At 66.6% G+C, this 56,538-nt stretch carries 51 protein-coding genes and 1 pseudogene (2 of these 52 only partly in view); 39 read left to right on the forward strand and 13 right to left on the reverse strand.

Features of this window, described 5'->3' with window-relative positions; all coding sequences use genetic code 11:
• The 6 genes from aceF to purF all read left to right on the forward strand — a co-directional run.
• Positions 1–1,061: the 3' portion of a dihydrolipoyllysine-residue acetyltransferase gene (gene aceF, locus ACFO0J_RS10560; protein WP_376813044.1), read on the forward strand. 604 nt of this gene lie to the left of the window's left edge; the window shows 1,061 of its 1,665 coding nt (coding positions 605–1,665); its start codon lies beyond the left edge, outside the window; its stop codon occupies positions 1,059–1,061.
• Between the two features lie 10 nt (positions 1,062–1,071).
• Positions 1,072–2,832, forward strand: coding sequence for a dihydrolipoyl dehydrogenase (gene lpdA / locus ACFO0J_RS10565; protein WP_376813045.1), 1,761 nt, complete (start codon positions 1,072–1,074; stop codon positions 2,830–2,832).
• Positions 2,833–3,031: 199 nt separating this feature from the next.
• Positions 3,032–4,444, forward strand: coding sequence for a bifunctional tetrahydrofolate synthase/dihydrofolate synthase (gene folC, locus ACFO0J_RS10570; protein ID WP_376813046.1), 1,413 nt, complete (start codon positions 3,032–3,034; stop codon positions 4,442–4,444).
• A 46-nt stretch (positions 4,445–4,490) separates the two neighbouring features.
• Complete coding sequence (locus ACFO0J_RS10575) at positions 4,491–5,336, forward strand: SPOR domain-containing protein (protein WP_376813047.1); 846 nt, start codon at positions 4,491–4,493, stop codon at positions 5,334–5,336.
• A gap of 38 nt (positions 5,337–5,374) precedes the next feature.
• Positions 5,375–5,863, forward strand: coding sequence for a CvpA family protein (locus ACFO0J_RS10580; protein WP_376813048.1), 489 nt, complete (start codon positions 5,375–5,377; stop codon positions 5,861–5,863).
• 15 nt (positions 5,864–5,878) lie between these two features.
• Entirely contained in the window at positions 5,879–7,381 is a 1,503-nt protein-coding gene (gene purF, locus ACFO0J_RS10585) for an amidophosphoribosyltransferase (RefSeq protein ID WP_376813049.1), read from the forward strand.
• 1 nt (position 7,382) lies between these two features.
• On the opposite strand, the gene ACFO0J_RS10590 is transcribed toward purF, so the two are convergent.
• The 3 genes and pseudogenes from ACFO0J_RS10590 to map all read right to left on the reverse strand — a co-directional run bounded on the left by ACFO0J_RS10590 (position 7,383) and on the right by map (position 11,477).
• The gene (locus ACFO0J_RS10590; RefSeq protein ID WP_376813238.1) at positions 7,383–7,865 is read right to left on the reverse strand and encodes a disulfide bond formation protein B; all 483 of its coding nucleotides are present in this window, start codon (positions 7,863–7,865) and stop codon (positions 7,383–7,385) included.
• 158 nt (positions 7,866–8,023) lie between these two features.
• A pseudogene (locus ACFO0J_RS10595) lies at positions 8,024–10,651 on the reverse strand ([protein-PII] uridylyltransferase); the annotation flags it as partial.
• Between the two features lie 7 nt (positions 10,652–10,658).
• Entirely contained in the window at positions 10,659–11,477 is an 819-nt protein-coding gene (gene map, locus ACFO0J_RS10600; RefSeq protein ID WP_376813050.1) for a type I methionyl aminopeptidase, read from the reverse strand.
• 182 nt (positions 11,478–11,659) lie between these two features.
• Here map and rpsB point away from each other — a divergent pair, with 182 nt between their 5' ends.
• The 16 genes from rpsB (at position 11,660) to ACFO0J_RS10680 (ending at position 27,331) form a co-directional block, all read left to right on the forward strand.
• Complete coding sequence (gene rpsB / locus ACFO0J_RS10605; protein WP_376813051.1) at positions 11,660–12,412, forward strand: 30S ribosomal protein S2; 753 nt, start codon at positions 11,660–11,662, stop codon at positions 12,410–12,412.
• 98 nt (positions 12,413–12,510) lie between these two features.
• Positions 12,511–13,386: a translation elongation factor Ts gene (gene tsf / locus ACFO0J_RS10610; RefSeq protein ID WP_376813052.1), complete on the forward strand. Its 876-nt coding sequence runs from the start codon at positions 12,511–12,513 to the stop codon at positions 13,384–13,386.
• A 212-nt stretch (positions 13,387–13,598) separates the two neighbouring features.
• Positions 13,599–14,315 (forward strand): UMP kinase, encoded by a 717-nt coding sequence (pyrH, locus tag ACFO0J_RS10615; protein ID WP_376813053.1) that lies wholly within the window; start codon positions 13,599–13,601, stop codon positions 14,313–14,315.
• An 8-nt stretch (positions 14,316–14,323) separates the two neighbouring features.
• Complete coding sequence (gene frr, locus ACFO0J_RS10620; protein WP_376813054.1) at positions 14,324–14,884, forward strand: ribosome recycling factor; 561 nt, start codon at positions 14,324–14,326, stop codon at positions 14,882–14,884.
• A gap of 23 nt (positions 14,885–14,907) precedes the next feature.
• A complete protein-coding gene (gene uppS, locus ACFO0J_RS10625) occupies positions 14,908–15,672 on the forward strand; it encodes a polyprenyl diphosphate synthase (RefSeq protein ID WP_376813055.1) in 765 nt (254 codons plus the stop codon).
• 64 nt (positions 15,673–15,736) lie between these two features.
• Positions 15,737–16,579: a phosphatidate cytidylyltransferase gene (locus ACFO0J_RS10630; protein WP_376813056.1), complete on the forward strand. Its 843-nt coding sequence runs from the start codon at positions 15,737–15,739 to the stop codon at positions 16,577–16,579.
• A 58-nt stretch (positions 16,580–16,637) separates the two neighbouring features.
• Complete coding sequence (locus ACFO0J_RS10635; RefSeq protein WP_376813057.1) at positions 16,638–17,843, forward strand: 1-deoxy-D-xylulose-5-phosphate reductoisomerase; 1,206 nt, start codon at positions 16,638–16,640, stop codon at positions 17,841–17,843.
• A gap of 40 nt (positions 17,844–17,883) precedes the next feature.
• On the forward strand, positions 17,884–19,221 hold the full coding sequence (gene rseP, locus ACFO0J_RS10640) for an RIP metalloprotease RseP (RefSeq protein ID WP_376813058.1): 1,338 nt from the start codon (positions 17,884–17,886) through the stop codon (positions 19,219–19,221).
• Positions 19,222–19,288: 67 nt separating this feature from the next.
• A complete protein-coding gene (gene bamA / locus ACFO0J_RS10645; protein WP_376813059.1) occupies positions 19,289–21,652 on the forward strand; it encodes an outer membrane protein assembly factor BamA in 2,364 nt (787 codons plus the stop codon).
• 66 nt (positions 21,653–21,718) lie between these two features.
• A complete protein-coding gene (locus ACFO0J_RS10650) occupies positions 21,719–22,270 on the forward strand; it encodes an OmpH/Skp family outer membrane protein (RefSeq protein WP_376813060.1) in 552 nt (183 codons plus the stop codon).
• Between the two features lie 6 nt (positions 22,271–22,276).
• Positions 22,277–23,422, forward strand: coding sequence for a UDP-3-O-(3-hydroxymyristoyl)glucosamine N-acyltransferase (gene lpxD / locus ACFO0J_RS10655; RefSeq protein WP_376813061.1), 1,146 nt, complete (start codon positions 22,277–22,279; stop codon positions 23,420–23,422).
• Positions 23,422–23,874, forward strand: coding sequence for a 3-hydroxyacyl-ACP dehydratase FabZ (fabZ, locus tag ACFO0J_RS10660; RefSeq protein WP_043682505.1), 453 nt, complete (start codon positions 23,422–23,424; stop codon positions 23,872–23,874). Before lpxD ends, fabZ begins: the two co-directional genes overlap by 1 nt.
• Complete coding sequence (lpxA, locus tag ACFO0J_RS10665; RefSeq protein WP_376813062.1) at positions 23,874–24,671, forward strand: acyl-ACP--UDP-N-acetylglucosamine O-acyltransferase; 798 nt, start codon at positions 23,874–23,876, stop codon at positions 24,669–24,671. The genes fabZ and lpxA overlap by 1 nt, the downstream gene beginning before the upstream one ends.
• Positions 24,668–25,918, forward strand: a complete 1,251-nt coding sequence (lpxB, locus tag ACFO0J_RS10670; RefSeq protein WP_376813063.1) for a lipid-A-disaccharide synthase — start codon at positions 24,668–24,670, stop codon at positions 25,916–25,918. The genes lpxA and lpxB overlap by 4 nt, the downstream gene beginning before the upstream one ends.
• A complete protein-coding gene (rnhB, locus tag ACFO0J_RS10675) occupies positions 25,905–26,504 on the forward strand; it encodes a ribonuclease HII (protein ID WP_376813064.1) in 600 nt (199 codons plus the stop codon). The genes lpxB and rnhB overlap by 14 nt, the downstream gene beginning before the upstream one ends.
• Positions 26,501–27,331 (forward strand): TrmH family RNA methyltransferase, encoded by an 831-nt coding sequence (locus ACFO0J_RS10680; protein WP_376813065.1) that lies wholly within the window; start codon positions 26,501–26,503, stop codon positions 27,329–27,331. The genes rnhB and ACFO0J_RS10680 overlap by 4 nt, the downstream gene beginning before the upstream one ends.
• Here the strand turns inward: ACFO0J_RS10680 and ppsR are convergent.
• Positions 27,325–28,158 carry a posphoenolpyruvate synthetase regulatory kinase/phosphorylase PpsR gene (gene ppsR / locus ACFO0J_RS10685; protein WP_376813066.1) on the reverse strand — a complete coding sequence of 278 codons (834 nt, stop codon included), beginning with the start codon at positions 28,156–28,158 and terminating at the stop codon, positions 27,325–27,327. The genes ACFO0J_RS10680 and ppsR overlap by 7 nt on opposite strands.
• Positions 28,159–28,369: 211 nt before the next feature.
• On the opposite strand from ppsR, the gene ppsA reads away from it, so the two are divergent.
• Both ppsA and ACFO0J_RS10695 read left to right on the forward strand, forming a co-directional pair.
• The gene (gene ppsA, locus ACFO0J_RS10690) at positions 28,370–30,748 is read left to right on the forward strand and encodes a phosphoenolpyruvate synthase (RefSeq protein ID WP_376813067.1); all 2,379 of its coding nucleotides are present in this window, start codon (positions 28,370–28,372) and stop codon (positions 30,746–30,748) included.
• Between the two features lie 112 nt (positions 30,749–30,860).
• Positions 30,861–31,520, forward strand: coding sequence for a methylated-DNA--[protein]-cysteine S-methyltransferase (locus ACFO0J_RS10695; RefSeq protein ID WP_376813068.1), 660 nt, complete (start codon positions 30,861–30,863; stop codon positions 31,518–31,520).
• Positions 31,521–31,562: 42 nt separating this feature from the next.
• Here the strand turns inward: ACFO0J_RS10695 and ACFO0J_RS10700 are convergent, their stop codons facing one another.
• Complete coding sequence (locus ACFO0J_RS10700) at positions 31,563–33,173, reverse strand: methyl-accepting chemotaxis protein (RefSeq protein ID WP_376813069.1); 1,611 nt, start codon at positions 33,171–33,173, stop codon at positions 31,563–31,565.
• 329 nt (positions 33,174–33,502) lie between these two features.
• The gene (gene smpB, locus ACFO0J_RS10705; protein ID WP_376813070.1) at positions 33,503–33,967 is read right to left on the reverse strand and encodes an SsrA-binding protein SmpB; all 465 of its coding nucleotides are present in this window, start codon (positions 33,965–33,967) and stop codon (positions 33,503–33,505) included.
• A 69-nt stretch (positions 33,968–34,036) separates the two neighbouring features.
• On the opposite strand from smpB, the gene ACFO0J_RS10710 reads away from it, so the two are divergent.
• From ACFO0J_RS10710 to mmsB, 5 genes are all read left to right on the forward strand, one after another.
• Positions 34,037–34,471, forward strand: coding sequence for a type II toxin-antitoxin system RatA family toxin (locus ACFO0J_RS10710; protein ID WP_376813071.1), 435 nt, complete (start codon positions 34,037–34,039; stop codon positions 34,469–34,471).
• A gap of 1 nt (position 34,472) precedes the next feature.
• Positions 34,473–34,757 (forward strand): RnfH family protein, encoded by a 285-nt coding sequence (locus tag ACFO0J_RS10715; protein WP_376813072.1) that lies wholly within the window; start codon positions 34,473–34,475, stop codon positions 34,755–34,757.
• Positions 34,758–34,916: 159 nt separating this feature from the next.
• Complete coding sequence (locus ACFO0J_RS10720) at positions 34,917–36,071, forward strand: acyl-CoA dehydrogenase family protein (RefSeq protein ID WP_376813073.1); 1,155 nt, start codon at positions 34,917–34,919, stop codon at positions 36,069–36,071.
• The gene (locus ACFO0J_RS10725; RefSeq protein WP_376813074.1) at positions 36,068–37,243 is read left to right on the forward strand and encodes an enoyl-CoA hydratase/isomerase family protein; all 1,176 of its coding nucleotides are present in this window, start codon (positions 36,068–36,070) and stop codon (positions 37,241–37,243) included. The genes ACFO0J_RS10720 and ACFO0J_RS10725 overlap by 4 nt, the downstream gene beginning before the upstream one ends.
• A 25-nt stretch (positions 37,244–37,268) precedes the next feature.
• Positions 37,269–38,165: a 3-hydroxyisobutyrate dehydrogenase gene (gene mmsB, locus ACFO0J_RS10730; protein ID WP_376813075.1), complete on the forward strand. Its 897-nt coding sequence runs from the start codon at positions 37,269–37,271 to the stop codon at positions 38,163–38,165.
• A 5-nt stretch (positions 38,166–38,170) separates the two neighbouring features.
• Here the strand turns inward: mmsB and ygfZ are convergent, their stop codons facing one another.
• Together ygfZ and ACFO0J_RS10740 are read right to left on the reverse strand one after the other, a co-directional pair.
• Complete coding sequence (gene ygfZ / locus ACFO0J_RS10735; protein ID WP_376813076.1) at positions 38,171–39,091, reverse strand: CAF17-like 4Fe-4S cluster assembly/insertion protein YgfZ; 921 nt, start codon at positions 39,089–39,091, stop codon at positions 38,171–38,173.
• Between the two features lie 110 nt (positions 39,092–39,201).
• Positions 39,202–39,966, reverse strand: a complete 765-nt coding sequence (locus ACFO0J_RS10740) for an IclR family transcriptional regulator (protein WP_376813077.1) — start codon at positions 39,964–39,966, stop codon at positions 39,202–39,204.
• 173 nt (positions 39,967–40,139) lie between these two features.
• Here ACFO0J_RS10740 and ACFO0J_RS10745 point away from each other — a divergent pair, with 173 nt between their 5' ends.
• The 4 genes from ACFO0J_RS10745 to ACFO0J_RS10760 all read left to right on the forward strand — a co-directional run bounded on the left by ACFO0J_RS10745 (position 40,140) and on the right by ACFO0J_RS10760 (position 44,868).
• A complete protein-coding gene (locus ACFO0J_RS10745; RefSeq protein ID WP_376813078.1) occupies positions 40,140–41,774 on the forward strand; it encodes a GMC family oxidoreductase in 1,635 nt (544 codons plus the stop codon).
• Between the two features lie 21 nt (positions 41,775–41,795).
• Entirely contained in the window at positions 41,796–42,353 is a 558-nt protein-coding gene (locus ACFO0J_RS10750) for a TRAP transporter small permease subunit (RefSeq protein WP_376813079.1), read from the forward strand.
• The gene (locus ACFO0J_RS10755) at positions 42,350–43,672 is read left to right on the forward strand and encodes a TRAP transporter large permease (protein WP_376813080.1); all 1,323 of its coding nucleotides are present in this window, start codon (positions 42,350–42,352) and stop codon (positions 43,670–43,672) included. The genes ACFO0J_RS10750 and ACFO0J_RS10755 overlap by 4 nt, the downstream gene beginning before the upstream one ends.
• A gap of 74 nt (positions 43,673–43,746) precedes the next feature.
• Entirely contained in the window at positions 43,747–44,868 is a 1,122-nt protein-coding gene (locus tag ACFO0J_RS10760) for a TRAP transporter substrate-binding protein (RefSeq protein WP_376813081.1), read from the forward strand.
• Between the two features lie 63 nt (positions 44,869–44,931).
• On the opposite strand, the gene ACFO0J_RS10765 is transcribed toward ACFO0J_RS10760, so the two are convergent.
• From ACFO0J_RS10765 to ACFO0J_RS10775, 3 genes are read right to left on the reverse strand one after another with little or no spacing between them, the layout of a single operon-like run.
• Positions 44,932–45,714: a thiazole synthase gene (locus ACFO0J_RS10765; RefSeq protein WP_376813082.1), complete on the reverse strand. Its 783-nt coding sequence runs from the start codon at positions 45,712–45,714 to the stop codon at positions 44,932–44,934.
• 5 nt (positions 45,715–45,719) lie between these two features.
• The gene (gene thiS / locus ACFO0J_RS10770; RefSeq protein ID WP_376813083.1) at positions 45,720–45,941 is read right to left on the reverse strand and encodes a sulfur carrier protein ThiS; all 222 of its coding nucleotides are present in this window, start codon (positions 45,939–45,941) and stop codon (positions 45,720–45,722) included.
• Positions 45,938–47,011: an FAD-dependent oxidoreductase gene (locus ACFO0J_RS10775; protein WP_376813084.1), complete on the reverse strand. Its 1,074-nt coding sequence runs from the start codon at positions 47,009–47,011 to the stop codon at positions 45,938–45,940. The genes thiS and ACFO0J_RS10775 overlap by 4 nt, the downstream gene beginning before the upstream one ends.
• Before the next feature lie 69 nt (positions 47,012–47,080).
• Between ACFO0J_RS10775 and ACFO0J_RS10780 the strand changes: the two genes are divergently transcribed.
• Genes ACFO0J_RS10780 through ACFO0J_RS10790 form a run of 3 tightly spaced genes read left to right on the forward strand, consistent with a single transcriptional unit; the run spans position 47,081 to position 50,614 of the window.
• On the forward strand, positions 47,081–47,911 hold the full coding sequence (locus ACFO0J_RS10780) for an IclR family transcriptional regulator (RefSeq protein WP_376813085.1): 831 nt from the start codon (positions 47,081–47,083) through the stop codon (positions 47,909–47,911).
• Positions 47,908–48,900 (forward strand): AAA family ATPase, encoded by a 993-nt coding sequence (locus tag ACFO0J_RS10785; RefSeq protein ID WP_376813086.1) that lies wholly within the window; start codon positions 47,908–47,910, stop codon positions 48,898–48,900. The genes ACFO0J_RS10780 and ACFO0J_RS10785 overlap by 4 nt, the downstream gene beginning before the upstream one ends.
• The gene (locus tag ACFO0J_RS10790; RefSeq protein WP_376813087.1) at positions 48,887–50,614 is read left to right on the forward strand and encodes a cobaltochelatase CobT-related protein; all 1,728 of its coding nucleotides are present in this window, start codon (positions 48,887–48,889) and stop codon (positions 50,612–50,614) included. The genes ACFO0J_RS10785 and ACFO0J_RS10790 overlap by 14 nt, the downstream gene beginning before the upstream one ends.
• On the opposite strand, the gene pta is transcribed toward ACFO0J_RS10790, so the two are convergent.
• Positions 50,583–51,551: a phosphate acetyltransferase gene (gene pta / locus ACFO0J_RS10795; RefSeq protein ID WP_376813088.1), complete on the reverse strand. Its 969-nt coding sequence runs from the start codon at positions 51,549–51,551 to the stop codon at positions 50,583–50,585. The two genes, ACFO0J_RS10790 and pta, sit on opposite strands and share 32 nt — an antisense overlap.
• 23 nt (positions 51,552–51,574) lie before the next feature.
• Entirely contained in the window at positions 51,575–53,371 is a 1,797-nt protein-coding gene (gene xsc / locus ACFO0J_RS10800) for a sulfoacetaldehyde acetyltransferase (protein ID WP_376813089.1), read from the reverse strand.
• A gap of 314 nt (positions 53,372–53,685) precedes the next feature.
• Here xsc and ACFO0J_RS10805 point away from each other — a divergent pair, with 314 nt between their 5' ends.
• From ACFO0J_RS10805 to ACFO0J_RS10815, 3 genes are all read left to right on the forward strand, one after another.
• Positions 53,686–54,078: a nuclear transport factor 2 family protein gene (locus tag ACFO0J_RS10805; protein WP_376813090.1), complete on the forward strand. Its 393-nt coding sequence runs from the start codon at positions 53,686–53,688 to the stop codon at positions 54,076–54,078.
• Positions 54,079–54,118: 40 nt separating this feature from the next.
• Positions 54,119–55,549, forward strand: a complete 1,431-nt coding sequence (locus tag ACFO0J_RS10810; RefSeq protein ID WP_376813091.1) for an NAD(P)/FAD-dependent oxidoreductase — start codon at positions 54,119–54,121, stop codon at positions 55,547–55,549.
• A 200-nt stretch (positions 55,550–55,749) separates the two neighbouring features.
• Positions 55,750–56,538 carry the 5' portion of an APC family permease gene (locus ACFO0J_RS10815; protein ID WP_376813092.1) on the forward strand. The gene runs 654 nt beyond the window's last position, so 789 of the gene's 1,443 nt are visible here — the first part of the coding sequence; its start codon is at positions 55,750–55,752; the stop codon falls past the right edge of the window.

Genomic DNA, 56,538 nt, shown 5'->3' on the forward strand with positions numbered 1-56,538 from the left:
CCGCTGCGGCTCCGGCTGCCGCGCCGGCCCCTGCAGCAGCCCCGGCGCCTGCGCCCGCCGCCGCTGCGCCGGCACCGGCTTCTGCCGCGCCGACGCGCACCTCGCCGACGGCGGCTTTCGCCGAGGCCGACGTGCCCCTGCGCGATCTGCCGCACGCTTCGCCCTCGGTGCGCCAGTTCGCCCGCGAACTGGGTGTGAACCTGGCTCAGGTCACCGGCAGCGGCCCCAAGAACCGCATCCTCATTGACGACGTGCGCGCCTACGTCAAGCAGGCCCTGGCCACCGGCGGCGCGAGCCCCGTGGGCTCGACCGTGCCGGCGGGCGGCGGCTTCAGCGTGCTGGGCTGGCCCAAGGTCGATTTCGCCAAGTTCGGCGAGATCGAATCCAAGCCGTTGTCGCGCATCAAGAAGATCTCCGGCGCCAACCTGCACCGCAACTGGGTCATGATCCCGCACGTCACCAACAACGACGTGGCGGACATCACCGAACTGGAAGCCCTGCGCCAGCAGCTCAACGCGGAAAACAAGAAGTCCGGCGCCAAGGTCACCATGCTGGCCTTCCTGATCAAGGCCGTGGTCGCAGCCCTGAAGAAGCACCCGGAATTCAACGCCTCGCTGGACGGCGACACCCTGGTGCTCAAGCGCTACTTCCACATCGGCTTCGCGGCCGATACGCCCAACGGGCTGGTCGTTCCGGTGATCCGGGACGCCGACAAGAAGGGTGTGATGGAACTGGCGGCGGAAACCTCCGAACTCGCCGCGCTGGCCCGCGAAGGCAAGCTCTCGCCCTCGCAGATGCAAGGCGGCTGCTTCTCGATCTCGTCCCTGGGCGGGATCGGCGGCACGGACTTCACGCCCATCATCAACGCGCCCGAAGTCGCCATCCTCGGTGTGTCGCGCTCGGCCATGCAGCCGGTCTGGGACGGCAAGGCCTTCCAGCCGCGCCTGATGCTGCCGCTGTCGCTGTCCTACGATCACCGCGTGATCGACGGGGCCGCCGCCGCGCGCTTCAACGCCTATCTGGCGGGCCTGCTGGCGGACTTCCGCCGCATCATCCTGTAAGGGGGATCGCATGAGTCTCATCGATCTGAACGTCCCCGACATCGGCGACTTCGACTCGGTCGAAGTCATCGAGATCCTGGTGAATGTGGGCGACAGCATCCAGGCCGAGCAAAGCCTGATCACCGTGGAGTCCGACAAGGCCTCCATGGAGATCCCGGCCGAGCAGGGCGGGGTGGTGAAGGAAATCCTCGTCAAGCTGGGCGACAAGGTTGCCCAGGGCACGGCCGTGGTCCGCATCGAAGCGGCCGGCGGCGAGGCTGCCGCGGCTCCGGCCGCTCCTGCACCGGCTGCTGCCGCGCCTGCGGCGGCTGCGCCTGCCGCGCCGGCTCCGGTCGCCGCGCAGTTTTCCGGCGCGGCCGACGGCGAATACGACGTCCTGGTGCTGGGCGCGGGCCCCGGCGGCTATTCGGCCGCCTTCCGTGCCGCGGACCTGGGCCTGAAGGTCGTCCTGGTGGAACGTTACGCCACCCTGGGCGGCGTCTGCCTGAACGTCGGCTGCATCCCGTCCAAGGCGCTGCTGCACACCGTCGGCGTGCTGGAAGAAGCCAAGACCATGGCGGCTCACGGCATCACCTTTGGCGAGCCGACGATCGACCTGGACAAGCTGCGCGGCTACAAGGACTCGGTGATCGGCAAGCTCACCGGCGGCCTGGCCGGCATGGCCAAGGCCCGCAAGGTCACGGTCATCCAGGGCGTGGGCGCTTTTGCGGATCCGCACCACCTGACGGTGGCCAAGGCGGACGGCAGTCAGACCACGGTCAAGTTCGCTTCGGCCATCATCGCCGCCGGCAGCCAGTCGGTGAAACTGCCGTTCCTGCCGGACGACCCGCGCGTGGTCGATTCGACCGGAGCGCTGGCGCTGAAGTCGATCCCCAAGCGCATGCTGATCGTCGGCGGCGGCATCATCGGCCTGGAAATGGGGACGGTGTACTCCGCGCTGGGCGCCCGCCTGGACGTGGTGGAAATGCTGCCCACGCTGATGACCGGCGCGGACCGTGACCTGGTCAAGGTCTGGGACAAGATGAACGCCAAGCGCTTCGACCACGTCATGCTCAACACCAAGACGGTGGGGGCCGAGGCCAAGGAAGACGGCATCTGGGTCACCTTCGAGGGCGAAGCCGCCCCCAAGGAACCCCAGCGCTACGATCTGGTGCTGCAGGCCGTGGGCCGTTCGCCCAACGGCAAGAAGATCGGCGCGGAAAACGCCGGTGTGGCGGTGTCCGACCGCGGCTTCATCGCCGTGGACAAGCAGATGCGCACCAATGTGCCGCACATCTACGCCATCGGTGACATCGTGGGTCAGCCCATGCTGGCGCACAAGGCCGTGCACGAGGCCCACGTGGCCGCCGAAGTCATCGCCGGCCACAAGGCGTTCTTCGACGCCCGCGTGATCCCCTCGGTGGCCTACACGGACCCCGAGGTGGCCTGGGTCGGCCTGACCGAGGAAACGGCCAAGAAAGACGGTATCGCCGTCAAGAAGGGCTTGTTCCCCTGGCAGGCTTCGGGCCGCGCCATCGCCAACGGCCGCGACGAGGGCTTCACCAAGCTGCTGTTCGACGCGGAAACCGGCCGCATCCTGGGCGGCGGCATCGTCGGCACCCACGCGGGCGATCTGATCAGCGAGGTCGCTCTGGCCATCGAGATGGGTGCGGACTCCGTGGACATCGGCAAGACCATCCACCCGCACCCGACGCTGGGTGAGTCGGTGGGCATGGCCGCCGAGGTCGCGGACGGCCATTGCACGGACGTGCCTCCCGTCCGTAAAAAGTAGCCCCCACGCTGCGCAGCCTTCGGCCGCTTGCTGCCCCCCGAGGGGGCCCCCCGGCCTTGGGGCGGCCCGGCGGCCGGAGTCCTTGCTAACTTGCAGGTTACGCAGGCAACAGGGATGTTCGGTGTCTCCCGAAACGGCAGGTGCTAATATCGGCACCTGCCGTTTCTCATTTGTCGTCTTCACTGCTGATTCCCGCTCCATGTCCATTTCCGCTCCCGCCCCGGGCGCCGCGCTCGCCGACTGGCTGGCCTATCTCGAAACCCTGCACCCGAAAGCCATCGATCTGGGCCTGGACCGTATCCGCGTCGTGGCCGATCACCTGGACCTGTCCCTGGACTGCGTCAAGATCACCGTGGCGGGCACCAATGGCAAGGGTTCCACCTGCGCCATGCTGGAGTCCATCCTGCTGAACGCGGGCTACAAGGTCGGCAAATACACCTCGCCCCATCTGCTGCGCTTCAATGAGCGCATCTGCGTGAACGGGCAAGAGGCGGGCGACGCGGACATCGTGGCCCAGCTCGAACGCATCGAGGCCGCGCGCGGCGACGTCACCCTGACGTATTTCGAGATGACCACGCTGGCGGCGCTGCTGCTGTTCCAGGCCGCCCGCCTGGACGTCGTGGTGCTGGAAGTCGGCCTGGGCGGCCGGCTGGACGCAGTCAATCTGCTCGACGCCGACTGCGCCATCCTGACCAGCGTGGACCTGGACCATACGCAATACCTGGGCGATACCCGCGAGGCCATCGGCCTGGAGAAAGCCCACGTCTTCCGCCCCGGACGGCCCGCCATCTGCGCGGACCCGGTGCCGCCGCAGACCGTGATCGATCATGCCGCAGCCATCGGCGCCGACCTCTGGCGCGTCGGGGTCGATTTCAACTATTCCGGCGATCGCCAGCAATGGGCCTATGGCGGCCGCGCGCAGCGCCGCAGCGCGCTGGGCTATCCCGCGCTGCGCGGCGCCAATCAGTTGCTGAATGCCTCGGCCGCCCTGGCCGCCCTGGAAGCCCTGCGCGACCGTCTGGTGGTCACCCAGCAGGATGTGCGCCAGGGCTTGCTGCACGTCAGCCTGCCGGGCCGCATGCAGATCCTGCCCGGCCTGCCGGCCACCATCCTGGACGTGGGGCACAATCCGCACGCGGCGTCGGCGCTGGGTCAGAATCTGGACAGCATGGGTCATTATCCGCACACCTATGCGGTGGTCGGCATGCTGCACGACAAGGACATCGAAACCACGCTGTCGCGCCTGTCGCGGCGGGTGGACCGCTGGCTGTGCGCCACGCTGGGCGGGCCGCGCGGCACCACCGCAGAGGAACTGGCCGGCATCGTGCGCCGCATCAGCGGCGAACAGGCGGCCGTGGATCCCTTCATCGCCCAGACCAGCGAAATCGCCCGGCCTTCGGGCGAGCACAAGCCCGGCGTCCGGGCCGCGCCCCGGCCTGCGGCGGCCGTCCGGGATGTTCAGGTTTCAACTTATGACAGTCCGGAACAAGCCTTTGCCGAGGCCCGAAAGCAGGCGACCGACAATGATAGAATCCTTGTGTTCGGATCGTTTGCCACGGTCGGTCCTGTGCTCGATGTCCTGCGCCACGAAGGCCGGGATGTCCTGTCCTGATCGGACCCGCAGGCCGATCCGCCACTTTTGATGGGTTGGCTGCACGATGTTTTTTCGCAAGGGAACCGAAACGGGACAACGCGCACCGGCACGATCCGCCGGGACCGAGGCCCAGCTTCGTGAACTGCGCGTCAAAGCACGCCGCCGCCTGATCGGCGCCCTGGCGCTGGTGCTGGCGGCCTTCATCGTCGTCCCCTGGCTGTTCGACGAACCCGTGCCCGACGACGCGCACGCGCCGATCGTGGTGCCCGCGCCGGTGGCCGGCCTGCCGCCGGCGACCGAGCCCGCTCCTTCGCCGGATACCGCGTCCCCGGATTCCGCCCCCACCGACGCCGAGCGCAATCCTGGTCCGCTGGCTGCCGCATCCGGCGATGGTGATGTCGAACCCGCCGATCCGTCGCAATCGTCCGAACCGCCCCGGCTCGCGCCGCCTGCAGTCACCGCCGCGCCCGAACCGCCCGCCCGGACCCAGCCCGAGCCGTCCAGCGAAAAACCGGCCGCCGAGCCCGCCAAGCCCAAACCTGCTGATCGGGCCGCTGTGGAAAAACCTGCCGCCAAGCCGGCCGACCGCACCGACGACGGTTCCGTCGCGCTGGCGCTGCTGTCCGGCAAGGCGCCGCCCGCCGCCGAACCCGCCAAGCCCAAGCCCGCTGCCGCAGGCCGCTATTACCTACAGGTTGCCGCTTACACGACCGAACAGGACGCGAATGCGCGGCGCGACAGCCTGCGCCAGGCCGGCGTCTCCGACGCCTATGTCGAACGCGGCCAGTCCAACGGCCGCACCGTCTATCGCTTGCGGGTGGGACCCTTTGGTTCCCACGAGGCCGCTCAGGCGGCCCAGGCCCGGCTGCGGGCGCTGGGCTACCAGAACGGCCTGATCTCCGGCAAATGACGGCCGGCGAATGATTTCCCGCCCATGACCTCCGGCACGTGACCAGCTTCGACTACTTCGTCCTGGCCATTGTGGCCGTCTCGGCCCTGATCGGCCTGCTGCGCGGCTTTCTGCGCGAGGTCCTGTCCCTGGTCGCCTACATCGCCGCCTTCGTGGCCGCCATCTGGTGGGGGCCGGCGGCGTCGGACTGGCTGCTGGGCCTGATCGACAACGGCCTGCTGCGCACGCTGGCCGCCTACGGGGCGGTCTTCATCATGGCTTTGCTGATGGTCGGCCTGCTGAACATGGCGCTGGGCGCCCTGGTGGATCGCACCGGCCTGACGCCGGCCGATCACGGCCTGGGCGCCGTGTTCGGCGCGGTGCGCGGCGTGGTCCTGGTCCTGGCCCTGGTGGGGCTGGCGGGCTACACCCAGCTTCCTCAAGAACCCTGGTGGCGGGACGCGCGCACGTCCGACGCCGCCGTCCGGGGTTTTCAACACGTCAAATCGCTGCTGCCGACCCAGGTGGCGGAACTGCTTCCCTATTAGCCGGAATTCATTCTTATGTGCGGAATCGTGGGTGTGATGGGGCGCGGCCCCGTCAATCAACTGATCTATGACAGCCTGTTGCTGCTGCAGCATCGGGGCCAGGACGCGGCGGGCATCGCCACCGCGCACGATCAGTTCTTCAATATGCACAAGGCCCATGGCCTGGTGCGCGACGTGTTCCGCACGCGCAATATGCGGGCGCTGCCCGGCAACAGCGGGGTGGGGCAGGTGCGCTACCCCACGGCGGGCTCCAGCGCCAGCGTGGACGAGGCCCAGCCCTTTTACGTCAATGCGCCGTTCGGCATCACCTTCGTGCACAACGGCAACCTGACCAACTGGCGCGAACTGCGCGAGTCCCTGTTCAAGCACGACCGGCGCCACATCAACACCAATTCCGACTCCGAAGTCCTGCTCAACGTCTTCGCCCACGAGCTGCAGCAGGCCTCCAACGGCGTCACCCTGGATGCCAACGCGGTGTTCCAGGCGGTGCGCGCGGTGCACCGTCGCGCCAAGGGCGCCTATGCCGTCATCGCCAACATCAGCAGCTTTGGCCTGGTGGCTTTCCGCGACCCGCACGGCATCCGGCCCCTGTGCCTGGGCCGCAACGACACCCCGTCCGGCACCGAATGGATGCTGGCCTCCGAATCCGTGGCGCTGACCGGCAGCGGCTTTTCCCTGGTGCGCGACATCGCGCCCGGCGAGGCCGTCGTCATCACCGAGGACGGTGAATTCAGCGCCGAAGCCTGCGCCGAACCCGGCCTGGAACAGACGCCCTGCGTCTTTGAATACGTTTATTTCGCCCGGCCTGATTCCGTCATGGACGGGATCTCGATCTATGACGCGCGCCTGCACATGGGCGAATACCTGGCGGACAAGGTCGCCAAGACCCTGCGCCTGGGCGATCTGGACGTGGTCATGCCGATTCCGGATTCATCGCGCCCTTCGGCCATGCAACTGGCCGCGCGACTGGGCCTGAACTACCGCGAAGGCTTCATCAAGAACCGCTATGTGGGCCGCACCTTCATCATGCCCGGCCAGGCCGTGCGCAAGAAATCCGTGCGCCAGAAACTCAGCGCCATCGACATGGAGTTCCGCGGCAAGAACGTGCTGCTGGTCGACGATTCGATCGTGCGCGGCACCACCAGCCGCGAAATCGTCGACATGGCGCGGGCGGCGGGCGCCAACAAGGTCTATTTCGCCTCGGCGGCCCCGGCGGTCCGCTATCCGAACGTCTACGGCATCGACATGCCGACCCAGGCCGAACTGATCGCCACTGGACGGGACGAGGCGCAGATCGCCCGCGAGATCGGCGCCGACGGCCTGGTCTACCAGGACCTGGACGACCTGGAGCAATCCCTGCGGGACCTGAACCCGGCCATGCGGTCCTTTGAGTCGTCCTGCTTCAATGGCCGTTACATCACCGGCGACATCGACGAAGCCTATCTGGAGCTGCTGCGCAACTCCCGCGGCCTGCCGCAGCGTTCCGGCGCCATGGTGGCACCGGCAGAGGAAAGCTGAATCAGTTTCGGGCGGCGCGTCGCAGCGCGGCCAGCGCCAGCACGGCGCAGGCGATGAACAGCATCAGGCCCCACAGCGCGTATTCCACGCCCAGCAGAGTGACGCGGGCGTCCATGCAGCTTGCATAGATGCCGAACAGCCAGGGCAGGGCGGCGTCCAGCCCTGAGCTTGAAATGAAGCGGTCGGCGAAGGTCTGCGCGCAGGAGAACATCTGCGCGGCCACGCTGTATTGATACCAGGCGGCGACGATGCCGCACCCGGCCAGCACAGCCGCAATGGCGGCGCCGGCGCGGCGCGCCAGGGTCGAGCCCCACCCCATGCCCGCCAGGCCGCAGACGGCGGCGATGGCCAGCAGGATCAGCCGCTGCAGCACGCACCAGGCGCAAGGCTTCATGCCCAGCACATGCTGCGAGAACAGGGCGAAGCCCACGGCAGCCAGGCACAGCAGGCCGGTGAGACGCAAAAGACGGTCGGAGCGGGTCAGAGTCATGTCGAAGAGGGATTCGGGTTCGGGGGGCTGGACGGATTCGTGGCATTCACGGCATCCGGCTGATGCTTGGAGTTTGCCGGATCGATAAAGTTCACCGGAGCCGCCGGTAGGGCCGTCGACACCGCCGTCGCGGCGGCATCGGTCGCCGCGCCCAGCGTGTCCAGCACCTGGCGCTCGAACTGCATCTGGCCGCGCGGCTGAGCCAGGCCGGGGCCGTCGAGGACGAAGATGTCCTCCACCCGGTCGCCCAGCGTCATGATCTTGGCCATTTTCAGGCTCACGTCGTGGCGGGCGAATACCCGGGCCAGGTCATGCAGCAGGCCGACACGGTCGGCCGCCGTGACCGACAGCCGCCAGTTGCCGCCCTGTTCATCGGGTTGCAGCACGACGCTGGGCAGGATCGGAAAGGCCCGCGAGCGGCGCGAACCCGGGTTCGAGGCGCGCGCCGACCGGGACGCCGCCGGCCCGCCGTCCAGCGCCGCGCGCAACTCGTGCTCGATCAGCGTGGCGTAGGCGCGGTAGTCGCGCTCGTGTTCCGGCAGCAGCACGATGAAACTGTCCAGCGCCCAGCCCTGGCGCGTGGTGTGGATGCGGGCGTCCTGGATGCTCAGGCCGCGGCAGTCGAAATAGGTGCAGATGTCCATGAACAGGTCCGGCCGGTCGGGCGCGTAGGCCAGGATCTGCAAGGCCTCGCTCTGGCCCAGGACGCGGGCGCGCACGACCGGATCGGGTCCCTGGAAGCAGTGGTACAGGTGCCGCGTGTGCCAGGCGATCTCGTTGACGTCGTGGCGCAGGAAGTAGGCCACGTCCAGTTGCGACCAGAAAGCCTCGCGGCTGTCGTCGCGCAGCCCCATGCGGCGGACTTCCGCGGCGGCGGCGTCCTTGCGCAGGGCCAGGATGGTCCGGGTATCGGGCTGCTCGCCCCCCAGGGCCGCCAGCGTCCGGTGGTACAGGTCTTCCAGCAGCTTGCCTTTCCAGGTGTTCCAGACCTTGGGGCTGGTGCCGCGGATGTCGGCCACCGTCAGCAGGTACAGGGCGGCCAGGCGGCGCCGGGATCTGACCCGGGCGGCGAATTCGTGGATCACCCGGGGATCGCTCAGGTCGCGCTTCTGGGCCACCTGGGACAGGGTCAGGTGTTCGCGCACCAGAAAATCCAGCAGCTCGACGGATTCGCGCGGCAGGTCGTGGCGGCGGGCAAAGCGCCGCACCTCGGCGGCGCCCAGTTGCGAATGATCGCCGCCGCGTCCTTTGGCGATGTCGTGGAACAGGGCCGCCACGTACAGCAGCCAATGTTCGTCCAGATCGGCGATCAACTGGCTGGCCAGGGGATATTCCTGGGCATGCTCGGGCATGGTGAAGCGCCGCAGGTTGCGGATCACCATCAGGATGTGCTGGTCAACGGTATAGGCATGGAACAGATCGTGCTGCATCTGGCCGACGATGCGCCGGAACACTGGCAGGTAGCGCGGCAGGATGTTCCACATCGTCATGTCGCGCAGCGCATGGACGATGCCGCGCGGCTGGCGCAGGATGTCCAGGAACAGGCGGCGGTTGGCCGGATCGTCGCGAAACGCCCGGTCGATGCGGTGGCGGGCATGCCACATGGCGCGCAGGGTGCCGGCGGCCATTCCGCGCAGTTCCGGGTGCTGTTGCGCCACCAGGAAGACCTTCAACAGCAGGCTGGGCGCGCGCTCGAAAGCGTCTTCGCGGACCAGGGCCAGCCATCCGCGGCGGACGCAAAAATCCGCGTCCAGCGCGATGGTTTCATCCTGGGGTTGGGGAAACAGGTGTTCTTCCAGCGCCAGCATCAGCAGCCGGTTGACCTGACAGACCACGCGCGCCGCCCAGTAGTAGCGCTGCATCAGCAGTTCGCTGGCGCGCCGGTGCGGCTGGTCGGTGAAGCCATAGACCTCGGCCAGGCGCGGCTGCAGGTCGAACAGCACGCGGTCCTCGCGGCGGCCGGCCAGCAGGTGCAGCTCGATCCGCAAGCGCTTGAAGGCCAGTTCCGCCCGCCGCAGGGAACGGAATTCGGCCGAGGTCAGCAGATCGGTGCGCGCGACGGCGGTCCAGGTCGGCCCCAGGCCGGCAGCGCGCGCCAGCCACAGCAGCACTTGCAGATCGCGCAGCCCGCCGGGGGCTTCCTTGCAGTTCGGCTCCAGCGCGTAGGGCGTGTCCTGGTGGCGCGCATGCCGCTGCTGCATTTCGGCGCGTTTGGCCAGATAGAAATCCTGCGGGTCCAGGTCCTCTTGCATCCGGGCGCGAAAACGCTGGAACAGCGACCGGCCGCCGGCCAGCCAGCGGGCCTCCAGCAGAGAGGTCTGGACGGTGATGTCGGCGGCCGCCTCGTGGCGGCATTGCTCCAGGGTGCGTACGCTCAGCCCGGGTTCCAGGCCGATGTCCCACAAGGCGGCGACCAGGGGCTCGATGCGTTCGCGGGCGGCGGCGTCCGGGGCGCGTTCAAGCAGGATCAGGATGTCGAGGTCGGAGCCGGGATACAGTTCGCCCCGGCCATAGCCGCCGACGGCGGCGGCGCAGGCGCCGGCCGGCAGCGGATGGATCTTCAGCAGGCCGCGCAGCGTGTCGTCGGCGATGCGCCGCAGAGCGGTCAGCAGCGTGTCGGGCCGCAGGTGCAGGCGCCAGTCCCGGATGGCTTCGGCCTGCCGCGCCTGCAGCCGGACGCGCAGTTCGGCCACTGTCCGCCGCTGCGGGTCGGAACCCGCCGGTTCGGTGTTGACGTGTTCCGCTTCGCCGGCGGGCAGCGTGCCCGGGCGCATGGTCATTGACCTGTCAGGCAGCCGCGCGGGCGGCTTTGGTGAAGGCAGGGGGCGCCGGCATGCCGGGCGAGACCGTCAGCACTTCGTAGCCGTCGTCGGTGACCAGGATGCTGTGTTCCCACTGGGCCGACAGGCTGTGGTCGCGCGTGACGACCGTCCATTGGTCGGCCAGGGTGCGGATTTCGCGGCGGCCGGCGTTGATCATGGGCTCGATCGTGAAGATCATGCCGGGCTCCAGGCGCACGCCCGTGCCGGGCTTGCCATAGTGCAGGACCTGCGGGTCCTGGTGAAAACGCTGGCCGACGCCGTGGCCGCAGTATTCGCGCACCACGGAAAAACCCGCGCTCTCGGCGTGTTTCTGGATGGCGTGGCCGATGTCGCCCAGGGTCGCGCCCGGACGGACCTGATCGATGCCCAGCCACATGCATTCGTAGGTGGTGTCGATCAGGCGGCGGGCCAGGATGGAGGGTTCGCCCACGCAGTACATGCGGCTGGTGTCGCCGAACCAGCCGTCCTTGATGATGGTGATGTCCATGTTCAGGATGTCGCCGTTCTTCAGCACCTTGTCACCGGGGATGCCGTGGCAGATGACGTGGTTGACCGAGATGCAGATCGAGGCCGGGTAGGGCGGATAGCCCGGGGGCGCATAGCCCACCGTGGCTGATTTCACGTGCAGCGTGTTGGTCAGGTAATCCATGCACAGGCGTTCGAGTTCCCCCGTCGTGACCCCGGCGCGCACATGGGGTTCGAGGTAATCCAGGATGCTGGCGGCGGCCTGGCAGGCGGCGCGCATCTGGTCGAGTTGCTGGGGATCGGTGATGACTGGGCTCATGGGGTGCTTGCTGTATGAACGAGATGGATAGTAGAATTATAGGCTTAGCTGTAAATAGCGTGCCTGACCACCCTAGGGTGTGCGGGACTGCATGTGGAAAAACCGTTTGAAGTTTCAGGCTTTCTGCATGTTAGTCCCGGATACTGGACAGGTACAAGACCAAACCCTCTCGGAGAATTTTCATGTCGCTCATGCGCGAAATGCTGGAAGCCGGTGTCCACTTCGGTCACCAAACCCGTTACTGGAACCCGAAGATGGCCGAATACATCTTCGGCCAGCGCAACAAGATTCACATCGTCAACCTGGAACGCACGGTTGAAAAGTACCTGGAAGCCAGCCAGTTCGTGCGCCAGATCGCTGCGCGCGGCGGCAACGTGCTGTTCGTCGGCACCAAGCGCTCCGCCCGTGAACTGGTCGCCGCCGAAGCCCAGCGCTGCGGCATGCCCTACGTCGACAGCCGCTGGCTGGGCGGCATGATGACCAACTTCAAGACGGTCAAGACCTCGATCAAGCGCCTGAAGGACATGGAAGCCCAACAGGCCGAAGGCGCCACCGAGCACATGAGCAAGAAAGAAGCCCTCATGTTCGCCCGTGAAATGGACAAGCTGAACAAGTCCATCGGCGGCATCAAGGACATGAACACGCTGCCCGACGCCCTGTTCGTGATCGACGTGGGTTACCACAAGATCGCCGTGGCCGAAGCCCGCACCCTGGGCATCCCGGTGGTCGGCGTGGTGGATACCAACCACTCGCCCGAAGGCATCGATCACGTGATCCCGGGCAACGACGACTCCTCCAAGGCCATCGCCCTGTACGCGCGCGGCATGGCCGACGCCGTGCTGGCCGGCCGTGAGCAAAGCATCAACGGCCTGGTCGAAGAACTGGCCGAAGGCGAGGAATTCATCGAGGTCGAGCAGGACCAGGACCAGGAATAATTTCCGGCCTTCCGCCGTCCAGGCCCGCCGCCCGTCTGCGGCGGACTCGTCGCGCGCCGCCCGTCGGCGCGCGCATTGATTGAACAGGAGAAATCACAATGGCTCAAATCACCGCCGCCATGGTCAAGGAACTGCGCGAAAAGACCGACGCGCCCATGATGGAATGCAAGAAGGCCCTGACCGAGGCCGATGGCGACCTGGCTCGCGCTGAAGAACTGCTGCGCGTCAAGCTGGGCAGCAAGGCTTCCAAGGCCGCCAGCCGCGTCACGGCCGAAGGCCTGGTCGGCCTGTACATCGCCGCCGACGGCAAGACCGGCGCGCTGGTCGAAGTCAACTGCGAAACCGACTTCGTCGCCAAGAATGACGATTTCATCGCTTTCGTCAACGATCTGGCCCGTGTCGCCGCCGAGCGCAATCCGGCCGACCTGGAAGCCCTGGGCGCCTGCGCCATGGGCGAAGGCACCGTCGAATCCGTGCGCACCCACCTGGTGGGCAAGATCGGTGAAAACATGTCCGTGCGCCGCTTCCAGCGTTTCGACACTGTGGACGGCCTGAGCAGCTACGTGCACGGCGGCCGGATCGGCGTGCTGGTGGACTTCGCCGGTGACGAGGAAGTCGGCAAGGATCTGGCCATGCACATCGCCGCGACCAAGCCCCGCGCCCTGAACGCGGACGGCGTGGATCCCGCGCTGATCGCTGCCGAACGCTCCGTCGCTGAACAAAAGGCCGCCGAATCCGGCAAGCCGGCCGAGATCGTCGCCAAAATGGTCGAAGGCTCGGTGCAGAAGTTCCTGAAAGAAGTCACGCTGCTGTCGCAGCCCTTCGTCAAGAACGACAAGCAGTCCGTCGAGCAGATGCTCAAGGAAAAATCGGCCCGCATCAACCGCTACGCGCTGTTCGTGGTGGGCGAGGGCATCGAGAAGAAGTCCGAGGACTTCGCTGCTGAAGTCGCTGCTGCCGCCAGCGGTTCCTGATTTAGTAGTACTCTAGCGCAACCGTCGGGCAAGCAAGCGTTTTTGCTACCAAGCATTTCACTTGCCTGCCCGTTGTACGGCTTGCGCGCCGCTTTCGGATATGCCGGCACGGCTCGGTCCTCAACGGCCGAACCGTGCTCGGGCGCATCCCGGCATCCGCGCCCCGGCGCCTTTCAAGTTACAACGATTATTCTTCCTTCCAGGAATCCCGCATGTCCACTCCTGCCTACAAGCGCGTTCTCCTGAAACTTTCGGGCGAGGCTCTGATGGGCGGCGATGCCTTCGGCATCAACCGCGCGACCATACTTCGCATGACCGAGGAAATCCACGGCATCGTGTCCCTCGGCGTGCAGTTGGCCGTGGTGATCGGCGGGGGCAATATCTTTCGCGGCGTCGCGCCGGGCGCCCAGGGCATGGACCGCGCCACGGCCGATTACATGGGCATGCTGGCCACCGTCATGAACGGCCTGGCGCTGCAGGACGCCCTGAAGAACCACGGCGTCGATACCCGGGTGCAATCGGCCCTGAACATCGATCAGGTGGTCGAGCGCTACATCCGCCCCAAGGCCCTGCGCTATCTGGAAGAAGGCAAGGTCGTCATCTTCGCGGCCGGCACCGGCAATCCCTTCTTCACCACGGATACGGCGGCCGCCTTGCGCGGCGCCGAAGTCGGCGCCGAGATCGTGCTCAAGGCCACCAAGGTCGACGGCATCTACAGCGCCGATCCCAACAAGGACCCGAACGCCACGCGTTATTCGCGCATCAGCTTCGACGAAGCCATCGTGCGCCGCCTCGAAGTCATGGACGCCACGGCTTTCGCGCTGTGCCGCGACCAGAAGTTGCCGATCAAGGTCTTTTCGATCAATAAACCAGGAGCCCTCCGGCGCGTCGTCTGCGGCGAGGACGAAGGCACCCTGGTTCAGGTATAGGAATCCTCATGAGTCTTTCCGACATCCGCAGCTCGGCTGACGAGCGCATGGGCAAATCCATCGAAGCCCTGAAGACCAGCCTGGCCAAGATCCGCACGGGTCGGGCCCATGCCGGAATTCTGGACCACGTGCATGTCGAATACTACGGTTCCCCCGTGCCGGTGAGCCAGGTCGCCAACGTGACCGTGATCGACGCCCGCACCCTCAGCGTGCAAGTCTGGGAAAAGACCATGGCAGGTCCGGTCGACAAGGCCATCCGCGAATCCGATCTGGGTTTGAATCCCATTTCCATGGGCGATAACATCCGCGTGCCGATGCCGGCCCTGACGGAAGAGCGCCGCCGGGACCTGACCAAGGTCGTGCGCGGCGAGGGCGAAGACGCCAAGGTCGCCGTGCGCAATCTGCGCCGCGAGGCCAATGAAACCCTGAAAAAACTGGTCAAGGACAAGGAAATCTCGGAAGACGAGGACCGCCGCGGCCAGGACGAGGTGCAAAAGCTCACCGACCGCTACGTGGCCGAGATCGACAAGCTGGTCACCCAGAAGGAAGCCGAGATCATGACGGTCTGACCGTCCATGCGACGCCACGGCGTATGATCGAAACTCATTCTTCCACGCTTGCCATTCCCGAGACCGGGGACGTGCCCCGGCATGTCGCCATCATCATGGATGGCAACGGTCGCTGGGCGACCCGGCGGATGCTGCCGCGTACGGCAGGGCACGTGCGCGGCGTTCAGGCCGTGCGCCGCATCGTCGAGGCCTGCGGCCAGCGGGGCGTGCGCTACCTGACGCTGTTCGCCTTCAGTTCCGAGAACTGGCGCCGGCCGGCCCAGGAAGTCTCTCTGCTGATGCGCCTGTTCGTGCGCACCCTGGAAAAAGAAGTCGACCGCCTGGAAGCCCAGGGCGTGCGCCTGCGCGTGGTGGGCGACCTGTCGGCCTTTGACGCCCATCTGCGCGGCCTGATCGAGGCCGCCGAGCAGCGCACCGCCCGGCAGACGGCGCTGACCCTGACCATCGCCGCCAATTACGGCGGTCGCTGGGACATCCTGCAGGCCACCCGGGCCCTGCTGGCTGAACGGCCCGATCTGGCCGCGCATCCCGAGGCCCTGGACGAAGCCGCCCTGACGCCCCGGCTGGCCATGGCCTATGCCCCCGAGCCCGACCTGTTCATCCGCACCGGCGGAGAGCAGCGCATCTCCAATTTCCTGATCTGGCAGCTCGCCTATACTGAACTGTATTTCACCGACTGCTGGTGGCCGGATTTCGACGCCGGGCAGCTCGATGAGGCCTTCGCGTGGTATCGGGGGCGCGAGCGGCGCTTTGGCCGCACCAGCGCTCAATTGCGCGGCGCCGTCTGAGCGGCGCGCAGGTCCTGCGATCGCCTTTTTGAATCGTCCACATCGGCCCTGAGGAATTCCATCCATGCTGCGCCAGCGCATTCTCACCGCCATCGTCCTGCTGCTGATCGTGGCCGCCGCCGTGACGGCTCCGACCCCCTGGCCGATGCTGGCCCTGCTGGGCCTGATGACCGGTTGCGCCTTGTGGGAATGGCTGCGGCTGGTCATCGCCGGCGCCGCCGTGCGCTGGGGCGGCGCGGTGCTGGCCGTCCTCGTGCTGGTGCCGTTGTCCCGCCTGCTGGTCGATGGCCAGCCGACGCTGGAAACCGTCTTCGGTTCGTATCTGCTGCCGCTGGCCGTGCTGTTCTGGCTGGCCCTGGCCCCCGTCGTCGTGGTGCGCGCCCGGGTGCCGGACGCCTGCCGGCCCGGCGTGCTGGCGCTGACCGGCGTGCTGGCCCTGGCGGCGACCTGGTATGCGCTGGCCTGGGTCTTTCTGCGCCACGGCGCGGGGGCGCTGATCAGCCTGTGGGCCTTGATCTGGGTGGCCGACATCGCCGCCTATTTCACGGGCCGCAGCCTGGGCCGCCACAAGCTCGCGCCGCGCGTCAGCCCCGGCAAGACACTGGAGGGCGCGGCCGGCGGCGTCCTGGCGGCCACCGCGTGGCTGGTCGCCACGGCCCTGTGGTGGCCCGACAGCTTCGGTGCGCTGCTGCTGGCGCGCATCGGTTGGGCGGGCCTGGTCGCGGCCGGCGTGGCGCTGGCGGCCTGGTCCATCCTCGGCGACCTGTTCGAATCGCTGCTCAAGCGCCGTGCGGGCGTCAAGGATTCCAGCCAGTTGCTGCCCGGTCACGGCGGCGTGTATGACCGTATCGACGCGGTGCTGCCGGTGGCGCCCGCCGCCGTGCTGCTGCTGACGGCCGGGTTCTAGAGCCAGGCCGCATCCTTTCATCCATCGGTGCTTTTCCGCATTCACAGGTTCCGACACCATGTCCGCTCAACACCGCCTCTGCATCCTCGGCTCGACCGGTTCCATCGGCGTGAGCACGCTGGACGTGGTGGCGCGCCATCCCGACCGGTTCTCCGTCTACGCCCTGAGCGCGCATAGCCGGATCGAATCGCTGGCCGAACAGGCGGCGCGGCACGCGGCGCAGGTGGTGATCGTGCCCGATGACGCCGCCCGGGCGCGCTTCGTCGCGGCCTGGCCGGCCGGGCGGCCCCTGCCGGAAATCCGCCAGGGCGCCCAGGCTCTGGCCGATACGGCGGCCGACGCCGAGGTCACTGCGGTCATGGCCGCCATTGTGGGCGCCGCCGGATTGCCCGGGGCCTTGGCAGCGGCACGGGCCGGCAAACGGGTCCTGCTCGCCAACAAAGAAGCGCTGGTGGCGGCGGGCAGCCTGTTCATGCGGGCCGTACGCGAATCCGGCGCCGAACTGCTGCCCATCGACAGCGAGCACAACGCCATCTTCCAGTGCCTGCCGCAGTCAGCCGATCGCGCGCGGGCGCCCGCCGGCCCGGCCGAGGGCGTGCGCCGGCTGCTGCTGACCGCCTCCGGCGGACCGTTTCGCTGCACCGCGCTGGACCAACTGGAATCCGTCACCCCGGATCAGGCCTGCGCGCACCCCAATTGGCGCATGGGCCGCAAAATTTCCGTGGATTCCGCCACCATGCTGAACAAGGGCCTGGAAGTCATCGAGGCGCATTGGCTGTTTGCCATGCCGATGGAACGCATCCAGGTGGTCGTTCATCCCCAGAGCGTGGTGCACTCCATGGTCGAGTACCTGGACGGCTCCATCCTGGCTCAATTGGGCCAGCCCGACATGCGCACCCCCATCGCCTACGGCCTGGGCTATCCGGAGCGCATCGACGGCGGCGTCGGCCTGCTGGAGCTCGCCCGCCTGGGACGCCTGGACTTCGAAACCCCGGACCTGGCGCGCTTTCCCTGCCTGCGCTTGTCCTTTGACGCCCTGGGCCAGGGGCAGGGCGCCTGCATTGCGCTGAATGCGGCCAACGAGGTCGCGGTGGATGGTTTTCTGCGGGGGCGCATCCGCTACACCCAGATCCCGTCCATCATTGAGCATTGCCTGGACGATTCCGTGGCGCATGGCGCGCAGACGCCGTCCTCGCTGGCGGAAATCCTGGATCTGGACGCGCACTCCCGGCGCGTGGCGGCCGGCTTCTGCCAGGCGGTCTGATGCCCGACGCCCCTGATTTCCCCGATTCTGTATTGCTGCCATGTTGCTGACCCTGTTCGCTTTCATCCTCGCCCTGGGCCTGCTCGTGACGTTCCACGAACTGGGCCATTACTGGGTGGCGCGGCGCGCGGGCGTGCCTATCGTGCGCTTTTCGGTCGGCTTTGGTCCGGTGCTGCTGCGCCGCCACGACCGGCACGGCACCGAATGGGCGCTGTCGGCCATCCCGCTGGGCGGCTACGTCAAGATGCTGGACGAGGCGCCGCCCGAGGCGGACGAGGCCACGCGCCGCGCCGTGTTCAACGCCCAGCCGTTGATACGCCGCGTGGCCATCGTGGCAGCGGGCCCCGCCGCCAATCTGGTGCTGGCGGCCCTGATCTATGCCTTTCTGGGGATGTGGGGCACGATGGAACCGGCCGCCGTGCTGGCGGCGCCGCCGGCCGGCACGCCGGCCGCCCAGGCAGGCGTGCGCGAAGGCGACACGCTGACGGCCGTGGCCGGCGAACCCGTGGCATCCTGGCCCCAGGCCCGCTGGCAACTGATCGAACCCTTGTCTCTGGGCGGCGACGTGGCCCTGACCTTGACATCGGACGGCGGCGCGGTCCGCACGGGCACGCTGCGGCTGACGCCCCAGGCCGTGCTGCCGGACGGTCCCGATCCGCTCCTGGCCGCCGGGCTGGCGCTGCGGGCGCCGTACCCGGTGGTGGGTGAACTGGTCCAGGGCGGGGCCGCCGAGCAGGCCGGCCTGCGCCCCGGCGATCGGATTCTGGCGGCGGGCGACCTGGACCAGCCTGCCGTCGACACGTTCGTGCGCATCGTCCAGGCCCATGCCGGCCAGGCCTTGTCTCTGATCGTGCTGCGTCAGGGCGACCGGATCTCCCTGTCCGTGACGCCCCGGGCGGAAGCCGGGGAGGGCGGCCATCCGGTCGGCCGCATCGGCGCCCTGATCCGGGCCGAACTGCCCGAAACCCTGGTGCGTCTCGGCCCGCTGGACAGCCTGTGGCAGGGCGTGCGGCGCACGGCCGACACCAGCCTGTTCACCTTGCGGATGATGGGTCGTATGTTCGTGGGGGACGTTTCCTGGAAAAACGTCACCGGCCCGGTCACGATCGCCGAGTATGCCGGCCGCACGGCCCGCATCGGCCTGGAGTCCTACCTGGGCTTCCTGGCGCTCATCAGCATCAGCATCGGCGTGCTGAATCTGCTGCCCATTCCGATGCTGGACGGCGGTCATCTGCTGTTCTATCTGATCGAGGCCCTGCGCGGCGGCCGGCCCTTGTCCGAACGCGCGCGCGACCTGGGCCAGCGGCTGGGTCTGGGGCTGGTGCTGAGCCTCATGGTTCTGGCCCTGTTCAATGATTTTTCGCGGCTTTTCAGTTGATGAGGTTGTGACTTACAATCCCGCATCGCTCAAGCATGTTCTTCCACGGCCAAATAGGATTGCCAGGATGTCGTCTCCCCGGAATTTTCGTCTGATCAAGCGCGCCATTCCCCTGGTGCTGGCGACCCTGCTGGCGCCCGCCATCGCGGCAGCCTTTACGCCATTCGTGGTGCAGGACATCCAGGTCAAGGGGATCGAACGCGTCGATCCGGGTACGATCTTCACCTATCTGCCCGTCAAAGTCGGCCAGACCTTCACCCAGGAAGAAGCCTCGGCCGCCATCCAGAAGCTCTATGGCACGGGGTTCTTCAACGACGTCAAGATCGACGCCCAGGGCAATGTGCTGGTCGTCACCGTCGCAGAGCGGCCCACGATCGCCTCGATCAACTTCAACGGCATGCGCGAATTCGACGCCAAGGCCCTGACGAAATCCCTGTCCCAGGTCGGCTTCGGCCAGGGCCGGATTTTCGACCAGGCCATGCTGGACCGCGCGGTCTTCGAACTGAAGCAGCAGTACCTGTCCAAGGGCAAGTACGGCGTGCAGATCAATCCGGTCATCACGCCGCTGGAACGCAACCGGGTGGGCGTCAGCTTCGACATCTTCGAGGGCGATGTCGCCACCATCGACAAGATCGAATTCATCGGCAACGAGGCCTTTTCCTCCGGCACCCTTGAAGACCAGATGGAGCTGACCACCGGCGGCATGATGACCTGGTACACCGGGACCAACAAATACTCGCGCGAAAAGCTCGAAGGCGACGTCGAGCGCATCCGCTCGTACTACCTGGATCGCGGCTACCTGGAATTTTCCATGGAACCGCCCCAGGTGTCGATCTCGCCCGACCGCAAGGCCATCTACATCACCATGACCCTGCACGAGGGCGAGCCCTACAAGCTGGGCGAGGTCGGCCTGGCCGGCGATCTGCTCGGCCTGGACGACAAACTGCAGCCGCTGGTCACCGTCAAGGAAGGTGAGACCTTCTCGGCCGAAAAGACCAACGCCGTGGCCAAGTCCATCACGGACTACCTGGGTTCGCTGGGCTACGCCTTCGCCAACGTCAATCCCAGCCCCGTGCTGGACCGCGACAATCACGTCGCCAAGCTGAATTTCTACGTCGACCCGGGCCGCCGCGTCTACGTGCGCCGCATCAACGTGGGCGGCAACACCCGCACCCGCGACGAGGTCGTGCGCCGCGAAATGCGCCAGCAGGAAGCCGCCTGGTACGATTCGTCCAGCATCAAGACCTCCAAGGAACGCGTCGATCGCCTGGGCTACTTCACTGATGTGGACGTCAAGACCGATCCGGTGCCGGGCTCGCCCGACCAGGTGGACGTCAACGTCGACGTCAAGGAAAAGCCCACCGGCATGATCAGCCTGGGCGTGGGCTACGGTTCCACCGACAAGCTGATGCTGTCGGCCGGCATCAGCCAGGACAACGTCTTCGGCAGCGGCAATTCGCTGTCCCTGAACGTCAACACCAGCAAGACCAACCGCGCTGCGGTGATCTCGCACACCAATCCGTACTGGACCCAGGACGGCATCAGCAAGACCACCTCGCTGTACTACCGCCGCACGACGCCGTACGACGTGTCCGACAGCGATTCCACCGGCTGGTACACGGTCGAATCCATGGGCCTGGGCCTGAATTTCGGCGTGCCGATTTCCGAAGTCGACCGCATCTTCGCCGGCGCGACCTTCGAACGCAATGCGCTCAAGGACATCCGCCGCGACGGCACCAACCCGGCGCCGCTGGCCTACCAGAATTTCGTTGATCAATACGGCGACGTCACCAACGCCGTCATCTTCAGCCTGGGCTGGGCCAAGGACACGCGCGACAGCGCCCTGGCGCCTCACAAGGGCAGTTACACCCGCGTGTCCACCGACATCTCCACGATGGACCTGCGCTACTACAAGCTGTCCGGCCAGCAGCAGTACTTCCTGCCGATCGGCCGCTCCTTCACCCTGGCCCTGAACGGCCAGATCGACTGGGCCAAGACCTACGGCAACAGCGGCAAGCCCTTCCCGGTGATCAAGAACATGTACGCGGGCGGCATCGGCTCGGTGCGCGGCTACGAAGGCGCCTCTCTGGGGCCGCGCGACACCCTGACCGACACTTACCTGGGCGGCTCCCGGCGTATCGTCGGCAACGTGCAGCTCTATCTGCCGTTCCCGGGCGCCTCGCGCGACCGCACCCTGCGCTGGTTCATGTTCTCGGACGCCGGCCAGATCGACACGACCGACGGCTCGACCTGCGCCAACGGGCAGTACGGCCAGGTGGCCGATCCCTGCGGCTGGAAGTTCTCCGCGGGCCTGGGCCTGTCCTGGGAATCGCCGCTGGGACCGCTGCAACTGTCCTTCGGCCGCGCACTGAACGCCAAGGAAGGCGATCAGAAGCAGGTCTTCCAGTTCCAGATCGGCACAGGTTTCTGATTCCCCCCGTTTGATGGCACAATAACCCCTTTTGTAGCTGCTTTGACCCTAGGTGGATTTCTCATCATGTTTGTTTCAGGTCTGAATGTTTCAACCTTGGCGCAACGCGCCGTGCGTAGCCACCGGGCGCTGGCCCTGGCGGCGGCCGTGAGCCTGGGGGCGCTGTTCGTCGCGCCGTCTTATGCCCAGGGCACCAAAATCGGCTTCGTCAGCACGGAACGCATCTTGCGCGACTCCAAGCCCGCCAAGGCGGCTCAGGCCAAGATCGAAGCCGAATTCAAGAAGCGCGATCAGGAATTGCAGCGTCTGTCCGACAGCCTGCGCAGCGAAGCGCAAAAGCTCGACAAGGACGCCCCGGTGCTGTCCGAGGCCGACCGCGTCAAGCGCCAACGCAAGCTCCAGGACATGGATTCCGACCTGCAGCGCAAGCGCCGCGAATTCCAGGAAGACTTCAACCGTCGCCGCAACGAAGAATTTTCCTCCATCGTGGAAAAGGCCGATGCCGCGATCAAGAAGATCGCCGAACAGCAAAACTACGACCTGATCATCCAGGACGCCGTCACGGTCAGCCCGCGCGTGGACATCACCGATCAGGTCATCAGCGCCCTGGGCGGCTAATTTCCGATGCCTGTGCTGCTCGCGCCCGACCGGGCGCCCGCATTGTCCGATCTGCTGCGGGCGGCCGATACAGTCGGGCTGGGATGCGGCATCACGGGTGCGCCGGACGCAGGCACGCTGAAGATCGCGGGCATCGGCTCTCTGCAGTCGGCGGGCCGGTCCGAAATCAGCTTTCTGTCCAATCCCCGCCTGCAGGCCCAACTGGATGACTGCGGCGCGGCCGCCGTCATTCTGCGCCGGCAGGATTGGGACGCCTACTGCGACAGCCATGCCGGCACGCCGCCCTGGGCGGCGGTGCTGTGCCCGCAACCCTATCTGATGTACGCGCTGCTGGCCCAGTGGTTCGATCGCCATCGCCAGGCCGGTCTGCCCAAAGGCATCCATCCCAGCGCCGTGATCGCCGACGATGCCGTGCTGGCCGACGGCGTGCACGTCGGCCCTCTGGCGGTGATCGAATCGGGCGCGCGCATCGCAACAGGGACCCGCATCGGCGCAGGCTGCGTCATCGGCGCGGGCAGTAGCATCGGCGCGGACAGCCTGCTGCATGCCCATGTGACGCTCTATCACGGCGTGCACGTGGGCGCGCGGGCGATCCTGCATTCGGGCGTGGTACTGGGCGCCGACGGCTTCGGCTTCGCGCCGGATCCGCGCACCCCCGGCGCCTGGGCCAAGATCGCCCAGCTGGGCGGTGTGCGCCTGGGCGACGACGTGGAAATCGGCGCCAACACCACCGTCGATCGCGGCGCGGTCGAGGATACGGTGCTGGGCAACGGCGTGAAACTCGATAACCAGATCATGATCGGCCATAATTGCCGCATCGGGGATCACACCGCGATGGCTGCCTGCGTGGGCGTGGCCGGTTCCACCACCATGGGACAGCGCTGCGTGATCGGCGGGGCCGCCATGTTCGGCGGACACCTGACGCTGGGCGACGACGTACATATTTCGGGGGGCACGGCGGTCACCTCGGACATCCTCAAGGCTGGGCGCTATACCGGGGTATTCCCCGTGGCCGAACACGGCGCCTGGCAACATAATGCAGCCGTGATCGGCCAGCTTGCACAATTGCGCAAGCGGCTGCGCGCCGCAGAACGACAAGGCGCCGCCGGCACATCCGGCCAGCCGACGAACCCCAAGCAGGACACACAATAATGGAACTCGATATCAAAGACATCATGGAAAGGCTGCCGCACCGGCAGCCGATGCTGCTCGTGGACCGCGTCCTGGAAATGGACCCGGGCAAGAGCATCGTGGCCATCAAGAATGTCACCTACAACGAGCCCTTCTTTCAGGGGCATTTCGCCCATCATCCGGTGATGCCCGGCGTCCTCATCATCGAGGCCCTGGCTCAGGCGGCCGCGCTGTTCTCCTTTGCCGACGCCGGCGCGCCGAACCTGGCCAGCACCAAGATCGCCTACTACCTGGTCGGCGTGGATGGCGCGCGCTTCCGCCGCCCCGTGGTGCCCGGCGACCAGTTGCGCATGGAGGTCTCGGCCGACAAGCTCAGCCGCTCCATCTGCAAGTACACCGCCGTCGCCAAGGTCGACGACCAGATCGCGGCCGAGGCCAAGATCATGTGCGCGGTGCGTATCCTGGAGGAATAATGGGCGCGGCGCAGATCCACCCTACGGCCCTGGTCGCGCCGGGCGCGGTGCTGGGCGAGGACGTCGTCGTCGGCCCCTACAGCATCATCGGCGAGCACGTCCGTGTCGGCGCGCGGACGCACATCGGTCCGCACTGCGCCATCGACGGGCATACCGTCATCGGCCCGGACAATCATTTCTACCGCTTTTGCTCCATCGGGGGCATCCCTCAGGACAAGAAATACGCGGGTGAACCCACGGCGCTGGAAATCGGCGCGGGCAACACCTTCCGCGAATTCGTGACCGTGAACACCGGCACGGCCCAGGACGTGGGCACGACCCGGCTGGGGGACGACAACTGGATCATGGCCTACGTGCATATTGCGCACGATTGCCAGCTCGGCAGCCATATCGTCATCGCCAACAGCGTCCAACTGGCGGGCCACATCCACATCGGCGACTGGGCCATCATCGGCGGCCTGTCGGCAGTGCACCAGTTCGTGCGCATCGGCGCGCATGCCATGATCGGCGGCACCAGTTCCGTGCGCCAGGACGTGCCCCCCTACGTGATCGGCGCGGGCGATTCGTTCCGGCCGGTCGGCATCAATGCCGAGGGCCTGAGCCGGCGCGGCTTCACGCCGGCCGACGTGCAGGCGCTCAAGGACGCCTACAAGATCCTCTATCGGCGCCAGCTCAGCGTGGAACAGGCCGTCGAGGCCCTGGCGGCGCTCCAGGCGGAACGCCCGACCGAGGCGCCCGCCGTCCAGACGCTGCTCGATTTCCTGCGCGCGTCCAGCCGGGGTATCGCCCGGCCATGAGCTTTGCCGCCGCCATCGTGGCCGGTGAACCCTCCGGCGACCTGCTGGCGGCGCGCATGCTCCGCGGTCTGCAATCGCATGATCCCCAGGTCAAGGCCATGGGCATCGGCGGTCCGGCCATGGCCCGCGCAGGCTTCGAGGCCTGGCACCCCATGGATGCGCTGTCCGTCTTCGGCTACGTCGATGCGCTGCGCCAGGCACCGCGCCTGATCCGCACCTGGCGCGACACGCGCCGCCGCGCACTGGACTGGCGTCCGGATGTGTTCGTGGGCGTGGACGCTCCCGACTTCAATCTGCGCCTGGAAGAAAAGCTGCGCGCCGCCGGCATCCCCACCGTGCATTTCGTCGGACCCTCGATCTGGGCCTGGCGGTTTGAACGCATCCACCAGATCCGCCGCGCGGTCTCGCACATGCTGGTGCTGTTCCCCTTCGAGGTCGATCTGTACCGCGAGCAGGGCGTGCCCGTGACCTATGTGGGCCACCCGCTGGCCGAACTCATTCCCGTGCAGCCGGATCGTGCGGCCGCCCGCGCGCGCCTGGGCCTGGAGCCCAAGGCCCGGGTGCTGGCCCTGATGCCGGGCAGCCGTGAATCAGAGATCCGCCTGCTGGCCTCCCGATTCCTGCAAGCCGCCCAGATCCTGATCAGCCAGGACCCGGATTTGCAGGTCGTCGTGCCGGTGGTCAATCCGCAGCGCCGCGCCCAGTTCGAGGCCGTCCTGGCGCAATACCCCGTGCCCGGATGCCGGATCCTGTCGGCTTTGCCGGCTTCGGGGCAGGGCATCGAAGCCCCAGCCGCCGGGCAGGGCGCCGCACCGGCGCGCGCCGATGGCCTGGACACATCCGAATGGCCGGTCGCCTGGCATGCCATGGAGGCCGCCGATGCCGTGCTGGTCGCCAGCGGTACGGCCACCCTGGAGGCCGCGCTCTTCAAACGCCCCCTGGTGATTTCCTATGTCATCACCCCCTGGATGCGGCGCATCATGGCCTGGAAATCCGGCCAGGACGCCCCGAGCCTGCCCTGGATCGGCCTGCCGAACATCCTGGAACGCGAGTTCGTCGTGCCCGAACTGCTGCAAGAGGCCGCCACGCCGCAGGCGCTGGCCGAGCACACCTGGGCGGCCCTGACCGACGCGGATCTGGCCGCGCGCATCACGCAGCGCTTCACGGCGCTGCACGAGACCCTCAGCCGCGACACGCCGGGGCTTGCGGCCCAGGCCATTCTGGAAACCAGCCGTGGCCACGCCTGATCTGTTCGACACCCTGCCGGTCGAGGGGCTGGTCGCCGGCGTGGACGAGGCGGGCCGCGGCCCGCTGGCCGGCCCGGTCTACGCCGCCGCCGTCATCCTGGACCCGGCCCGACCCATCGAAGGCCTGGACGACTCCAAGAAGCTCAGCGCCGAGCGCCGGGAAGTCCTGGCCGGCCTGATCCGCGAACGGGCCCTGGCCTGGGCCGTCGCCTACGCCGACGTCGAAGAAATCGAGCGCCTGAACATCCTGCACGCCACGATGCAGGCCATGCGGCGGGCCTGCCTGGGCTTGTCCCAGGCGCCCGCGTTGATCCTGGTGGACGGCAACCGCCTGCCCCCGGGGCTGCCATGCCAGGCCCGCGCCGTGGTGGGGGGCGACGCCCTGGAACCGGCGATTTCCGCCGCCTCGATCCTGGCCAAGACCGCACGCGACGCCTGCTGCCTGGAACTGCACGCGCGCTACCCGGACTACGCCTTCGATCGCCACAAAGGCTACGGCACCGCGCTGCACCTGGCCCGTCTGGCCGAATTCGGCCCCTGTCCCGAACATCGGCGTGATTTCGCGCCCGTACGGCGCCTGCTATGACCGTTCCCGTACGCCACATCGCCTCGCGCGACAATCCGGATTACCGCGCCTGGCTGCGCCTGGCCCAGGGGCGGCCGGGCCGCCATGACACGCGCGTCATCCTCGAAGGCGAGCACCTGTGCCGCGCCTGGCTGGAACACAAGGGCGTGCCGCAGACGCTGGTGGTCGGTGAATCGGCTTTGTCCCTGGATTGGGTCGGCCCCATCTGGCAGGACTGCGTACGCAGCCGGCGCATCGTCCTGCAGGACAATCTCGCCGCCGTCCTGTCCCAGGTCGAGCATGGCCCCGCCGTGTTCTTTATCGTGGATCCTCCCGCGCCGCAGCCTCCTGCGCGCATCACCGCCGGCTGCCTGTGGCTCGACCGGGTTCAGGATCCCGGCAACCTGGGCACGTTGTTGCGCACCGCTGCCGCAGCGGGCCTGAAGCAGGCCTATCTGTCGAACGGCTGCGCCTCGGCCTGGTCGCCCAAAGTCCTGCGCAGCGGCCAGGGGGCGCACTTTGCCCTGGATATCCATGAGCGCGTGGATCTGTCGGCGCTGACGCGCCAGACGGACATCCCGCTGGCCGCCACGACACTGGAACGGGCCGAGATCCTGTACATCAAGGACTTGCGCCAGCCCTGCGTCTGGCTGTTCGGCAACGAAGGGCAGGGCGTCGCCGATGATCTGCTGGAGCTGGCCTCCTGGCGGGTCCATATCCCGCAGTCCGCGGCGGTCGAATCCCTGAATGTGGCCGCCGCCGCCGCCATCTGCCTGTTCGAGCAGCGGCGCCAGCAACTGGTGGCCGCCGTGCGGGCGCGCACGTCGCGACGCGAGAAAAATCAGTAGCTCATCCGGTCCAGACCGACCTCATCAAGGATCTTTGTAGAAATTTCCTCGATCGAGCGGGTCGTGGTGGACAGCCAGGGAATGTTTTCCATGCGCATCAGGCGCTCGGCGTCGGCGATTTCCTGGCGGCATTGCTTCAGTGAAGCGTAGACGCTGTTGGGCCGTCGTTCGTTGCGGACCTCGGCCAGGCGTTCGGGCTGAATCGACAGGCCGAACAGCTTGCGCCGGTAGGGCAGCAGGGTGGCGGGCAGGGCGCCGCGGTCGAAGTCTTCCGGGATCAGCGGGTAGTTGGCGGCCTTGACCGCATACTGCATCGCCAGATACAGGCTGGTCGGGGTCTTGCCGCAACGCGAGACGCCCACCAGGATGACGTCGGCCTGCTCCAGGCCCTGGACGTACTGGCCGTCGTCGTGCGCCAGGCTGAAATTGATGGCCTCGATGCGGTTGTTGTATTGCTTGCTCAGGCCGTTGGTATGCGAACGGCCCACCGAACGGCTGGCGTTCACGCCCAGCACCCCTTCCAGGTGGTGCACGAAGGAGCCGAACAGGTCCAGAAAGACGCAGGGCGCGGCGCGGATGCGGTCGGCCATTTCCGGGTCCACCAGGGTGCTGAACACCAGCGGCGGCGGACCGCCCCGGTCGGCGTGCAGGGCGATGCGCTGCGCGGCAGCGTCGGCCTTGGCCGCCGAATCAATGAAAGGCAGACGCACGGACTGGAAGGCGACTTCCTCGAATTGCGAGAGCACCGCGTGACTGAAGGTTTCCGCGGTGATCCCGGTACTATCCGAGACAATGAACACCGTGCGTTCGATAGAAGATTCGGTCATGGATTTGTTGAACCACCAAGCGTCAGAAACGGTACAATCCGCGAAGGTTACCAGTCACCCGAACCGGGATCAAGAAGCCTTCTGAATTCGTTCAGGGGTGCCCGAGGCTGGTTTGCCGGGCGCACGCAATCATGCCGCGCACGCGCAGGGCCTGTCCCTGCGCGCTGCGTACGCCGGGCAAACTCGCTTTTTCTATCTCAAAGGTGACACCATGTCGTACGTTGTATCGTTCGAGCAGCTCCGCATGACGGATGTGGACTCGGTAGGAGGCAAGAACGCTTCTCTTGGGGAAATGATCAGCCAGCTGGCCGGCGCCGGGGTCCGGGTGCCGGGCGGCTTCGCGACCACCGCGGATGCGTTCCGCGATTTCCTGAAATCCACCGGGCTGGACGCCCGCATCAATGCGCGCCTGGATGCGCTCAACGCCGACGACGTGCGCGAACTGGCCGCCGCCGGCGCCGAGATCCGTCAATGGGTGATCGACACGCCGTTCCCGGCTGACTTCGAGCAGGCCATCCGTGGCGCCTTCGCCGCGCTGGACGCCGACGGCAAGGGTTCCTTTGCCGTGCGCTCGTCGGCCACCGCCGAAGACCTGCCCGACGCCTCTTTCGCCGGCCAGCAGGAAACCTATCTGAACGTGGTCGGCATCGACGACGTGCTGGAAAAGATCCGCCACGTGTTCGCCTCGCTGTACAACGACCGCGCGATCTCCTATCGCGTGCACAAGGGCTACGCGCACGCCGAGGTCGCGCTGTCGGCCGGCATCCAGCGCATGGTGCGCTCGGACAAGGGCAGCGCGGGCGTGATGTTCACCCTGGACACCGAATCCGGCTTCAAGGACGTGGTGTTCATCACCTCGTCCTACGGCCTGGGCGAAACCGTCGTCCAGGGCGCCGTCAACCCCGACGAGTTCTACGTCTTCAAGCCCACGCTGGCCGCCGATCACTATCCCATCATCAGCCGGCGCATCGGCTCCAAGCTGATCAAGATGGAATTCGACGAACAGCGCGTCTCCGGCCATGCCGTGCGCACGGTCGAGGTCCCCGCGTCCGAACGCAACCGCTATTCCCTGACCGACGACGAGATCATCGAACTGGCGCGCTACGCGACCATCATCGAAAAGCACTACCAGCGCCCGATGGACATCGAATGGGGCCGCGACGGCGTGGACGGCAAGCTCTACATCCTGCAGGCCCGTCCCGAAACCGTGAAGTCGCAGCAGGGCCACCACGACGTCCAGGAACGCTACCGCCTGAAGGCTACCGGCGAAGTCCTGATCACCGGCCGCGCCATCGGCCAGAAGATCGGTTCGGGCACGGTGCGCGTCGTGGCCGACGCCTCTGAAATGGACAAGGTGCGCCCCGGCGACATCCTGGTCACCGACATGACCGACCCCAACTGGGAACCCGTCATGAAGCTGGCCTCGGCCATCGTCACCAACCGGGGCGGGCGCACCTGCCACGCCGCCATCATCGCGCGTGAACTGGGCATCCCGGCCGTGGTGGGCTGCGCCGAAGCCACCGACGTGCTGGCCAACGGCCGCGAGGTCACCGTGTCCTGCGCCGAAGGCGACGAGGGCCGCATCTACGACGGCCTGATCGAGACCGAAATCGAAGAAGTCCGCTGGGGCCAGATGCCCGACATCGGCCTGAAGGTCATGATGAACGTCGGCAACCCGCAACTGGCCTTCGACTTCTCGCAGATTCCCAACGGCGGCGTCGGCCTGGCGCGCCTGGAATTCATCATCAACAACAACATCAACGTTCACCCCAAGGCCATCCTGGACTACCCGAACGTCGACGGCGACCTGAAAAAGGCCGTGGAATCCGCCGCCCGGGGCTATGCCAGCCCGCGCGCCTTCTTTGTGGAAAAGCTGGCCGAAGGCATCGCCACCATCGGCGCGGCGTTCTATCCCAAGCCGGTGATCGTGCGCCTGTCGGACTTCAAGTCCAATGAATACCGCAAGCTGGTGGGCGGTTCGCGCTACGAGCCCGAGGAAGAAAACCCGATGCTGGGTTTCCGGGGCGCGTCGCGCTACATCTCCGAAGACTTCGCCGAGTGCTTCCGCATGGAATGCGAGGCCTTGAAAAAAGTCCGCGACGAGATGGGCCTGACCAACGTCGAGATCATGGTGCCCTTCGTGCGCACGCTCAGCCAGGCCGAGCGCGTGGTCGATCTGCTGGCCGCGCACGGCCTGAAGCGCGGCGACAACGGCCTGCGCCTGATCATGATGTGCGAAGTCCCGACCAACGCCATCCTGGCCGACGAATTCCTGCAGTATTTCGACGGCTTCTCGATCGGCTCGAACGACATGACCCAGCTCACCCTGGGCCTGGACCGGGATTCGGGCATGGAACTGCTGGCCGCCGACTTCGACGAACGCGATCCCGCCGTGCAGTTCATGCTGCGCCGCGCGATCCAGGCCTGCCTGAAGGCCGGCAAGTACGTCGGCATCTGCGGTCAAGGCCCCAGCGACCATCCCGATCTGGCCCAGTGGCTGCGGGACGAGGGCATTCTGTCCATGTCCTTGAACCCGGACACGGTGGTCGACACCTGGCAGCGCCTGGCCGATACCAAGGTCGCCGCCTGATCGCTTGATCGAACCCGCGCGTCGCCTCCGGACATCGGGGGCCGGTGTGCGGGCTGGCCAGCCCCGGGGCGGCACGAAGGCTCGTGCCGCCCTTTGTCTTTCGGAGCGTTCAATGCCGTTTCACGCCTTGATCCCGTCGCCTCTGGGGCCCATTTTGCTGGAATCGGACGAGACCAGCCTGCGGGGCTTGTACTTCACCGACCAGCGGGATCTGCCCCAGGTGCCGGGCGTGGAGGCCGCCCCGGTGAAGGTGTCGGACCCCACGGCAGGCCGCCAGGACGGCCGGGCGATCCGGTCGTTCCGGGCGGTGCGGGGACAGACGGCCGGCGAGAGCGGGGCGCTGTTCTCCGAATCCAGGCGCGTGCTGCAGGTGGAAACGGCGCCGCTGCACCTGCTGCAGGAAAACACCCCGGACAGCGCGCTGGCGGTGCTGGAACAGACCCGGCGCGAACTGGACGAATACTGGCGCGGCGCACGCCAGGTCTTCGAGATGCCGCTGGCCCCTCAAGGGACGGCCTTCCAGCAAAAAGTCTGGCAGGCATTGCTGGACGTGCCCTGCGGCCAGACCCTGTCCTATGGCGAACTGGCCGAGCGCGCCGGCCTGGGCGCCGGTCACGGCCGCGCGGTGGGCACAGCCGTGGGCAGCAACCCCATCAGCATCATCATTCCCTGCCACCGCATTCTGGCCCGCAACGGCACCCTGAACGGTTACGGCGGCGGCCTGAGCCGCAAGGCGCGGCTGCTGGAGATCGAGGGTTTCACGATCCGCTGAAAGGCGCGGTGCGCCTGGCGTACGCCAGGCCCCGATCCCCGGTCAGGCGGGCTCCGCCGCCTTGTTCATCCGCCGCAATTCCACCGCGTCGGTCTCGGCGTGCGTATGATCCTGGGGCGTCAGCCTGAACACACGGACATTGTCCAGCGATGCCTTGGAGTGATGTTCCATTTTTTCGGCCAGCCGGGCGAGCCCGTCGGCCATGAGGGCGTTGCGTTGCGTGATCTGGTCCAGCTCGTGCATGGCCTGGCCGGCTTCCTGGATGCCCGTCGCCTGCTCCTGGGCTGCCAGATTGATCTCCGCCAGGATCTGGCCCTGGCGTTCGACGGCGCCCGCGACATCGCCCATACGCGCCTGGGTCTGCGTCATGCCTTCGTTCCCCTGTTCAACGCGCGCATGGGATACATCGATCAATTGCCGGATCTGCCGGGCCGCGTCGGCCGTGCGTTGGGAGAGGGCGCGGACTTCGGAAGCCACCACCGCGAAACCCCGGCCGTGCTCGCCGGCGCGCGCGGCCTCGGTCGCCGCGTTCAGCGCCAGGATATTGGTCTGAAAGGCCACCGACTCGATCACCTGGACGAAATCGCCGATGCTGCGCGAGGACTCGCCGATCTGCCGCATCGTTTCGGACAGGGCGTCGACGGCGGTCTGGCTGCGCCGCACCGTGTCCGCTGTTTCAGCAGCGATCTGCGTGCCCGCCCGGGTCATGTCGGACGTCTGCCGGATCGTGCTGCCGATCTGGTCAATGGCGGCCGCCGACTTGGACAAGCCGGCGGCCTGCTGCTCGGTACTCACCAGCATGTCCTGGCTGTGCCGGGCGACTTCGTGGGCATCATTCGACAGGAACTGCCTGACGTCCCCGATGACCGTCCGGATCATCAAGGCCAGTTGATTGATCGGCAGCATCAGGTGGCGCGTGCTGTGGAACTGCTGGATGGAAATGAACTGGCTCAGGTCGCCGCTGGCCAGATGGCGCGTGACTTCCGCCACCTGATCGACGGGGGCAATGAACAGCCTGGAGACGCCCAGCCAGGCCAACAGGGCGGTCAGCACCCCGGCGATCGGCAGGCTCCAGAGCGGCAGTCCGAGCCACGCAGCCCCGACCGGCCCGGCCGCCGCCAGCATGCCGAGCAGCAAAGCCTTCCCTTGACGCCCGGGCATGAGGTATTTGAAAAACGCATGGAGCGGCCCGCTCCGGCTGACGAGTCCGCCCTGGAATCGATGGACCAGACGGCCGCGCTCGGCCTCGAGCCGCATCGTTGAAAACAGCCGTTCCGCCGCCTCGATCTCGGCGGCTTCCGGCAGGGTCCGCACGGACAGGTAGCCGACGATCCGGTCGCCATTGCGCATGGGCGTGGCATTGGCCCGCACCCAATAGCCATCCCCGTTCTTGCGGCGATTTTTGATCAGAGCGCTCCAGGGGACGCCGGCCTGGATCGTCGCCCAGAAATCCCGGAACGCCTCCTCGGGCATGTCGGGGTGGCGCAGGAGGTTATGCGCCTGTCCCAGCAGTTCTTCTTTGGTGTAACCGCTGACGCGGATGAAGTCGTCGTTGCAGTAAGTGATCCTGCCCTTGATGTCCGTAATAGAGATCAGCGTGAGGTGGGCGGGGTAGTCGTAGATTGCTTGAGTGACAGGCAGATTTTTGCGCATATATCCTTCCAAGAGCCGATGGCAATGACAGGGATGACAATGACTGCTTTGTTACAAAAAAGAGACACTCTGTATGCAATATTTGTATAAAAGTATGAATTAATGTCTAAATTTATCATACCTTGATATTTGAAAAAACCCGCACAATACCCTGATATAGGCGCAATTTGCCGTAATCAGGAGACAGAATCACGAAAAATGCGCAAGCAGGCTCGCCGCCGGCGTGCCTTGTGCAACGGGCGGTCTTGAATCCGAGCCGCTTGCAAGCGGCGAGGTGGAGGGATGTTCCGGCGCCTGGCCGGGCGTCGGGGGGATGGGGCCGAGCGTGCTCAGTCCCCTTGTTTACCCCGGGTGTCGTGCTTCATCAGCCGTTCTTTTTCACGCGCCCAGTCCTTGTCGCGCTGGGTGTCGCGCTTGTCATGCAGCTTCTTGCCGCGTCCCAGGCCGAAGTCCAGTTTGATGCGCCCGCCCTTGTAGTGCAGGTTCAGCGGCACCAGGGCGTAGCCGCGCTGTTCGACCTTGCCGATCAGCTTGCTGATTTCCTGCGCGTGCAGCAGCAGCTTGCGCGTGCGGGTGGCGTTGGGATGGATGTGGGTCGACGCCGTGGGCAGCGGGCTGATGTGCATGCCCAGGATCCACAAGGCGCCGTCACGGACGATGACGTAGGCTTCTTTGAGCTGGACGTGGCCGGCGCGTATGGCCTTGACCTCCCAGCCTTCCAGCACCAGCCCGGCCTCGAAGCGCTCCTCGATGAAGTAATCGTGGGTGGCTTTGCGATTATCAACAATACTCATGGGGTCTGAACAGGCCTGGGACTGAAACTGTAAAATCCCATCATTCTAGCTCAACCGACCGTCTTGCCGATGCCTTCGATCCAGCGCTCCGTCCTCGTTCCTTTCAGTTGCGAACAGATGTTCGATCTGGTGGCCGACGTCGGGCGTTATCCTGAATTCATGCCCTGGTGCGGCGGGGCCCAGGTGCAATGGCAGAACGAGCAGGGCATGCAGGCCACGGTGCAGATCCATTTCGCCGGCATCCGCCAGAGCTTCACCACGCGCAACGATCATGAATACCCGCACAAGATCGTCTTTCACCTGGTGGACGGACCGTTTTCCAGCCTGACCGGCCACTGGACCTTCCAGCCCCTGGGCGAGGACGGCTGCAAGGTGCTCTACACCATGGAATACACGTTTTCCAGCCGCGCGCTCTCGGCGGTGGTCGGGCCGGTTTTCAACCGGATCGCCACCAGCTTCATCGACTCCTTCACCCAACGCGCCCATGCGGTCTACGGGGGTTGAGGTGCGGGTTCATATCGCCTTCGCCGCCCCCACGCGGCTGTGGCAGCAGGTGCTGGACGTGCCCGAAGGCGCCACCGTCGGTCAGGCGCTGGCGCAGAGCGGCTTTGCCGCTGAATTCCCCGAATTCACCGACCATCCGCCCGCGACGGGGGTGTACGGTGAGCGCTGCGACACGCACCGCATCCTGCGCGAGGGCGACCGCATCGAGCTGTATCGTCCGCTGGTCTTCGACCCCCTGGAATCCCGTCGCCGCCGCGCGGCGCACCGGCGCGACGCGGGGAAGTGAACCGCGCGGACGGGCACGTCATCCGTCAGTCCGTAAGCAAGCCCTTTGAAGTGCTACATTAAGCGTGCGGCGCATTGGCCGATCCTACCCGGGTCGGCCCACGTCGGGCGGCGCCACGAGCATGCCGCGACAGCCCTATAAAATCCGGAGACACGCACTATGGATTTTCGCCTCACCGAGGAACAACAGGCCTTCGCACAGGCCGCCCGCGAATTCGCCCAGGGGGAATTGGCCCCGCATGCGGCGCAGTGGGATGAAGAACACATCTTTCCCCGCGAGGCCTTCTCCAAGGCCGGAGCACTCGGGTTCTGCGCCATGTACGCGCCGGAATCCATCGGCGGGCTCGGCCTGCCGCGCCTGGACGCCACCCTGGTGTTCGAAGAAATGGCCGCCGTCGACCCGTCGACCACGGCTTTCATCACGATCCACAATATGGCGACCTGGATGATCGGCTCATGGGCGCAGCCCGGCGTGCGTGATCACTGGGGACCGTTGCTGGCCACGGGCGAAAAGCTCGCTTCCTATTGCCTCACTGAACCCGGCGCAGGCTCGGACGCGGCATCGCTTACGACCAGCGCCCGCCGTGACGGCGACCACTATGTCCTGAACGGCGCCAAGGCCTTTATCTCCGGCGCGGGCGATACCGATGTCCTGGTGGTCATGGCGCGCACGGGCGGCGAGGGGCCGCGGGGCATCTCGGCGCTGGTCGTGCCGGCCGACAGCGCCGGCATCACCTATGGCCGCAAAGAAAACAAGATGGGCTGGAACAGTCAGTCCACCCGCCCGATCACCTTCGAAAACGTCCAGGTGCCGGTGGAAAACCGCCTGGGCGAAGAGGGCGAGGGCTTTCGTTTTGCCATGAAGGGCCTGGACGGCGGGCGCATCAACATCGCCACCTGCTCGGTCGGCGCCGCTCAGGGCGCTTACGAAGCCGCGCGCCGCTACATGGGCGAACGGCGCCAGTTCGGCCGCGCCCTGGCGGATTTCCAGGCGCTGCAGTTCAAGCTGGCCGATCTGCTCGCCAATATCGTCGCCTCGCGCCAGATGGTGCGGCTGGCGGCCTGCAAACTGGACGAGGGCGATCCCCAGGCCACCGCCTATTGCGCCATGGCCAAGCGCCTGGCCACGGACCTGTGCTTTCAATCCTGCCTGGATGCGCAACAGATTCATGGCGGCTACGGTTACCTGAAAGACTATCCGTTGGAACGGCTGGTGCGCGATACCCGCGTGCACCAGATCCTGGAAGGCACCAACGAAATCATGCGCCTGATCGTGGCGCGCCACATCCTCACTCAGGAGGCCGATCTGCGATGAGCGCATCCGCCCTTTCTCCCTCCAGACGCACCGAATCCGCCGGGGCGGACCCGGTGCTGTTCCAGGAACTCGCCGGGCGTGACGGCCGGCGCATCGGCGTGGCCACCCTGAACAGCCCCCAGACCCTGAACGGCCTGTCTCTGCCCATGTCCCGGCTGCTGGACGCCCGCCTGCAGGCCTGGGCTGCCGACGACGGCCTGGTCGCCGTGGTCCTGAACGGCGCGGGCGGCAAGGCTTTTTGCGCCGGAGGCGATCTGCACGGCCTGTACCGCGCCATGCTCGACAGCCCGGCGGGCGACGCCTGGGCCAATCTGCCTGCCCGCGCCTTCTTCGAGACCGAATATCGCCTGGATCATCGCATCCATTGCTATCCCAAGCCGGTGCTGTGCTGGGGCAGCGGCATCGTGATGGGCGGCGGCGTGGGGCTGATGATGGGCTCCAGCCATCGCATCGTCACCCGCACGACGCGCTTCGCCATGCCCGAGGTCACCATCGGCCTGTATCCCGACGTGGCCGGCACCTGGATGCTCAGCCGCCTGCCGCGCGGCATCGGCGCCTTCCTGGCGTTCACCGGCGCGCAACTGGGTGCGGGCGACTGCCTGCATTACGGCCTGGCCGACCGGATCTGTGACGCCGAAGGACTGGATGCCTTGTTGGATGCGCTGGCGGCCACGGACTGGGCGACCGATCCGGTCCGCCATGCCGCCCAGGTGGACGCCGTGCTGGACGCCTGCCAGGCGCCGACCCCCGAGCCCGGCCCGCTGCAGCGCCATGCCGACGCCATCCGTCAGGCCTGCGGCCGTGCGGACTTCCTGGAAATCACGGCAGCCGTCACGGCCTGGAAGGACGACCTCGATCCCTGGCTGGCACGGGCGGCGGCCACCTTTCTGGCAGGTTCGCCCGGCTCGGCCCGCCTCAGCCATGCGCTGCTGGCGCGCGCCCGGAATCAGTCCCTGGCGGAGACCTTTCGCATGGAATTCACGGCCTCGCTGCATTGTTGCGCCGAGCCGGATTTCCGCGAAGGCATCCGCGCACTGCTGATCGACAAGGACAAGTCCCCGCGCTGGAATCCGGCCACACACGAGCAGGCGACGGCGGACTGGGTGCGGCGCTTCTTCGCCCCCCTGGGGCCGGACGGCCGGCCGCACCCCCTGGCGGATCTCGGGGCTTGATCCCATACAAACACAGGAGACACACATGAGCAGCACCATCGGATTCATCGGCTTGGGCCACATGGGCGGCCCGATGGCCCAGAACCTGCTGAAGGCAGGTCATACACTCCAGGTTTTCGATCTGGTTCCGCAAGCGCTCCAGACCCTGGTTCAGGCGGGCGCCAAGGCGGCGGCCACGGCAGCCGAAGCCGTGGCGGGGGCCGATCTGGTCGTCACCATGTTGCCGGCCAGCCGCCACGTCGAAGGGCTGTACCTGGGTGAAAGCGGCTTGCTGACGGCAATCGCCAAAGGCACGCTGGTCCTGGAATGCAGCACCATTGCGCCTGAATCGGCCCGCAAGGTGTCGGCTGCGGCCGCGCAGCGCGGCATCCGGATGATCGACGCGCCGGTGTCCGGCGGCACGGGCGGCGCCATCGCAGGCACGCTGACGTTCATCGTCGGCGGCGCCGACGATGATCTGGAGGCCGCCCGTCCCTACCTGGAAAAAATGGGCAAGAACATCTTCCACGCAGGGGACGCGGGCGCGGGTCAGGTCGCCAAGATCTGCAACAACATGCTGCTGGGCATCCTGATGGCCGGCACGGCCGAAGCCCTGGCGCTGGGCGTGGCCAACGGCCTGGATCCCAAGACCCTGTCGGACATCATCGCCAAGAGTTCCGGACGCAACTGGGCGACGGAGCTCTACAACCCCTGGCCGGGCGTGATGGAGCAGGCGCCGGCCTCCAAGGACTATGCGGGCGGTTTCGGCGTGGACCTGATGCTCAAGGATCTGGGACTGGCGGCCGAGGCCTCGATGCAGGCGCGCGCAACGACGCCGCTAGGCGAACTGGCGCGCAACCTGTACGCGCTGCACAGCACCCAGGGGCACGGAAAATTGGACTTTTCCAGCATTCTGAAGCTGTATCACCAGCCGCACGGCTAAGGCGATCAGACTGCGTTCCGGGGCGCCTGCATCTCTAGCGGCGCGCCATCCGGCGCGCCGACGGCATAGCGCATGGCCGGCCAGTCCGACAGCGTGATTTCCGCGGCCACGTGCAGCAGGCCGCCGTGGACGGCTGACTCGATCACCCGTCCCACAGGACGGCCCGCTGCGTCTCCGACCGCGTACAGGTCGGCGGGCAGGGTGGGGGCGTCGGCCGTCCAGGGCGCGGTGCCATAGGCCTGGCGCCGCTTGACCGTGCCCCGGTAGTGGCTGCGGGCAATGACTTCCTGGCCCGGATAGCAGCCCTTGGCGAAATCAATGGTGCCGTTCAGGTCCATGTCCAGCGACGCCGGCAGAAACTGGTCCTGCGACGTGGCCCGGATCCAGGGCCAGCCGCCGGCCAGCCGCGCCGCCGTCCAGGCATCATCGCGGATCGGGCCGGCCCGATCGGCCTCGTCCGGCGCCGTCGCCGCGAGGCGCCAGGCGGCGGGCCGTTCCGCCCGGGAGTAGGGCGCCACGATCCAGTCCGCGCCCTCGATCGAGGCGCACGTCCAGGCCGGCGCCGTGTGCAGTGCCGCCGGCACGGCCTGGGCGCCCAGCGCGCCCCAGACCTGCACCGTCTCGTCCAGGCTGATCGTGACCTTGGCGCGCAGCACGAACATGCGCAAGCGCTTGAGCAGGCTGTCCGTCAGATCCCGCGACACCATCCAGACGAAACCCTCGTCCGGCACCCGCCACAGCACGCCGTTGGCCAGCAGGCGACCCTGGGCCGTGCAATAGGCGGCCGGGGCCGCCAGGCCGTCGCCCAGGCCGGTGATCCCATGCGTCAACTGCCCGTGCAGAAATGATGCGGCGTCCGCGCCCTGGATGCGAACCAGCGCGCATTCGAGCAGGGGTTGAAATCCGGGGGTGATGAGGCCTTCCATGGTGGATCCGTGAATATGCATGTTTCAAACAATCGGTCAGCGCCCATGATAGCGCGGGCGCGCTTCGGAACGGCGAGAGAACCGGCTGGAGAGACGGATAAAGGCGGCAATTAACCGCCGGCCAGGATCAGACCCAGTTCGTCCGCGGTCCGGCGCATGAATCGGGCCTTTTCCATCAGATCCTTGAGCGACGCCTGGGCCGTCGGCGCATGGCAGGCCAGGGCCGCGATCATCTTGCCCTCGCTATCCCTGATCGGAACCGCGACCGCCACCATGCCGACGATGAATTCCTCGTCGTCGATGCCGATCTCCTGTTCCCGAATCGGCCGCAGCGCCGACAACAACGCCTCCTGCTGGGTGATGGTCTTGGGCGTCATGCGCGTCAGGGCCAGCCTGCCCAGCAGCGTCCTTTGTTCCGCCGGGCGCATGAAAGCCAGGAACAGCTTGCCGCTGGCGGTGCAATGCAGCGGCACATGGGAGCCGATATCCATATGCAGTTGCAGGCGCAGGTGGCCGGGGCTTTCCACCCGGGCCAGATACTGCACGGTATCGCCCGACAGCGTGTTCATATTGCACGTCTCGCCCGTGATTTCGACGAGCGTGCTCAGCGCGGCGCGGCACGCCCGCAATAGCTGGGGCGCGCGCAGGATGGACAGGCCCAGCGCGTGGGTCCGCGAACCGGTCACGTATCCTCTCCGGCCGGGCAGCCGGGTCACGTAGGCGGCGCGCTCCAGGTCGTTGAGCATGCGCATCAGGCTGGATTTCGGCAGGCCCGTGCGCTGGGCCAGTTGCGTCAGGGTTTGCGGATGCGTCGCCGCCGACAGTTTTTCCAGGATCTGCAGCACGCGCAGCGATCGATCAACGGATTCGTTCATGGAGGAGGGGCCCGGTCAAGCGATGGCAATTGAAACCGAAATGGCACATTCCGTGCCATAGGTGGAATTCATAGTATTAACCCCGTGGTGACACGCAAGCGCGGCCGGTCAAACTGGCTGGAAACAAAAAAAGTTCCCGCCGCCACAGATACGCGAAAGAGAGCCGCCATCCTATGAATCAGGCTGTAGATTACATCATCGTGGGCGCCGGATCGGCCGGCTGCGTCCTCGCCAACCGGCTGAGCGAAAACGGCAAGTACAGCGTCTGCCTGCTGGAGGCCGGGCCGCCGGATTCCAACCTCTGGATCCACATTCCGATCGGCTACGGCAGGACGATGTTCGACAAGCACGTGAACTGGGGCTTCTATACCGATCCCGAGCCCAACATGCTGGGCCGCAGGATCTACTGGCCGCGAGGAAAAACACTGGGCGGCAGCAGCTCGATCAACGGACTGATCTACATCCGCGGGCAGAAACAGGATTACGACCACTGGGCCGATCTGGGCAACCCGGGTTGGAGCTGGGACGATTGCCTGCCCTATTTCCGCAAGCTCGAAAACAATGACCTGGGTCCGGGGCCCACGCGCGGCACGGACGGTCCGTTGCACGCATCCTCCATTCGCGCCAAACACGAACTGGTCGAGGCCTTCATCCGGTCGGCCGAAGCGAACGGTATTTCCAGGACGGACGACTTCAACACCGGCGAGCAGGAGGGCGTCGGTTACTACCAGCTCACCACGCACGGCGGCTGGCGCTGCTCGTCGGCCGTGGCGTATCTCAAGCCCGCGCGCGGCAGATCCAATCTGGAGGTCGTGACCCGCGCGCAGGCGACCCGGGTGATCCTGCAGGATCGGCGCGCCACGGCGGTGGAATACCGGCGTGGCGATCAACTGCGAACCCTGCGGGCGAACAAGGAAGTCATCCTGTGCGCGGGCGCCTTGCTGTCGCCCCAGTTGCTGCAGCTCTCGGGCATCGGCCCGGCGGACTTGCTGGGCGAGCACGGCATCGGAGTGGTCGCGGACCGGCCCGGCGTCGGTGAAAACCTGCAGGATCACCTGCAATTGCGCCTGATCTACGAAGTCACCAAGCCGATCACCAACAATGACCAGTTGCGCAGCCTCTGGGGCCGGGCCCGGATGGGGCTGCAGTGGCTGCTGTTTCGCAGCGGCCCGCTGGCCATCGGGATCAATCAGGGCGCGTTGTTCTGCCGGGTCCTGCCGGAATCGGTCCGTCCCGACATCCAGTTCCATCTGGGCACGCTATCGGCCGATCTGGCCGGGGCTCAGGTGCACGATTTTTCCGGCTGCACCTACTCCGTCTGCCAACTGCGTCCCGAGTCGCGCGGCCATGTGCGGATCCAGTCGCCCGATCCGCTGCGGCCGCCGTCGATGCAGCCCAACTATCTGGACGCCGAGCTCGATCGGCGCACGGCGGTCGCGGCGGTGCGGTTCGCCCGCCGCCTCGCCGATACCGAGCCCATGAAGAGCCTGATGAAGCGCGAGTACCGGCCGGGGCTGGACGCCCGCGGCGACGACGAGATCCTGCACTTCTGCCGCGAGCACGGCGCCACCATCTTCCATCCCACCGGCACGGCCAGAATGGGGGGGCGCACCGATCCCATGGCGGTCGTCGACCATCACATGAAGGTCCATGGCGTCGAGCGGCTGCGAGTGGTGGACGGCTCGGTCATGCCCACCCTGGTGTCGGGCAACACGAACGTCCCCATCATCATGATGGCCGAACGCGCCGCGGAGTTCATTCTCGCCGATGCCGCACGGCCGCCCATTCCACAAGAAGTTCCGCACTAACCGCAAGGAGCCGAGGCCCCCATGGACAATGATCGAGAACCTTCTCCCGGCCTGCGCAGGCTGCTGGCGGCGCTGGAATATCCATCGCTGCTGATCGGCAAGCTGGCGGCCTGGCTGATTCTGCCGCTGACGGGCGCGCTGGTCTACGAAGTCACGTCCCGCTACATTTTCAACAAGCCCACCATCTGGGCCTACGACATGACCTACATGCTCTCCAGCGCGGTGTTCATGCTGGGCGCGGCCTACGCGTTGCAGAAAGGCAGCCACGTCCGGGCGGACTTCCTGCTGGCTCTGCTGAAACCTCGCTGGCAGGCCTTGATGGACGCCGCAATGTACGTCGTGCTGTATTTCCCGGCCATGGCCCTGTTCTTCATGGTCAGCCTGCGATTCGCCCGCCAGTCCTGGATGCAGCACGAACTCTATCCGCAAAGTCCGTGGATGCCGCCGATCTACCCGCTCAAGGCGGTGATCCCCCTCACGATCTTCCTGCTGCTGTTGCAGGGCGTGGCCGAATTGATCAAGGCCTGCTGGGTGATCCGGCACAACAAGCCCTTTCAGAACAAGGAATCCCAATCATGAGCGATCCCGTTCTCGGCCTCGTGTCCCTGCTGGTCGCCGTGGTGGGCGTGCTCACCGGCTTCCCGATGGCCTTCGTGTTCATCTTCGTGGCCCTGCTGTTCGGTTTCATGGCCATCGGCCAGCAGGTCTTCAACCTGCTGACCTACCAGTTCTTCTCGCTGATGACCAGCGTCGAACTGGCCGCCATCCCCTTGTTCCTGTTCATGGGCTACATCCTGGACCAGTCCGGCCTGATGGACCGCATGTTCCGCGCCCTGCAGATCATGCTGGGGAAATACAAGGGTTCGCTCTACGTCATCGTCCTGGCGACGGCCACGCTGTTCGCGGCGGCCACCGGCATCGTCGGCGCATCGGTGACCGTCCTGGGCGTCATGGCCGCCCCCATGCTGATCCGCAGCGGCTACGACACCCGCCTGTCGGCCGGTGTGATCGCCGCGGGCGGGACGCTCGGGATCCTGATTCCTCCGAGCGTGATGCTGATCGTCATGGGACCGCTGGTCGGAATTCCCGTCTCCACGCTGTTCGCCGCCGCAGTGATTCCGGGGTTGATGCTTTCGGGCGTCTATCTGATCTACACCGTCATCCGCTGCCAGATCAACCCCAAGCTGGGCCCGCCGATTCCCTACACCGGTCCGCCGCTCACCTTGCTTGATAAGCTGCGGGAGCTGTGCATCGGCGTGATCCCCATCACGGTCGTCATCCTGTCCACGCTGGGGCTCATCGTCGGCGGCGTGACCACTCCGACCGACGCAGCGGCCACCGGCGCCTTCGCCTCTCTGGCGCTGACCGTCCTGTACCGGCGCCTGAGCTGGAAGGCGCTGGGCATCGCCGTCATCCGCACGATGGAGGTCAGCGCCTTCATCATGTTCCTGATCGGCGCGGCCAATTTCTTCGGCGCGGTCTTCGCCCGCCTGGGCAGCGGCCAGTTGATCACCGAGATCCTGACCTCCCTGCCGGTCTCGCCGATGATCATGCTGCTGCTGATGCTGTTCCTGATCTTTCTGCTGGGCGGCCCGCTGGAATGGATCCCCATCGTCCTGGTGGTCGTCCCCATTCTGCTGCCGGTCGCCCACAGCCTGGACTTCGACATCCTGTGGTTCAGCATCCTGATCGCCGTGACCCTGCAGACCTCCTGGCTGACGCCGCCTCTGGCGCTGTCCTCGTATTTCCTCAAAGGGGTCGTGCCGCAATGGAGCATGAAGGACATCTATCTGGGCATGATCCAGTTCGTCGGATTGCAGGCGCTGGTCGTCCTGATCCTGATCAAGTTTCCGATCCTGGTCCATTGGCTGCCGCAGGTCACGGGGCTGGCGGATTGACCAGACCATTCGGAGGGAGGGCGCGCCATGGCATGACCTAGGTTGTCAAATCTGTTTGACTCAAGGAGACCCATATGATCCGTTTTCTCAAAGCCAGACTCGCCGGCATCCTGTGCCTTTCGGCAGGCCTGCTGACGTGCACGCCCGCCCTGACGCAGGCGGCCGATCAAAAAGTTTATAAATTTTCCATTCAGACGGCGGTCCCCAACGCCAGCTTGTATTTCAAGCTGCTGGAGCAGTTTTCCAAGCAGGTCGATCTGATGTCCGGCGGGCGGCTGAAAGTCGAAGTGCTGGCGGCCGGCGCCGTCGTGGGGCCCTTCGAGATCCTGGACGCGGTCAGCAACGACGTGGTCAAGGCCGGCTATGTCTGGCCCAATTATTTCTCCGGCAAGAATTCCGCATTCGTGCTGTTTTCGAACGCGCCGGCCAGCACGGGGCTGGATCAGAGCAGCATGGTCGCCTGGTATTACAAGGGAGGCGGCGAGCAGCTCTACAAGGAGCTTCTGGAAGACGTGATGCACTACAACGTCAAGGCGTTCCTGATGCAGCCCATGGGCCCTGACCCCTTGGGATGGTTCAAGAAGCCGATCAAGGACGTCGAGGAATTCAAGAGCTTCAAATACCGTTCACCCCCGGGCATTCCCGGAGAAACCTACCAGGCCATGGGCATCGCGGCGGTAGGCGTGCCCGGCGGCGACATTGTGCCTTCGGCGCAAAGAGGCGTGATCGACGCAGCCGAATGGATCGGCCCCGCGGACGACCGCAACCTGGGCCTGCAGAAGATCTGGAAATACTATTATCTGCAGGGGCTGCATCAGCAGACCGACATCGGACAGATCTTCATCAACGGGGATTTCTGGAAGTCGCTGCCCGCCGATCTGCAGGAAATCATCCGGATCGCCGCCAAGGCGAACATCGCCGACACGCTGGACGCCAACATCTACGACAATTCGGTGGCGCTGCACGAGTTCATGGACAAGGAGGGCGTGAAGGTGCTGGACACGCCGCCCGACTACTACACGCGCTTCATCGAGGAAGAAAAGAAAGTCACGGCGAAATACGCCGCCGACAATCCCTTCTTCAAGAAAGTCCTCGACTCCCAGAGCGGTTTCGCGCAAATGGTCTTCCCGTACCGGTCGCGCATCCTGACCCTGTATGACAGCATGGTCAAGACCGCCAACGAACAGCGGCAGTAGGCTTTTCGCCGCATCACGGATCCCGGCCGTCCGGCCGGGATCCTGTCTCCATCGCCGCCGGGCTCAGCCCAGCACGAACGGCCGGCCCGAGACCGGCGTCGTGGCCACTGCCATGTCCTGCTCCGCCATGATGCCGGCTTCCCTGGCCAGCCGTCCGGCCTGGATGGCCCACTTGAAGGCTGCGGCCATGCGCACCGGGTCCAGGGCGCGGGAAACCGCGGAGTTCAGCAGCACGGCGTCGAACCCGAGCTCCATGGCCTGCGTGGCATCCATGGGCGAACCGATGCCGGCGTCGACGATCAGGGGCGTGTCCGGCAGGCACTCGCGCAGCGTGCGCAGCGCCGACGGATTGATCAGCCCCTGGCCGGAGCCGATGGGCGCCGCCCAGGGCATCAGCGCCACGCAGCCCGCGTCCAGCAGGCGCCGGCAGACGATCAGGTCGTCCGTGCAGTAGGGGAAGACCTGGAAACCGTCGTGCGCCAGGGTCGCGGCCGCCGAGACCAGTTCGAACACGTCCGGTTGCAGCGTGTGTTCGTCGCCGATCACCTCCAGCTTGATCCAGGATGTGCCGAAAAGCTCGCGCGCCATATGAGCCAGCGCAACCGCTTCGGCCGCCGTACTGCAGCCCGCCGTATTCGGCAGCAGGTGGCACCCCAGTTCCTGGAGCATCGAGAAAAAGGGCTGCCCGCCACCGGCCCCGGCCGCCGCCTGGCGCTTGAGTCCGACCGTGACGACCTGGGCGCCGGAGGCGCGCACGGCGTCCAGCATGACCTGCGGGGAAGGGTAGGCGGCCGTGCCGAGGAAGAAGCGGCTGTCGAGTTCGACGTCGGCGATTTGCCAGCTCATGGCGCTCAGCCTCCGACGATGGGTGTGAAGGTGGTGACGTGGTCGCCCGGCGCCAGCCGGACGAGTTCCCGTCGCGGACGGGCGACATGGCTGCCGTTCAGGGCGGTGGCGACCGGGGCATGATCCGGCGCGCCGCCGGGCGTCAGCAGCGCCAGCGCCTGCTGCAGGGTCGAGCCGTCGGGGATGGCGCGGGATTCGCCATTGAAATAGATCGGGATGGTCTTCATGCGGCGGAGGCTCCGGAAGCGGGGAAGGGGATGCCGGCCTGGCGGATGGCGCGCGCGGTCATGGCCGGCGCGATCATCCAGCCATGGCGGAACAGGCCGTTGATGCGGGTCAGGCCCGCCGCCTGTTCGATCAGGGGCAGGTTGTCGCGCAGGGCCGGGCGCAGATTGGTTTCCGTGTGCACGATGCGCGCCTCGGCCAGGCCGGGCAGCACGCTGTGCGCGGCGGCCAGCAGTTCGACGGTGGTGCGCAGCGACACGGGAGAGCGATCCTCGCTTTCGATTTCACTCGCGCCGATGATGAAGTGATGATCGCGGCGCGGCACGACGTAGACATTGTGGCGCGGGTGCAGCAGGCGCACGGGCCGCGCCAGCCGGACGTCCGGGGCGCGCACCAGGAAGATTTCGCCGCGCACCCCGCGCACGTCCGCGCAGCCGGCGGCAGGGCCCTGAGCGGGGCGTTGGCCCAGGCCGCGGGCATCGAACACGTGGTCGAAGACGTGGCGCCGGCCGTCGGCCGCCGTCAGGAAGCCTTCACCCGTCTGCTCCACCGGCTGGCTCCAGCGCCAGTCGGCCGCCTGCGCGCCCTCGTACAGGGCCCGCATGAATTGCGGCGCATCGAGGGCGCCCTCGTGGGGCAGGAACCAGGCCAGGGCGGGGCCGTGGATGTCCGGCTCCAGCTCGCCCAAGGCCGCAGCGGCCAGCGGCCGGGGCCGGTGGGCTTCGGGCGCCTTGCGCTCGATCAGGTCCACCAGGCGGCGCGCGGCCCCGCCGTCGCCGCGATGCGCGAGCAGCAGGCTGCCGCGACGGGCGAAATCGGGGGTGCCGGGCAGCGCTGCGACGATTTCCGCCCACATCCCGATCGAATCCAGGCCGTCCCGGAAGACCTGGAGGTCGGCGCATTCCAGCTCGGCGGACGGCGAGAGCATGCCCGCCGCCGTCCATCCGGCCGCGCCCCTGGCCAGCGGACCGTCCGCCGGATCAAAGACGGTCACCCGATGGCCGGCGCGAATCAGCCTCCAGGCCAGCAGCCGCCCGAGCACCCCCGCGCCCGCGATTCCGATATTCATCATCAGTCTGGCTAAAAATCCTAAAATCGGTACAATAAGTTCCTGTTATTGAAATATAAGGCCTAGAGCCCCATGCGTCCAGTCGAACTTGCCCCTCTGCCGACCAAACTGGATGGCGATACCCCCGCCATCCGCCTGTTCGCGCTCCTGGAAGTGATCGCGGAAAAGGACCAGTACTTCTCCTTGCAAAGCCTGGTGGAGGAACTGGGACTGCCCAAGCCCACGCTGCACCGCATGCTGCAGCAGCTCGACAGCGCCGGCATGATCCAGCGCGACGGGGACGGGCGTCATTACAGCACCGGCGTGCGCCTGCGGCGGATCGCGGAAAACCTGCTGCTGAACAACACCGTGCACGGCGCGCGCCGCAACGTGTTGCGCACCCTGGTGTCCGAGGTGGGTGAAAGCTGCAACATCACCAGTTGCGCCAGCAGCGAGGTCCTGTACCTGGATCGTGTCGAAACGCCGGCGCCGCTGCGCTTCTACCTGCACCCGGGTTCGCGGGTGCCCCTGCATTGCTCCGCCAGCGGCAAGCTCTTCCTGACGCAGATGTCGGCCTCGCAGCGCAAGCGCCTGCTGGTGCCGGGCACGCTCGAGAAGTACACGGAAAAGACGATCACCGATCCGCAGGCGCTGGAGGCCGAGCTGCGGCGGGCCTCCGAGGCCGGCTATGCGATGGACGACGAGGAATTCCTGCCCGGCCTGACCTGCATCGCCATGCTGGTGCCGATGCCGTCGGGCAAGTCCAATCTGGGGATCGCCATCCAGGCGCCGACGATCCGGCTCCAGGCGCATCGCATCGAGTCCTGCCTGCCCGCGCTGCGCCGCGCCGCCCAGGCGCTGGCGGACATCGAAGCCGGCAGCTACCCCGAGCGCGCCGCGCTCCGGCAACGGGCCGCCTCATGAAACGCCTGGTGGACACGGACCTGGAGACGAAGCGCCTGTCCGTGCGCGACGGCTTCGGCCTGGACAGCGACCTCGAGGTCATGGCGTTCGCCGAGCCCGGCGAGCACGTGCCCGAGGTCGATCCGAATTATCGCTTCGACCCGGACACGACCCTGGCGATCCTGGCCGGGTTTTCGTGCAATCGCCGGGTGCTGATCCAGGGCATGCACGGCACGGGCAAGTCCACGCATATCGAACAGGTCGCGGCGCGCCTGAACTGGCCCTGCATCCGGGTCAATCTGGACGGCCACATCAGCCGCCTGGACCTGGTCGGGCGTGACGCCATCGTGCTGCGCGACGGCAGCCAGGTCACGGAATTCAAGGAAGGCATCCTGCCCTGGGCGCTGCAGCGGCCCATGGCGCTGGTGCTGGACGAATACGACGCCGGACGGCCGGAGGTCATGTTCGTCCTGCAGCGCATCCTGGAGCGCGACGGCCATTTCACGCTGCTGGACCAGAACCGGGTCATCGCGCCGCATTCCGGCTTTCGCCTGTTCGCCACCGCCAACAGCGTGGGACTGGGCGACAGCAGCGGCCTGTACTACGGCGTCCAGCGGCTCAACCATGCGCAACTGGACCGCTGGAACATCGTCGCCGCCCTGAACTATCTCAGTCCCGAGGCCGAAATCGAGATCGTCGCGGTGCATGTGCCGGAACTGAACCACCCCGAAGGCCGCCGCCTGATCGCCGCCATGGTCGAGGTCGCCGCGCTGACGCGCGCCGGCTTCCAGAGCGGCGACCTGTCCACGTTGATGTCGCCGCGCACCCTGATCTCCTGGGCGGAAAATCTGCGGATATTCCAATCGCCCGCCCGCGCCTTCCGCTACGCCTTTCTGAATAAATGCGACGCCTCGGAGCAGGCCGTCGTGGCGGAATACTTTCAGCGCTGTTTCGACACGGAGCTGGAGACGGCCGCCGCCGGCCCGCTCCCCGGACATGGCGGCGCCTGAGACCCGCGACTGGGCCCGCCGCCACGCGCTGGAGGCGCGCACGGCCGCGACCGTGCGGGCGCTGTCCCGGCAGCCGCGGGTGCACTTCGAGGCTGGCCGGCCCTGGAACGGCGATACCCCCTTGCCCAACGGCGCACCGCATCTGCAGACGCAGCCGGGGCTGGACGACCCGCCGGCCTACCGGGCGCTGGCCGACGCGCTGGCCCTGCGCCTGCTGCGCTCCGACGCGCGCCTGCATCGGGACCGGAGCCCCGCGCAGGATCCGGTCGCCGCGCTGATCTTCGAATGGCTGGAGCAATGGCGCGTGGAGGCCCTGGCGCCCGAGCGCTGGCCGGGCATGCGCGGCAATCTGCGTCGACGCTTCGAGCAATGGCTGTTCCTGTTCCAGGGGTCCGGTCTGATCGAGACCCGTACCGGCCAGCACCTGTTCTGCCTTGCCCTGATGGCCAGAAGCCGGCTGTTCGACGAGCCGATCCCGGAACGCCTGGAAGACCTGATCGAGTCCGCCCGCTACCGGATGGGGCCGGTGCTGGCCGCGCCGCTGGCGCGGCTGCGCCGGCTGCGCGAAGACCAGGCGGCCTATGCGCCCGTGGCGGCGGAGCTGGCGGCGGCGCTGGCCCGCTGGTTCCAGGACTTGATCGGCAAGGAAAAGAAACGCCCGCCGAAGCGGCACCTGGATTTTTCCGTGACCCTGCTGCCGCCGGCGGGCGACGAGGGCGAAGCGGCCGGGCAGGGGATGGGAGGGGCGTTCGTCGAGGAGGCGGCCGGTTCCGGCTATGCCGTCTGGACCCGGCGCCACGACCGAATCGTCGAGGCCGCCGGGCTCGTGCGGACGGCCCTGCTGCAGGACTACCGCCGCCGCCTCGACGAAGAAATCGCCCGCTTGCCCTGGTCGCTGTCCCGCCTGGTGCAGGCCTTGCGGCGGGCGCTGTTCAGGCCGCAGCCCTCGGGGCGCCTGTTCAGCCAGGACGAAGGCCTGATCGACGGCCGCCGCCTGGCGCAACTGATCAGTTCGCCCGACGACCACCGGGTGTTCTTCCGCGAGCGCGACGAGCCCGTCGCGCAGGCCCGGATCACGCTGCTGCTGGACTGCTCAGGATCGATGCGGCACCACGGCCCGCGCCTGGCGCTGCTGATGGACCTGCTGGCGCGCGTGTTCAGCCGCGCCGAGGTGCCTTTCGAATTGCTGGGTTTCACCACCGGCGCCTGGAACGGCGGCCGGCCGGCCCGCGAATGGCAGGCCGCGCGCGGCCGCCCCGCGCATCCGGGCCGGCTCAACGAATTGCAGCACCTGGTCTTCTGGTCCGAGTCCATGCCGCGCCAACAGGGCCGCTTGAGCCTGACGGCCGTCATGAAGCCGGAGCTGTTCCGCGAGGGCATCGACGGCGAGGCCGTGCAGTGGGCGTGCGAACGGCTGCTGGCCCGGCGCGACGAGCGGCGCAGGATCCTGTGGGTCGTGTCCGACGGCGGTCCGATGGACAGCGCCACCAGCCTGGCCAATCCGCCCGGATTCCTCGATGCGCACCTGCGCCAGGTGGTGCGCCACTATACGCGCGAGCGCGGCGTCGAGATCCTGGCAATCGGCGTGAACCAGGATCTGAGCGGCTATTACCCGCATTCGATCGGGCTGGATCTGGAGGGCGGCGTGACCATGCAGGCGCTGCAGGCGCTGATCGGGACGCTCAGTCGCTCCGGGCCGCCTGCACGGCGGTGACGGCGATCACCTGGTGGATGTCGTCCGCCGAGCAGCCCCGGGACAAGTCGTTGGCCGGTTTGTCCAGGCCCTGCAGGATCGGCCCCAGGGCGGTGGCATGACCCAGGCGCTCGACGAGCTTGTAGCCGATGTTGCCGGCGTCCAGGCTGGGAAAGACCAGCACGTTGGCCCGGCCCGCCACGGGAGACTGCGGCCATTTGCGCTGGGCGACGTCCGGCATGATCGCGGTATCGAGCTGCATTTCACCGTCGATGAGCAGGTCCGGCGCCTGTCGGCGAGCCAGTTCCATGGCCTCGCGGACCTTGTCGACCTGCGCATGGGCGGCGCTGCCGTGGGTGGAAAACGAAAGCATGGCCACACGCGGTTCAAGGTCCAGCAGGGTCCGCGCGCTGCGCGCCGAGGCCAGGGCGATCTCGGCCAGTTCGCGGCTGTCGGGCTCGATCACCAGGCCGCAGTCGGAAAAGACCATGGCATGCCCTCCGGTCGGAAAGGGCTCGTCGCGCATCATCACGAAGAAACTGGACACGGTCCGCACGCCGGGCCGCTTGCCGATGACCTGGATGGCGGTGCGCACGACGTCCGCCGTGGTGTGGACGGCGCCGGCGACGGAGCCGTCGGCATGTCCGAGCCGCACCATCAGGGCGGCGAAGACCAGTGGCTGGAGGACGGCCTCCCGGGCCTGCTCGGGCGTCATGCCGCGCGCCCGGCGCAGGGACAGCAGCGCCTCGGCAAAGGCATCCAGCCAGCCGGAGTCGGCGGGCCGGATGCACTGGACGCCCGGGACGTCCTCAGTCGATCCCACCAGGAAAACCCGGGCGATGCCGTCGGCGGCCGCCCGACGGGCCGCCGCCCGCACGCGGGGATCGTCCCCCTCGCACAGAACGATCCGCTTCGGGTCGCGTCGGGCGGCATCCAGCAGCATGTCCTGTGCGCGCATGGGCTTCTCCTCAAGGGCGGGGATCAGGTGTAGTCGCGATACTTTTCCAGCAGGCGCACCGGCTTGGACAGCGCGTCGCGGCGGAAAGGATCGCCCAGTTCCCGGGTGCACATGATTTCGATCACGGTGGTCTTGCGATCGTTCATCTGCGCGTCGATGGCCTTCTTCAGGGCGGGACCCACGTCTTCCAGCCTGTCGACCACGATGCCTTCGGCCCCCATGGCCTGGGCGATGCCGGCGAAGCTCTCGCTTTCCAGTTCGCCCGCCACGAAGCGGCGGTTGTAGAAGTCCACCTGGTTCTTCTTTTCCGCGCCCCATTGGCGATTGTGGAAGACCACGGCGGTCACGGGGATGTCGTGGCGCACGCAGGTCATGATTTCGCTCATGCTCATGCCCCAGGCGCCGTCACCGGCGTAGGAGATGGCCGGACGATGCGGCGCCGCAACCTTGGCCCCGATGATGGTGGGGAAGGCGTAGCCGCAGTTGCCCCAGCTCATGGCGGCGAAGAAACTGCGGGGTTTTTCGAAGCGCAGGTAGCTGTTGGACACCGAGTTGATGTTGCCGATGTCGGTGGAGACCATCACGTCTTCCGGCATGGCCTTTTCCAGTTCGCGCAGCACCTGGCGCGGGTGCAGCCAGTTGCCTTCCTCCTTGCTCTGCTCCTCGATCATGTCCAGGCTGAACGGATCGCGTTCGTGGGTCCATTCGTCCAGTTCCTTTTCCCAGGCGTCCTTTTCCGCCTGGATGCGGGCGGCGCGCTCGGCCTTGTTGGCGTCGCAGGCCAGCTTCATGCCGTCGATGCGGCGGGAGATCTCGGCCGCGGAGGCCTTGGCATCGCCGCAAATCCCCACGGTGATTTTCTTGACCAGGCCCAGCATCTTGCTGTCGGCATCGACCTGGATGATCTTGGCGTTCTTGGGCCAGTAGTCCAGACCGTGTTGCGGCAAGGTGCCGAAGGGTCCGAGGCGGGTGCCCAGGGCCAGCACCACGTCGGCGTCGGCCAGCAGCTTCATGGCCGCCTTCGAACCCTGGTAGCCCAGCGGGCCGCACCACAGCGGATGGCTGGCGGGGAAAGAGTCGTTGTGCAGGTAGCTGTTGACCACCGGCGCGCCCAGGCGCTCGGCCAGCGCCTTGCATTCCTCGACCGCGTCACTCATGACCACGCCGCCGCCGGAAATGATGACGGGGAACTTGGCTTCGGCCAGCAGCTTGGCGGCTTCGTCCAGGCTCTGGGCGCCGCCCGGGCCGCGATCCAGCGGCTGGGGCAGGGGGATCTCGCATTTGATCTTGCCGTAGAAGTAGTCGCGCGGGATGTTGAGCTGGGTCGGGCCCATTTCGTCCTGGGCGCGGGCGAAGCAGCGGGCGGTGTATTCGGCCATGCGGGCCGGATGAGTGACGTGGCCCTGGTATTTGGTGAATTCCTGGAACATCGGCAACTGCTTGGCTTCCTGGAAGCCGCCCAGGCCGATGCCGGTGGTGCCGGCTTCCGGGGTCACGATGACCACGGGGGTATGGGCCCAGTAGGCGGCGGCGATCGCGGTGACGCAGTTGCTGATGCCGGGACCGTTCTGGCCGATCACCACGCCCGTGCGGCCGCTGACGCGGGCGAAGCCGTCGGCCATGTGGCCGGCGCCCTGTTCGTGGACCACCGGGATCAGCTTGATGCCGGCCGGGGCGAAGATGTCCATGGCGTCCATGAACGCCGAACCCATGATGCCGAAGATTTCGGTCACGCCGTTGGCGACCATGGTCTCGACAAAGGCTTCGGACGGGGTCATTTCCTGGACGCCTTGAACGACTTGGCGGGTATCGTTTGCCATCGTGTGTCTCCTGATGCGGTATGCGGAGGGCTGTGCTGGCCCGGTTATTCCAAATATCGAGATGAATCATTTCGATATCGTGTGATTTGAATTCTACAGAGCCTTTTTTGATTGTCAACTCAAATCTCTGAATCTGGAACCATGCGTTTCGAATGATTAGATGGAGACTAGGGGCCAGCCGGGCCATCTGGTGCCAGCGAAACGTAATCACTGGCCCTAGACCAGTCTGGGGCGTTCTCCTAATGTGTGAACATCACGGCGCTTTTCCGGCCCCCGGACCGGCGCCGCATCACATCCATTCACAAGGAGACTCCATGACACAGGATTCGTTGCTTTCCACGCTCGAGGCTTTCGGTGAGGCCTGGAATCGCCACGACATCGATGCCCTGATGGCGTGCATGCACGAGGCGTGCGTTTTCGAGGGCGTGGCGGGGCCGCTGGCCTGCGGGGTGCGCCACGAAGGTCCGGTCGCCGTGCGCAAGGCCTTCGAATCGGCCTGGCTGACCATTCCCGACGCCGCCTGGCGCAATGCCCGCTGCTGGGTGTCGGGCGATCGGGGCGTGATGGAGTCGACCTTCACCGGCACGGCCGCCGACGGTTCCCGCATCGAGGCCGACATGGTGGACCTGCTGACTTTCAAGGACGGCAAGATCCTGGTCAAGAACGCCTTCCGCAAGCAGCGCCCCCCCTTGCCCGCACAAGCCTGAACCGCTCGCGCCGGACTTCACCCTGTCCACAGGAGACATCATGGCTACTTTGACTTCGGCGTCGCCGAGCGCCCGCGCGCAGGCCGTTGCGCCCGCCGCCGCGCCGCACGCGCCCAACCCCTACGATCCTCGCTACGACCCCCTGGTCTCGCCCGCGGGTCGCAACCAGCAGTACGCGCCCACCTACTGGGTGGGCACGGCCGGGGATCCGCCGCCCGACGACGGCCCCGTCCTTCAGGACATGGACGCGGACGTGGTGGTGATCGGCTCGGGCTTCACCGGCCTGGTGACGGCCTTGAATCTGGCCGAGGAGCACGGCGTCATCCCCATCGTCCTGGAAGCCAATCAGGAGTCCTGGGGCTGCACCAGCCGCAACGGCGGCCAGGGGCAGAACGCCTCGGGCCGCCTGTACCGCACGCAATGGATCGAACGCTGGGGCCTGGAAACCGCCAAGCGCCTGGATCGTGAAATCCACGACGGCTTCGAATACTGGAAAAGCCTGGTGGAGCGCTTCCCGTGCGACGCCCAGCCCGGCGGCCACCTGTATACGGCGCACCGCCCGAAGAAAATGGCCTTCCTGGAGAATCTGTGCCGCGTGATGCGCGAACAGTTCGGCTACGACACCAGGATGCTCAGCCGCGAGGAGTTGTGGGAACGCTACGCCATGGACCGCGAGGCGGCCGGGGCACTGCACGAGCCCGAGGGCGTCGGCATCCATCCGCTGAAGCTGGCCTTCGGCTATCTGCGGCGCCTGCGCGAGCTGGGCGTCAAGATTCATACCGGCAGCCCGGTTCTGGGCTGGGAGACTGTGGGGGGCGTTCACCACCTGCGCACGCCCGGCGGCATCGTGCGTGCGCGCCGCGTGGCCGTGGCCACCGGCGGCTACACGCCGCAGGGCCTGCATCCGCTGCTCAACAACAAGATCATGCCGATCCTGTCGAACTCGATGGTGACGCGACCGCTGACGCAGCAGGAACGAGAGGCGGCCGGCCTCAAGAGCACGACGTTCATCACGGACACGCGCACCCTGCGCTTCTACTACCGCCTGTTGCCGGACGGCTCGATGCAGATCGGCAGCCGCAGCGCGCTCAACGGCGCCGATGCGGAGAACCCCAAGCACCTGGACCTGCTCAAGCAGGGCCTGGCGCGTAAATTCCCGACCCTGAAGGACGTGCCGATCGCGTATTCCTGGTGGGGCTGGGTGGACGTCAGCCATGACATGATGCCGCGCATCACGCAGCCCGATCCCGGCCAGCAGATCTATTACGCCATCGGCTACGGCGGCAACGGAGTGTCGTTTTCCGCGCAGGCGGGCCGACGCCTGGCCGAGCGCGTCGTCGGCAAGGCCGGCCCTCAGTGGGATCTGCCGATCTACAACTCGCCGCTCAACGGCCACTTGTTCGCGCCCTTCCGACGGCTGGGGCAGGCGATGTTCTACAAGTACTACTACCTGAGGGACGAGGTATTCTGACCGGCGCTCCGGGGCGCGCAAGCGCCGCATGGGACCAGGGCCGCCCGCGTGGGCGGCCCTTTTTGATTGAGTTTCCATCTGGCCTCCACGATGGATCGGCTTTGGCCCTACGCGTTTCTTCTCGATTCCGATAGACTGGTTTTTAAATTCCGGTTATTGGAACAATAAAAACAAAAAAATGATATTTGCAGGAGACTAAGATGTCAGATCGAATCACCCTTGGAAAAACCTTCAAACCCCATTGGGTCTGGGCCATTGCCTTCGGCTCGGCCATCGGCTGGGGCAGCTTCGTGCTGCCGGTCGAATGGATGAACATGGCAGGACCCATGGGGGTCGTCATCGGGCTCTGGATCGGCGGGCTGATTCTCAGCCTGGTCGGCCTGAGCACCGGCTTTCTGGTGAAAGCGTATCCGATCACCGGCGGCGCCTTCACCTACGCCTACCTGGCTTTCGGCCGCAAGCACGCCTTTTTGTGCGGATGGTTCCTGATCCTGGGCTACGCGGCCATCGTGGCGCTGAACGCCTCCGCGTTCGCCCTGATGATCAAGTTCCTGGTCCCGGACGTCGTCAAGGTGGGGCTGCTCTACAGCATCGCCGGCTGGGATGTGTATTTCGTCGAAGTGCTGATCGCCAGCGCCATCCTGGTACTGTTCGCCTGGCTCAACATCCGGGGCGCGGACGCCACGGCCCAGACGCAATTTTATTTCTGCGTCCTGCTGATCGCCGCCGCGACCGGGGTGACGGCCGCCATGTCGTTCGCGCCTGAAACGTCCTTCAGCAATCTGCTGCCGCTCTACAAGCCGGGCATTCCGTCCTGGTCCGCGATCGCGGCCATCGTCGCCATTTCTCCCTGGGCCTACGTCGGCTTCGATACCGTGCCCCAGGCGGCCGAGGAGTTCAACTTCTCGCCCGCGAAGGCGACCTTCCTGATCCTGGCGGCGCTGGCGGTGGCCGCCGCCCATTACTCAATCATGATCCTCGCGACCGGC

Source organism: Castellaniella hirudinis, from assembly GCF_042651965.1.
Lineage (GTDB): Bacteria > Pseudomonadota > Gammaproteobacteria > Burkholderiales > Burkholderiaceae_B > Castellaniella > Castellaniella hirudinis.

Bases quoted from the DNA above. Each gene is read 5' to 3' on its own strand.
- lpdA (WP_376813045.1), top strand. From the start codon at position 1,072: ATGAGTCTCATCGATCTGAACGTCCCCGACATCGGCGACTTCGACTCG.
- folC (WP_376813046.1), top strand. From the start codon at position 3,032: ATGTCCATTTCCGCTCCCGCCCCGGGCGCCGCGCTCGCCGACTGGCTG.
- ACFO0J_RS10575 (WP_376813047.1), top strand. From the start codon at position 4,491: ATGTTTTTTCGCAAGGGAACCGAAACGGGACAACGCGCACCGGCACGA.
- purF (WP_376813049.1), top strand. From the start codon at position 5,879: ATGTGCGGAATCGTGGGTGTGATGGGGCGCGGCCCCGTCAATCAACTG.
- map (WP_376813050.1), bottom strand. From the start codon at position 11,477: ATGAGCCCAGTCATCACCGATCCCCAGCAACTCGACCAGATGCGCGCC.
- rpsB (WP_376813051.1), top strand. From the start codon at position 11,660: ATGTCGCTCATGCGCGAAATGCTGGAAGCCGGTGTCCACTTCGGTCAC.
- tsf (WP_376813052.1), top strand. From the start codon at position 12,511: ATGGCTCAAATCACCGCCGCCATGGTCAAGGAACTGCGCGAAAAGACC.
- pyrH (WP_376813053.1), top strand. From the start codon at position 13,599: ATGTCCACTCCTGCCTACAAGCGCGTTCTCCTGAAACTTTCGGGCGAG.
- frr (WP_376813054.1), top strand. From the start codon at position 14,324: ATGAGTCTTTCCGACATCCGCAGCTCGGCTGACGAGCGCATGGGCAAA.
- uppS (WP_376813055.1), top strand. From the start codon at position 14,908: ATGATCGAAACTCATTCTTCCACGCTTGCCATTCCCGAGACCGGGGAC.
- ACFO0J_RS10630 (WP_376813056.1), top strand. From the start codon at position 15,737: ATGCTGCGCCAGCGCATTCTCACCGCCATCGTCCTGCTGCTGATCGTG.
- ACFO0J_RS10635 (WP_376813057.1), top strand. From the start codon at position 16,638: ATGTCCGCTCAACACCGCCTCTGCATCCTCGGCTCGACCGGTTCCATC.
- rseP (WP_376813058.1), top strand. From the start codon at position 17,884: ATGTTGCTGACCCTGTTCGCTTTCATCCTCGCCCTGGGCCTGCTCGTG.
- bamA (WP_376813059.1), top strand. From the start codon at position 19,289: ATGTCGTCTCCCCGGAATTTTCGTCTGATCAAGCGCGCCATTCCCCTG.
- ACFO0J_RS10650 (WP_376813060.1), top strand. From the start codon at position 21,719: ATGTTTGTTTCAGGTCTGAATGTTTCAACCTTGGCGCAACGCGCCGTG.
- lpxD (WP_376813061.1), top strand. From the start codon at position 22,277: ATGCCTGTGCTGCTCGCGCCCGACCGGGCGCCCGCATTGTCCGATCTG.
- fabZ (WP_043682505.1), top strand. From the start codon at position 23,422: ATGGAACTCGATATCAAAGACATCATGGAAAGGCTGCCGCACCGGCAG.
- lpxA (WP_376813062.1), top strand. From the start codon at position 23,874: ATGGGCGCGGCGCAGATCCACCCTACGGCCCTGGTCGCGCCGGGCGCG.
- lpxB (WP_376813063.1), top strand. From the start codon at position 24,668: ATGAGCTTTGCCGCCGCCATCGTGGCCGGTGAACCCTCCGGCGACCTG.
- ACFO0J_RS10680 (WP_376813065.1), top strand. From the start codon at position 26,501: ATGACCGTTCCCGTACGCCACATCGCCTCGCGCGACAATCCGGATTAC.
- ppsR (WP_376813066.1), bottom strand. From the start codon at position 28,158: ATGACCGAATCTTCTATCGAACGCACGGTGTTCATTGTCTCGGATAGT.
- ppsA (WP_376813067.1), top strand. From the start codon at position 28,370: ATGTCGTACGTTGTATCGTTCGAGCAGCTCCGCATGACGGATGTGGAC.
- ACFO0J_RS10695 (WP_376813068.1), top strand. From the start codon at position 30,861: ATGCCGTTTCACGCCTTGATCCCGTCGCCTCTGGGGCCCATTTTGCTG.
- ACFO0J_RS10700 (WP_376813069.1), bottom strand. From the start codon at position 33,173: ATGCGCAAAAATCTGCCTGTCACTCAAGCAATCTACGACTACCCCGCC.
- smpB (WP_376813070.1), bottom strand. From the start codon at position 33,967: ATGAGTATTGTTGATAATCGCAAAGCCACCCACGATTACTTCATCGAG.
- ACFO0J_RS10710 (WP_376813071.1), top strand. From the start codon at position 34,037: ATGCCTTCGATCCAGCGCTCCGTCCTCGTTCCTTTCAGTTGCGAACAG.
- ACFO0J_RS10720 (WP_376813073.1), top strand. From the start codon at position 34,917: ATGGATTTTCGCCTCACCGAGGAACAACAGGCCTTCGCACAGGCCGCC.
- ACFO0J_RS10725 (WP_376813074.1), top strand. From the start codon at position 36,068: ATGAGCGCATCCGCCCTTTCTCCCTCCAGACGCACCGAATCCGCCGGG.
- mmsB (WP_376813075.1), top strand. From the start codon at position 37,269: ATGAGCAGCACCATCGGATTCATCGGCTTGGGCCACATGGGCGGCCCG.
- ygfZ (WP_376813076.1), bottom strand. From the start codon at position 39,091: ATGGAAGGCCTCATCACCCCCGGATTTCAACCCCTGCTCGAATGCGCG.
- ACFO0J_RS10740 (WP_376813077.1), bottom strand. From the start codon at position 39,966: ATGAACGAATCCGTTGATCGATCGCTGCGCGTGCTGCAGATCCTGGAA.
- ACFO0J_RS10745 (WP_376813078.1), top strand. From the start codon at position 40,140: ATGAATCAGGCTGTAGATTACATCATCGTGGGCGCCGGATCGGCCGGC.
- ACFO0J_RS10750 (WP_376813079.1), top strand. From the start codon at position 41,796: ATGGACAATGATCGAGAACCTTCTCCCGGCCTGCGCAGGCTGCTGGCG.
- ACFO0J_RS10755 (WP_376813080.1), top strand. From the start codon at position 42,350: ATGAGCGATCCCGTTCTCGGCCTCGTGTCCCTGCTGGTCGCCGTGGTG.
- ACFO0J_RS10760 (WP_376813081.1), top strand. From the start codon at position 43,747: ATGATCCGTTTTCTCAAAGCCAGACTCGCCGGCATCCTGTGCCTTTCG.
- ACFO0J_RS10765 (WP_376813082.1), bottom strand. From the start codon at position 45,714: ATGAGCTGGCAAATCGCCGACGTCGAACTCGACAGCCGCTTCTTCCTC.
- thiS (WP_376813083.1), bottom strand. From the start codon at position 45,941: ATGAAGACCATCCCGATCTATTTCAATGGCGAATCCCGCGCCATCCCC.
- ACFO0J_RS10775 (WP_376813084.1), bottom strand. From the start codon at position 47,011: ATGATGAATATCGGAATCGCGGGCGCGGGGGTGCTCGGGCGGCTGCTG.
- ACFO0J_RS10780 (WP_376813085.1), top strand. From the start codon at position 47,081: ATGCGTCCAGTCGAACTTGCCCCTCTGCCGACCAAACTGGATGGCGAT.
- ACFO0J_RS10785 (WP_376813086.1), top strand. From the start codon at position 47,908: ATGAAACGCCTGGTGGACACGGACCTGGAGACGAAGCGCCTGTCCGTG.
- ACFO0J_RS10790 (WP_376813087.1), top strand. From the start codon at position 48,887: ATGGCGGCGCCTGAGACCCGCGACTGGGCCCGCCGCCACGCGCTGGAG.
- pta (WP_376813088.1), bottom strand. From the start codon at position 51,551: ATGCGCGCACAGGACATGCTGCTGGATGCCGCCCGACGCGACCCGAAG.
- xsc (WP_376813089.1), bottom strand. From the start codon at position 53,371: ATGGCAAACGATACCCGCCAAGTCGTTCAAGGCGTCCAGGAAATGACC.
- ACFO0J_RS10805 (WP_376813090.1), top strand. From the start codon at position 53,686: ATGACACAGGATTCGTTGCTTTCCACGCTCGAGGCTTTCGGTGAGGCC.
- ACFO0J_RS10810 (WP_376813091.1), top strand. From the start codon at position 54,119: ATGGCTACTTTGACTTCGGCGTCGCCGAGCGCCCGCGCGCAGGCCGTT.